The following is a 53,422-nucleotide window of genomic DNA, read 5'->3' on the forward strand; positions in this document are numbered from 1 at the left end:
CGTCTCCGCTTCCGGCCGTACGCCCTATCCGCTGGCCGCCGTCCGCGCCGCGCGGGCCACGGGGGCGCTGACCGTCGGACTGGCGTGCAACCGGGGTTCGGCGCTGGCGGCCACCGCCGAGCTGGGCATCGAGGTGGAGGTCGGCCCCGAGGTGCTGGCCGGATCGACCCGGCTCAAGGCCGGTACGGCGCAGAAACTGGTGCTCAACCTGCTGTCCACGGCCGTGATGGTCCGGCTCGGCCGCACGTACGGGAATCTGATGGTCGACCTCCGCGCCACCAACGACAAGCTGCGCCACCGCGCCCGACGGATCGTCGCCGAGGCGACCGGCGCCGATCCGGCAGCGGTCGACCGCGCCCTGACCGCGACCGAAGGCCGGGCCAAGGACGCGATCCTGGCCCTGCTCGCGGACGTGGACGCGCCCACCGCCGCCCGCCTGCTCACGAGCTCCGACGGACGGCTCCGCGAGGCCCTCCGACTCGCCGGCGCGTAGCGGCCCGCCGAGGCCTCACGCCGGCCCGGCCACCACCAGGCCCCGTATCCCGCACCCCGCGCCGCTCAACCCCCCGCCGCCTCCCGCGCGATCTCGCCCCGGAACCCCTCGATCAGCACCCGCAGCCCGTACTCGAAGTCGGTGTCGTGGTCGGTCATCCGCAGCACGTCGACCGCCTCACGCAACAGCGGCAGTTCACTCAACGCCTCGTCCGGGAACGGCGGCTGGTCCCGGTCCGCGGCGTCCTGCCGCCAGGCCTGCTCCTCGGTGACCCAGCCCATGATGTACCGGTCGACGGTCAGCAGCAGCCGCAGCGCCGTACGGGGGCGCAGCCCGGCCCGACAGAGTGCGCTCAACTGGGCCTCGACCGCGGGGAGTTCGTCCTCGGTGGGCAGGGTGCCCGCGTGCACCCTGGCGCCGTCGCGGTAGGCGAGCAGGGCGTTCCGCTTGGCGCGGGCGTCGGCGGCGATCCACTCGGGCCAGCGCTCCGGGTCCGGCTCGCGGTCGGGCGGGAGTGCCTCGGCGAGCATCGCCTCGGCCATCAGGTCGAGCAGTTCCCGCTTGTTCCTGAAGTGCCAGTACAACGCCGGTGACTGCACGCCGAGTTCGCGGGCGAGCCGGCGGGTGGTGACCCCGTCGATGCCCTCCTCGTCGAGCAGGCGCAGTGCCGTGCGCACCACCTCGTCGCGTGTCAGCGCCATCCGGTCGGCCTCCTGAGATATCCGCTTGCCAGATCCACCTTATCGCCGATAAGTTCCCGAGCCGTAACTTATCGGCGATAAGGAGAGCCGTCGCGACCCCGCAGACGGCAGCGAAGGGACCTCACCCCTCATGACCACCGGGTCGAACCCGACCTCCGAACCGAATCGGACCTCTCAACCGAACCCGACCTCCGAACCGGCCGCGACGCCCGGAACGGGCACAACCGCGGGAACGGGCACGACCTCAGGACGCCTCCTGACCCGACTGCTGCCGAACACCACACCCTGGCGCTCCTCCCGGGACTTCCGGCTGACCTGGACCTCCGGCACCGTCACCCTGCTCGGCTCGATCTTCACCATGACCGCGATCCCGCTCCAGATCGCCGGCCTCACCGGCTCACCGCTGGCCGTCGGCGCGGTCGGCGCCGTCGAACTGGTGCCCGCCATCCTGTTCGGCCTCTACGGCGGCGTCCTGGCCGACCGCGCCGACCGCCGCACCGTCGCCCTGGCGACCGAGGTCGCGCTGGCCGCGCTCAGCGCCCTGCTGCTGGTCAACGCGCTGCTCGGCACCCCCGCCGTGTGGCCGCTCTACGCCGCCGCCGGGGTGGCGGCGGCGATCCAGGGCATCCAGCAGCCCTCGGTCGAGGCGATGGTCCCCCGACTGGTGCCCCAGGACCAGCTGGTGGCCGCGGGCGCCCTGCTCTCGCTGCGCTGGAGCATCGGCGGCGTGGCCGCCCCGGCCGCGGCCGGACTGCTGATCGCCACCGCCGGCGTCCCGGCGGCCTATCTGGTCGACCTCGCCACCTTCCTGCTCTCGATCGCCCTGCTCGCCCGGGTCCGGCCGGTCCCCTCGGAGCGGGACGCCGAGGCGCCGCGACTCACCGAGTTCCTCGACGGCGCCCGGTACGCGGCCCGGCGACCCGACCTGATCGGCACCTACCTGGCCGATCTCGCGGCCACCGCCTTCGCCCTGCCCACCGCGCTGTTCCCGTTCCTGGCCGCGGACCTGGACGTCGGCTGGGCGCTCGGCCTGCTCTACTCCGCCAGCGCGGCCGGCAGCCTGATCGCCGCCGCGACGGGCGGGTGGACGGACCGGGTGCACCGGCACGGCCGGCTGGTCCTGCTCTCCGCGGCCCTGGTCGGCGCGGCGACGGCGGCGGCCGCGTTCGCCCCCGGAGTGTGGGCTGTCCTGCTCTGCCTGACCGTCGCGGGCGGCGCCCACTGGATCGGCGACACCTTCCGCAGCGCCATCTGGAACCAGTCGATCCCGGACGAACTCCGGGGCCGCGCAGCCGGGTTGGAGATGCTGATCGGATCCGCCGGGCCGGCTCTGGGCGACCTGCGGGCCGGTGGCCTGGCCGCCCGCCAGGGCATCAGGACCGCACTGCGCACCGGCGGCCTGCTCTGCCTCGGCAGCTCGGCCGCGCTGTCCGCCGCGGTTCCCGCGCTCTGGCGCTACGACCAGCGGGCCTACCGGTCCGAACGCGCCGCCCCCGAGGACACCACCACGACCAGCGCCGCCACCACCACCGAGCCCAGCGGACCCACCACGGAACCCACCCTGTGACCCACCAACCGGACCGCCGCTCAGTCCAGGACGACCGCCGTCGCATGCCGGCCGATCAGCTCCCCCAGCCGCCGGACGTCCTCGGCCCCACGCTTGGGCGGCATGGTCAGCACCCGCGTCTCCTCGTTCCCGCCCAACAGCGGGAACAGCCGCCTTGCACCCACGCTCACGCCTTCGCCCGCGCCCGCGCCTTCGCCTTCCGACCCTCGTACGCACATCTCCCGACCCCCACGTCGGCGGATCGCAGCAAAGGCCGTACGTACCCGACCCGATCGCGTCCACGGCCCCCCGACCCGAATGCGCCGCTCCCGGCGCGCAACCGTTGACCGACCGCCCCGCCCGACGGTTGGCTCGCCCCGAGCCTGCCGCCGGGGAGTTCGGCGTCCACCGCCGACGCGGCACGGCCGATCCCAGGGGAGGAACCAATGACCCGAATCCGCCGACCGCTGCGCGCGGCCTGCACCCTCGCGGCCGCCGCACTGGCCGTCGCCGTCGCCGCCCCCGCCCAAGCGGCCCCGACCGACGCGGCCCCGACCGCCTGGCCGGGCGCCCGCGTCGAACGCGTCTCCGTCGGCCCCGGGCAGGCGCAGGCCACCGGCGAATCACGCAGCGGCGGCCTGAGCTTCGACGGCCGCTTCGCCGTCTTCACCTCCGAGGCCGCCGACCTGGTGCCCGGCGACACCAACGGCAAGTCCGACGCCTTCGTCCGCGACCTGTGGACCGGCCGCACCGAACGGGTCGACACCGGCCCCGGCGGAGTCCAGGCCGACGGTGACGCCTACGAGGCGAGCATCAGCGGCAACGGCCGCTACGTGACGTTCAGTTCCGTCGCCACCAACCTCGCGCCCGGTGCGAACATCGGCTCCGAGGACGTCTACGTCCACGACCGCTGGACCGGCGACACCCGCCTGGTCAGCGTCGGCAGGACGGGGGTGCCGCAGACGGGCAAGCTGGCCGGCGTCCCCTCCATCAGCTGGGACGGCCGCTACGTCGCCTACCAGTCCAACCGCACCGACCTCGCCCCCGACACGGTCACCTGGTTCGGCGGCAACATCTACGTCACCGACCGCTGGACCGGCGACACCCGCCTGGTCAGCATCGGCGCGGGCGGCAAGGAGGCGAACGGCTCCTCCTCCGCTCCGGAGATCAGCGCCGACGGCAGCACGGTCGTCTTCATCTCCAAGGCGACCAACATGCTCGACCCGGGTCAGCCGGGCGCTCTCTCCGCGAAGGCGCTCGCCGAGCTGTCCGTCGAATCCGACCAGGAGTTCGTCGCCGACTCCTTCCGGCCCGCGGCCCGCGCGGAGATCCTCAAGCCGCACACCTACCCGCTGTACGTCCGGGACCTGCGCACCGAGCGGACGAGCCTGGCCAGCCCGGACGGCGAGGACGGCTACCGGGGCGTGGTCACCCCCTCGATCAGCCCGGACGGCCGCTACGCGGTCTTCTCGTCCTGGGTGATGCACGGCGACAGCCAGTGGGACCGCCACTTCGAGCTCTACGTCCGTGACCTGAAGCAGGGCACCGAGACGCTGGTCAGCGCCGGCCTGCCCGGGACGAAGACCACCCTCGGCTCGACCGGCGGCCGGATCACGGCGGACAACCGCTGGGTCTTCTTCCAGTCCTCGGCGGCGAACCTCGTCCCCGGCGACACCAACGAGACCGAGGACGTCTTCCGGCACGACCTGTGGACCGGCAGCACCGAACGGGTCAGCGTGGCGGGCGACGGTTCGCAGACCGCCGGCTCCTCGTACTTCCCGTTCGCCGACGCCCTCGGCACCACGGTGGTGTTCACCTCGTACGACGGCACCCTCGTCCCCGGGGACACCAACCACGTCGACGACGTGTTCGCCCGCCGTCTGCCGCTGTTCTGACCCCGGGCCCGACAGACCCGACAGACCCGACGAGCCTGTCCCGGCCCACCGCCCCGCCGGACCACAGCCCACCGACCCACCGCGACCCACCCCGGCCCGGCCCGGCGCGGGCAGCTCCCGGACTCACACCGTGAGCGCCCGCGCCGAGGCCGGGATCGGCGCCGGCAGCTCCGTCCACCCCCGCAGGTACCGGTCCACCGCCGCCGCCACCGCCCGGCCCTCCGCGATCGCCCAGACGATCAGCGACTGCCCGCGCCCGGCGTCCCCCGCGACGAACACGCCCTCCGCCGCCGTGGCGAACCCGTCGTCCCTCGCCAGGGTGCCCTCCGGCCCGATGGCCAGGCCGAGTTGGCCGAACAGCCGCCGGTCCGGCTCCGGCCCGGTGAACCCCAGCGCGAGCAGCGCCAGTTGCGCCGGCAGGCTCCGCGCGGTGCCCGCCCGGGGGCGGCGGTCGCCGGGTTCGGCCTCGGCGAAGCGGACGGCGGCCAGCCGGCCGTCCGGGCCCGGCTCGAAGCCCACGGTGGCCGCGGCGAACAGCCTGGGCCCGGCCTCCGCGGCCCCGGACTCCTCGTGCGAGGTGGTCTCCCGGTACACCTTGGGGTGGACCGGCCAGGGCTGCCCTGGCGGCCGGTCCTCCGCCGGGCGGGGGTTGATGTCCAGCTGGGTGACCGAGGCGGCGTGCTGGCGCAGCGCCGTGCCCAGGCAGTCCGCCGCCGTGTCCCCACCGCCGACGATCACCACGTGCCGCCCCTCTGCGGACACCGGCGAGGCCGGGCGGTCGCCCTCGTCCACCCGGTTCGCCCAGGTCAGGTACTCCATCGCCTGGTGCACGCCGGGCAGTTCACGCCCCGGCACCGGCAGCTCCCGGCCCGCGGTCGCGCCGACCGCGACCACCACCGCGTCGTACCCGGCCCGCAGTTCCTCGCCCGGGACGTCCCGGCCGACCCACACCCCGGTGCGGAAGGCGGTGCCCTCGGCCCGCAGCTGGTCCAGCCGGCGCTCCAGCCGGTGCTTCTCCAGCCGGAACGGCGGGATGCCGTACCGCAGCAGGCCGCCCGCGCGGTCGGCCCGCTCGTACACCGTGGTGGCGTGCCCGGCCCTGGTGAGCTGCTGGGCGGCGGCCAGCCCGGCCGGGCCCGAGCCGATCACCGCGACCCTTCGCCCACCGGCCCGCTCGGGCCGCTCGGGTGGCCGCGGCCCGTCCCAGCCCTCCGCCCAGGCCCGGTCGGCGATCGCCAGCTCCACGTTCTTGATCGTCACCGGCGCGCCGTCGATCGCCAGCACGCAGGCGCTCTCGCAGGGCGCCGGGCAGAGCCGCCCGGTGAATTCGGGGAAGTTGTTGGTCGCCAGCAGCCGCGCCGCGGCCGCCCGCCAATCCGCCCCCGTCTCCGCGTCCGGTCCCCTGCCCGGTCCCGCCCCCGCGCCCGACGGCTCGCCCGTCCCCGACTCGGCCACCAGCTGGTTCCACTCCGGCACCAGATTCCCCAGCGGACAGGCGCTGTGGCAGAAGGGCAGTCCGCAGTCCATGCACCGACCCGCCTGCCGGCCCACCATCGGCAGCAGCGAACCCGGCCGGTACACCTCGCGCCAGTCCCCGAGCCGCTCCCGCGCATCCCGCCGCGCCCGCTCCGCGCGCGGGGTGGTGAAGAAGGCCATCCGGTCTGCCACAACGGCCTCCGGCAGGGCGTGCCGACACTGACCAGGCGGCCCACCCGGCGGCGTGCCACCGTGTGGCCACCGTACGCCCGCGAAGCACCGCGCGAAAGCGGTGGCCGTCGCCGGCCCACGGATCGAACCGTCGGCCCGGCGGGCCCGGCCCCGGCCCGGCGCCACCGGTCCGCACCGCCCGAGGCGCCGACCACACGCCGCGCGAACCGTGACCGGCCCCGCACGGCACAGCCCCGACACGGCACGGCACGGCACGGCACAGCCGACGAAGCCGTCAGACGTCCCGCGTCACCCCCACCACTGCTCCGGCACCGGCTCCGGCTCGGGCGCGTCGGGAACCGTCACCGGTTCGGCGGAGCGCACCAGCAGATCGCCCTCCTCGGTCCCCGAGACCAGGTACCCACGCTCGCGCAGCACGACCGCGGCCGCGCCGCTCAGCGCCGCGAGCGCCTCCCGGGAGGGCGGCCCCCCGGGCTCCGCGCCCGGCGTCCAGCCGACCACCACGCCCTCGGGGTGGCGGTCGATCCACAGTGGTGAGGAGCCTGGACCGGTGTCGAACCCGGCGCGGGCGAGGGCCTCGGTGACGTCCTCGAAGAGTTCACGGTGATCCACCATTGGCGCAGCGTAGGCCCCGGACCGTACGACCCCCGGACGCGGCGCGCGCCGAAACGGTTCAGCGGCACTCGACCGCAGCATCGGCGCCCGTTGGGCCGACCGGCGGCCAGCCGATCGGGCGTCAGGGCCCTCGTCCGGCCCGACACGAGCGGCCTGACGGGCCGATGGACGTGCACAGTCGGCCCCCTGCCGACAGCATGACAGAGTAAGCGATCCATCACCCTGAGCAACGGGTCCAGCGGAACACCCGGTCCGCGCGCCGGTCCGGCCGGCGGCCCCGTATCGAGAGGTCCCATGATCACAACACTTCGCCGGCCCGCGTTCCCGCCGGCGGGCCTCCAGCACGGCATGCCGAGGACGCCGGGGAGCCCGTCGTGAGAACCGACCAGCAGTCGCAGCCGGGACCGGAGACCAGCACGCGCGCCGAGCCCGCCAACAAGGCCGAGGCCCTGGCCGACTGGACGGACGGCCGGCTCGGCATCTACTCCCTGGCCAAGGCCAATCTGCGCAAGATCTTTCCCGACCACTGGTCCTTCATGCTGGGCGAGATCGCGCTCTACACCTTCGTCATCATCATCCTGACCGGCGTCTGGCTCACCCTGTTCTTCGTGCCGAGCATGGGCGAGGTCGTCTACGACGGGTCGTACGTCCCGCTCAAGGGCATCCCGATGTCCGAGGCCTTCTCCTCGACGGTGAAGATCAGCTTCGATGTGCGCGGCGGCCTGCTGATGCGCCAGATCCACCACTGGGCCGCGATCGTCTTCGTCGCCTCGATGCTGACCCACATGATGCGGGTCTTCTTCACCGGCGCGTTCCGCAAGCCGCGCGAGATCAACTGGGTCTTCGGGGCGCTGCTGCTGATCCTCGGCATGTTCGACGGCTTCATGGGCTACTCGCTGCCGGACGACCTGCTCTCCGGCACCGGCATCCGCTTCATGGAGGGCGCCGTCCTCGCCGTCCCGATCGTCGGGACGTACCTGCAGTTCTTCCTCTACGGCGGCGAGTTCCCCGGCACCGACATCATCCCCCGGCTGTTCACCGTCCACGTCCTGCTGATCCCCGGGATCATGGTGGGCCTGCTCGCGGCGCACCTGATCCTGGTCTTCTACCACAAGCACACCCAGTTCGCCGGGCCCGGGCGGACCAACAGGAACGTGGTCGGCATGCCCCTGCTGCCGGTCTACACGGCCAAGGCGGGCGGCTTCTTCTTCCTGGTCTTCGGCGTGGTCGCGGTGATGGCCGCGATCGCCACGGTCAACCCGATCTGGATGTACGGCCCGTACCGTCCGGACCAGGTGACCACCAACGCCCAGCCGGACTGGTACATGGGCTTCTCCGAGGGCCTGATCCGCGTGATGCCCGGCTGGGAGATCAGCGTCTGGGGCGGGCACACCCTCAACCTCGGGGTGTTCGTCCCGCTGATGGTCTTCCCGACCGTGCTGCTGGCCATCTGGTGCTACCCGTTCCTGGAGGCCTGGATCACCGGGGACCGCGGCGAGCACCACATCGCCGACCGGCCGCGCAACGCCCCGGTCCGCACCGCCTTCGGCGCGGCCTGGATCAGCCTCTACCTGCTCCTGCTGGCCGGTGGCGGCAACGACCTGCTGGCCACCCACTTCCACCTCTCGATCAACGCGATCACCTACGCGGTCCGGGCCGGCTTCTTCACCGTGCCGGTGGTCGTCTTCGTGATCGCCAAGCGGTGGTGCCTCGGCCTCCAGCGGCGGGACAAGGAGAAGGTCCTGCACGGCCGGGAGACCGGCGTCATCAACCGGCTCCAGCACGGCGAGTTCGTCGAGGTGCACGCCCCGCTGCCGCAGGGCCGCCTCTACACCCTCACCTCGCACGACCAGCCGCAGCCCTCGGAACTGCCGCCCGAGGTCGACGAGAACGGGGTGGCCCGCAAGGCCGGGCTGTGGACCCGCGCGCGGGTGAAGCTCTCCCGCGGCTTCTACGGCGAGTACAGCCAGATCTCCAAGCCCACCGCCGAGGAGCACGAGGAGATCAGCAGCGGCCACGGCCACCACTGACCAACCGCTCCGGCACCGAAGGGGCCCGCTGCGCCGGAACCGGCACAGCGGGCCCTCGTCGTGCGGGGCGGCGCTCAGCCGCCCAGGACGGCCGGGACGACGGCGAACAGCGCCGCGACCAGGGCGACGGAGAGGCAGAGCGCCGCCCAGCGGGCGCAGATCCGGCGGCACTCGACGCGGTACCTGGCGGCCAGCCGCCGGCAGCGCTCGACCGCCCGGTCCACGACCTCCTCGGCGTAGCGCAACCGGTCGGCGGCGTAGGCCTGTTCGAGGATCTCCCGCTCCGCCGCGGGCAGCCAAGGGAACTGCGCGGCGAACGCGCGGGCATCCCGCTCGGCCGCCGCGACCTCCGCCTCCCAGGCCAGGAACCCCTCGATGCGGGCGAACGCCGCGCGGGAGTTCACCCGGGCACCGCCGGCGGCGGGCCTGCCCTGGCGAGGGGCCCGCGCTCTCGGCGGACGCTGTCTGCCACCCATGACCGCTCCTCAAGTCCTGTCGAGTCGTCCTGCCGGGAAGCCTGCGGGGACGGGCTCCCGGCGGGGATCGCTCCGCGACCAGGCAACTACTATCAGCGACGAACCGCAGGTGACGGGCGGCTCGCCACAGCCCGTCGCGCCGGGAAAAACTTGCGTGCCGCGCACTATTGCGTGGCACGCACCTTTTCCGGGACAGTGGAGCCCATGACGAAGGGTCAGCCCGGGCTGCGGGAACGGAAGAAGGCCGCGACGCGGGAGGCACTCAGCTGGGCGGCACTGCGCCTGGCGGCGGAGCGGGGGCTGGAGAACGTGCGGGTGGAGGACATCGCGGCCGCCGCCGGAGTCTCCCCCCGCACGTACAACAACTACTTCTCCAGCAAGGCCGAGGCGATCGTCCACCGGCAGCGCGACCGCATCCATCAGTCGGCCGAGGCACTGCGGGACCGGCCCGCCGGGGAACCGCTCTGGGAGGCGCTCACCCTGGCCCTGCTCGCCCCGTTCGGCGACCTGACCGGACAGCCGGACCGGCAGTGGACCGCCGCCGTACGGTTGCTGCTGCGCGAGCCGGCGCTCCAGGCCGAGCTGACACGCGGCGGGGCGGGCGCCGAGGCCGAACTCGCGGCCGCGGTGGCCGCCCGGACCGGCACCGACCCGGCCCTGCACCTCTACCCGAAGCTGGTCGCCGCGGCCTCGCTGGCCGCGGTCAGGGCCGCCAACGACCAGTACCTCACCGCCGACCCGCCGGCGCCCTATCAGTCGCTGCTCGCGGAGGCGCTGCGCCAGCTGGCAGCCGGGCTACCGGACCCTTCGTCGCACTGAACCCATGGTCCCAGCGGGGGAGTTCGAGATGATCCACGACGTCGTCATCGCCGGCGCGGGCCCGAACGGGCTGCTGCTGGCCTGCGAACTGGCGCTCGCCGGAATCCGGCCGGTGGTGCTGGAGCGGCTGCCCGGACGCCTACCGGTCCAGAAGGCCAACGGGCTGGTCGGCCAGGTGAACCGGCTGCTCGACCACCGCGGCCTGTACGAGCCGCTCCGCGGCGCCCCGGGCGCACCCCGGCCCACGCCCCGCTTCGTGTTCGGTGCCTTCCCGCTGGACCTGCGCCTGCTCGACGAGAACCCGCTGCACACCCTGCCCGTGCGGCAGCACCGGATCGAGGAGGTGCTGGAGGAACGCGCCCGCGACCTCGGCGTCACCGTACGCCACGGCCACGAGGTCACCGGCTTCACCCAGGACGAGGCCGGCGTGACGATCGGGCTCCGGGGCCCGACGGGCGCCGGGCAGCTGCGCACCCGCTACCTGGTCGGCGCGGACGGCGGCCGCAGCACCGTCCGCAAGCTCGCCGGGATCGGCTTCCCCGGGGTGACCTCGACCGATCCGGTCTCGCGGATCGCCCACGTGCTGCTCCCCGAGGACGTGCGCAGGACCGCCGACGGCGACTTCCTGCTGCCCGGCTGCCCGGTCCCGTTCCGCCCGTTCACCCACACTCGGACCGAGCACGGCGTCATCGCCCTCGCCCCCTTCAGCCCGGACGCCACCATGGTCGCCACACTGGAGTGGGGCGGAGCGCCGGTGGACGAGACCGTGCCGCTGACCCTGGCCGAGCTGCGCGCCAGCATCCACCGGGTGACCGGCGCCGACCTGGCGCTCACCCAGGCCCGCACGCCGGGACCGTTCACCCCGCGCCGCCAGGTCGGCCACAACACCCGGCTCGCCGACAGCTACCGGCGGGGCCGCGTGCTGCTGGTCGGCGACGCCGCCCACGTCCACGCCGCGACCGGCGGCCCCGGCCTCAACCTCGGCCTCCAGGACGCCGCCAACCTCGGCTGGAAGCTCGCCGCCGAACTCCACGGCTGGGCCCCGCCCGGCCTGCTGGACAGCTACCACCGCGAACGCCACCCGGTCGGCGAGCGGGTGTTCACGCACTCCCAGGCCCAGATGGCCCTGATGGCCCCCGGCCCCGACACCACCGCGGTGCGCGCCCTGTTCGGCGAGCTGCTGGCGCACCCGGACAACCTCGCCCGGATCGCCGCGCTGATGGCGGGCAGCGACGTGCGCTACGACGTCGGCTGCCCCCACCCGCTCGCCGGGCGCTTCGTGCCCGAGCTCACGGCCACCACCCCGGACGGGCCGGTCCGGATCGCCGAACTCGCCCGCACCGCACGCCCGTTGCTCATCGACCTCAGCGGCGGGCGCCTCCCGCTCGCGGACCTGGCGGCCGGCTGGAAGGACCGGGTGGACCTGGTGCCGGCCGACTGCCCGCAGCCTCCGGCCGGCGCGCTCCTGCTCCGCCCGGACGGCTACGTCGCCTGGGCCGTCGAGCCCGGCCGGACGGATCCGGACGGGCTGCGGCGAGCCCTGGGCACCTGGTTCGGCGACGCTCGTTCCTGAGCCCGGACCACGGCGGGGCACCCGGTCCGGCCGGACGTCCGGAGCCGGTCCCGCCGCCCCAGCGCCGGCCGGGCCGAGGGCCGCGCGACGGGTGGGGGACAATGGACGGCATGTCCCCACGTCGTCCCGCCCCCCGCGCCGCCGCGCCCCGGCTGCTGCCCTCCTCCCCCTGCCCGTGCGGCCTGCCCGCCGCCTACGGCGACTGCTGCGGCCGGCTGCACCGGGGCCAGACGGCGGCCACCACCGCCGAGTCCCTGATGCGCTCCCGGTTCAGCGCCTTCGCCGCGCAGGACGAGGCGTACCTGCTGCGCACCTGGCACCCGGACACCCGGCCCGCCGAGGTCGACTTCGACCCGGCCCTGCGCTGGACCGGACTGGAGGTGGGTGTCACCACCGAGGGCGGCGCGTTCCACGCCCAGGGCACGGTCGCCTTCCGGGCGCACTGGACCGAGGGCGGCGAGGCCGGCGTCCTCACCGAGAACAGCCGCTTCGTGCGGCACGAGGGCGCCTGGGTGTACCTCGACGCCCTCTCGCTCGGCTGAGCCCCCCGGCGGTCGCCGCGGGGCGCGCTACAGGTAGTCGTCCAGCCGGGCCAGGGCGAAGCCCTGTTCGGTGACGTCGTTGACGACCTTGCGCAGCAGGTCCGGCATGGAGGCCTTCCAGATGTCGGTGCCCCGGAAGTGGGTCAGGATGATGTCGCCCGGGTGCAGCTTCCGGTCGTCGTAGCGCCACTCCATGTGGTCGGGGAAGGCCTCCTCGTTCCACAGCGGCACCGCCTCCACCCCGCAGGAGGCCGCCGCGCGCAGCGTGTCGTCGTTGTACTCGCCGTACGGCGGCCGGAACAGCCGGGGGCGGACGCCGATCTGCTGCTCCAGCTGGTCCTGCTGGGTGCAGATCTCCCGGCGCTGGGTCTCGTAGTCCAGGACCTTCAGGTTGCGGTGGTTGATCGTGTGGTTGTTGATCTCCACGCCCTGGGCGTGCAGGTCGCGGAAGTAGTCGTAGTTCTCACGGGCGAGGTAGTCGGAGACGTAGGTGCTGAGCGGGATTCCCAGCTCCTCGGCCATCCGGGAGAACGCGGGGTCCTTCTCGGCGCCGTCGTCGACGGTCAGGAAGACCACCTTGTCGTCGGTCGGTACCCGGTAGACGACCGGCGGGCGGCCGTCGGCGAGCTTGACGCCCTGGACCGGGGTGAGCGCGGCCCTGGCCGCCGGGCGCGGCGGGGCCTTCAGCGGGGGCCGTTCCAGGCCCCAGCGCTGGGCGGTCTCCAGCGCCGCGCGGACGGCCGCCTCCTGACGGACCATGGCCTCGCTGCTGTTCTCCTCCTCCTTGCGGGCCACGCCGGGCAGCGGCGGAGCGGCGGGCAGGGCGCCGGCGTGGTCGCCGGCCTCGACCGCCGCCCCGGGGGCCACGGCGGCCTCGACGGCGGGCGCCGCGTTCGCGTCGGCGGCGGGGGCCGCCTTCTGCGTCACGGGAACGGCCGGACCGGCGCAGCCGGCGAGGACGGCGGAGAGGCAGACGGCGGCCAGCAGGCCTGCCCGCCGGCCGCTCGAACGTCGCTGACTCCCCCTCAGACCCCCACCAATACGACAACCTGATGGTCTGTTCATAAGTGCACTGCTCCCCCGCCGTGCACCACCACCAATCCCCACGTCACCCGCGCGGGGCAGTGACACACCGGGGCCTTGCCGATCCTTTGCCTGGGCCCGCGAGCGGCCGGGCCTCCCCGTCACCGCCTTCGGGCGACAGCCCCTGCGGGCGCTTCCGCCTCTTCGGGCAGCCCGGCCGTACGGTCAGGCGCCCGTCCGGGGGTCCCGGCGCATGCACCAGGTGCGGGGGCCGCCGCCGGGGAGCGGGACCTCGACGGTGACCTCGAAGCCGAGACGCCGGTAGAACGCGACGTTCCGTTCCGTGGAGGTCTCCAGGAAAGCCGGGTACCCGGCGAGTGCGGCCGCCTCGATCCCGGGGGCCAGCACCGCACGGCCGAGGCCCCGCCCCTGGACTTCGGGGTCGACGGCGACCGTGTCGAGGAACCAGGCCGGCTCCTGCGGCCGGTACGGCTCGACGGCCCGCTCCGCGACCTCGTAGGCCTCGGCCCGGTCCCCGGCGAGGTCGCCGAGCAGCGGGCCGATCTCGGCGAAGGCGGGCGAGGGGTCCAGGTCGGGGGTGCTCCAGGCGGCGACCGCACGGCCCCCGTCGGCGACCCACACCCGCCCGTACACCATCCCGACGCGGGTCAGGCAGAGCTCCTGGAATCGCCGGATCCGCTCCTGGTGGCCGTCGGCGGCGATCACATGGCGGATGTAGGGGTCGCCGGTGAAGGCCCGGGCGAGGGTGTCGACCGCGACGGGGACGTCGGCGTCGGCGATGGGGCGGACGGCGGGGGAACTCTGGCGCTGCGGCATGGGTCTTCCTCGGTCGGGTCGTCGGTGGATTCCGGCATCGCCGCGGCACCCGCGCGGCCGTGGCCGGAGCGGGTCGGCCGGGCGCCGCCGTGGAGGCGGGGGCGGGTCAGCTGCCTGACGGGGTGTCCGGCCCGGTGCCGGACAGCGCGTCGGCGTAGATGCCCGTCATCGCCGTCACGGCCCGCCGGCGGTCCAGGTCCGGATCCAGACGGTGCTGGATGTTGATGCCCAGGGTGCCGCCGAGCAGCGCCGCCGCGACGGCCTCCGGGTCGGCGACGCGCGTAGCGCTCGCGCGCAGGTGGTCGGCGTACAGGCCGCGGATCTTGGCGTACTCCTCGGCGTACGTCGCGCGCAGGGCCGACTCGCGGCTCACCGCCTCGATCAGGAGCGTCGAGAAGATGTGCGCCTCGGGCCGGGACATCAGCGCGAAGTTCGCCTCGATCAGCGCCTCGATCCCGGCGTCCGGCCCGGCCGCGGCGAGGCGTTCGCGCATGAAGTCCGCGCCCCACCGGAACGCCTCCTCGACCACCGCCTTCAGCAGCCCGTCCTTCGAACCGAAGTGCCAGGCCACGGAGCCCCGGCTGATGCCGGAACGCTCCGCCACGGCCTGGACGGAGGCCGCGGCGGCCCCGCCCTCGGCGGCGAGTTCCCACGCGGCTGCCACCAGCCGGCGCTGGGTCTCGGCGGAGATCTCCTGCTTTCGGGTCCCACCCACGCGGTGTCCTTCGCAATGTCGCGGCTGCCTGACGCGGCCGATCCTGTCACGCCGACCGGTCGGCGCCGGGCGGCGGATCCCTTGCCCATGCTAGCAGTCCAGTTCTATGCTGAGCGTCCAATAACCAAGGAGGATCCTCATGGAACTGATCGACCTGACCAGGACGCTGGACCCCGCCGACCGCGAGCTGCTCCCCGAACAGCTGCGCCCGCTCGCCCCGGTGATCGCGCCCTCCGTCGCCTACGCCCACCCGGCCGGCGAGGGCCGGGAGCAGTTCGCCGCCGCCATGCACTGCGGCATGGAGGACCTGCCGGACGGCGAGGGCTGGGGTGCGGAACTGCTCACCGACTTCAACTCCCACCTCGGCACCCACGTCGACGCCCCGCTGCACTACGGCTCGACCTGCGAAGGCAGGCCGGCCCGCACCATCACCGACATCGCCCTGGACGAGCTGTGGTGCGAGGCCCTGGTGCTGGACCTGCGCGAGTGGTGCGAGCCCGACACCCCGATCACCGTCGAGGCCCTGGAGTCCGCCCTCGCCGCCAACGGCGCCCCGGTCCCGGCCGGCGGCGCGGTCCTCCTGCGCACCGGCCAGGAGCGGTACGGGCTGTCCGACCCGGAGTTCTTCCGCTACCCGGGGATGAGCCGGGAGTCGACGCTCCACCTGGCCGGCCTCGGGGCCAAGGTCCTCGGCACCGACGCCGCCGGCTGGGACCTGAGCTTCCCCGTGATGGCCCGCAAGTTCCGCGACGGCGGAGACAACGCCGTGCTGTGGGACGGCCACCGGGCCGGCCGCGAGCGGGAGGTCTTCATCGTCCAGCAGCTGACGAACCTCGCCGCACTGCCCCCGTCGGGATTCCGGGTGGCGTTCTTCCCGATCAAGCTCGCCCGCGCGAGCGCCGCCCCGGCCCGCGTCGTGGCCTTCGTCTGACCCGCCCCGCCGACCGCCCCCTCCCGAGAAGAGGAACCGACCGTGAAACTCGCGACCGTGGAACACGAAGGAACCGAGCAGACCGCACTCGTCCTCGACCAGGGCGAGCGTCTCCTGCTGCTCGACCGCGCCCACCGCCTGGCGACCGGCGGGCACTCCCCCGCGCTGGCCACCATGCAGGCCGTCATCGACGGCGGCGAACCCGTGCGGCGGACCCTGGAGCGGCTCGCCGCGCAGGCACCGTCCGAGGCCGTCGTCGCCGCGTCCGAGGTGCGCTGGCTTTCCCCGCTGCCCAGGCCCGTACAGATCCGGGACTTCGGCGCCTTCCCGGACCACTTCCGCAACGCCCGCGCCCGGATCCACCGCATCCCGGCCGACCGGGTCGAGCTGCCCGCCGTCATGCTCGAACGGCCGCTGTACTACCTGGCCAACCGGCTCTCCGTGACCGGCCACGACAGCGACATCCACTGGCCCGCGTACTCCTCGGTACGGGACTACGAGCTGGAGTTCGCCTGCGTGCTCGGCCGCGGCGGCACGGACATCCCCGTGGCCGACGCCCCGTCCCACGTCTTCGGCTACACGGTCTTCAACGACTTCAGCGCCCGCGACACCCAGCTGGAGGAGATCGCCACCGGGCTGGGCCTGAGCAAGAGCAAGGACTTCACCGGCTCGAACGTCCTCGGCCCGTGGATCGTCACCGCCGACGAGGTCGGCGACCCGTACCGGCTCACCATGACCGCCCGCATCAACGGCGAGGAGGTCAGCCGCGGCACCTCCGCCGACATGCACCACAGCTTCGCCGACATGATCGCCTTCGCCTCCCGGTCGACCCGGCTGCACGCGGGCGAGGTCCTGGGCTCCGGCACCGTGGCGACCGGCTGCGGACTGGAGCACGGCCGCTTCCTGGAACCCGGCGACACCGTCGAACTCGAGGTCTCCGGGCTGGGCGTGCTGCGCAACCGGGTGGTGTCATGAACCGCGAAGCACTCGTCCTCGGCGTCGGCAGCACCCGCTTCGGCCGCCTCGACCACAGTGCCGGCGACCTCGCCGGCCTCGCCGCCCACGAGGCGCTGCACGACGCCGGCCCACCCCGGCCGACGTCGGCGCCGTCTTCCACGCCGCGGTCAGCCAGAAGGCGATCGACGGCCAGCACATGATCCCCGGCCAGGTCGCCCTGCGCCCGCACGGCTTCGCCGGCGTGCCCGTGGTGAACGTGGAGAACGCCTGCGCGGGCGGTGCGACCGCCCTGTGGCTGGCGATCGCCCACGTCCGGTCGGGGCTGTCGGACGTCGCCCGCAGGGACGACGACGGCCTGATCACGATCATCGACCGGATCAAGGACACCATCGTCACCGGCGGGTTCGACGTCTACCCGCGCGAGGTCGAGGACGCCCTCGCCACCCACCCGGCCGTCGCCGCCTGCGCCGTCTACGGCACACCCGACCCACGCTGGGGCGAGGCCGTCACCGCCACCGTGGTGCTGCGCCCAGGACAGCACGCCACCCCCGCCGAGCTGATGGACCACGTCCGCGCTCGCAAGGGCACCCTCTGGGTGCCGAAGCGGCTCCACCTCGCCGACGCGCTGCCGCTCACCGCCCTGGGCGAGATCGACAGGAGACGGCTCAGCAACCGGCCCTGACCGGAAGGGAGTTCAGGCCCGTGCCCCGGAGGAGGAGCAGCCGGCTCAGGACTCCCGTCCGTCCGCTTCCGCCAGGGCGGCCGCGAGTTCGGCCGCCGAGGGCGGGTTGGCGCCCGGGCGGGCGACGGTCAGGGCGGCCGCCGTGACGGCACGGGTGAGGCAGGCGGACAGGTCGGCGCCGCCCGCGCGGGCGTGCAGGAAGGCGGCCATGAAGGAGTCGCCGGCGCCGACGGTGTCCGCGACCCGCACCGGGACGGCCGGGACCACGACGCGTCCGCCCTCGGCGGTACGGGCGAACGCGCCCTCGGCACCGAGGGTGACCGCGACCACCGAGGGGCCGAGGGCCAGCCAGCGCTCGGCGACCGCCTCGGGCCGTTCACCGGGGTAGAGCCAGGCCAGGTCCTCGTCACTGGCCTTGACCAGGTCGCTCAGCGCCACGCAGCGCTCGACCCGGCGGACGGCCCCGGCCCGGTCCCCCATCAGCGCGGGGCGCACGTTCGGGTCGTAGCTGATCGGCGTCCGGCCGTGCAGGTGCTCCACCAGGGCCAGGACCGAGGCCGCGCCGGGATCGGTGACCGCGGCGATCGAGCCGAGGTGGACCGCCGCGGGCGGCTCGGTGAGCTCGGCCGGCGGGAGCGTCCAGCGGATGTCGAAGGTGTACCGGGCCCGCCCCTGCCCGTCCAGCTCCACCACCGCCGAGGGCGTCCGCGCGACCTCGGCGGCCCGGACCAGCACCCCCGCCGACTCCAGGTGCTTCCGGATCAGCCGGCCGTTGGCGTCCGGCCCGAGCTCGGTGAGCAGCGTGACCGGGCGGCCCAGCCGGGCCAGACCGTACGCGACGTTCGCGGGGCTGCCGCCGGGGTGCACCCGGTCCGGGCCCTCACCCGATCGGACGATGTCGGCGACGCATTCGCCGATCACCAGAACGGGTGAAGCTGGGCGGGTCACGGCGGCTCCTGGCATCCGGTACGCGGGCGGCTCGGCCGCCAGCCTACGGGGTGCGTCCGCCGTGCGGCGCCGGGGCAGCGAAGTACGGCCGCCGGACCTGGCCAGGTTCTCCGACGGCCGTGGCTCCGTCCGTCAGGGGGCGAAGCAATCCCGACGCTAGACGGCCCGTGCGCGCACCGCCATCACCGTGGGCCGTCCGGGGGACCACGGCGTGTCGTCGGATCGCGTGGATCACGCGGATCGCGCCCGCGCGGTTCCGGCCGTCCACTAGGGTCTGTCTTCCCGCTCCGGACGGCTCCCGCGTCCGCTCCCGCTCGTGAAGTGCGGTGATCCCCCTTGTTCAAGCCCCGTGCCGGTCTCGTCCCGTCGCTCGCGCTCAGCGCGGTGCTGCTGTCGGCGAGCGTGCCGACGGCCGGTGCCGCCGACGGGCTGGGCGATCCGGTCTTCCCCTCGCTCGGGAACACCGGGTACCGGGCGCTGCGGTACGACCTGGCCTTCGACTACCGGGCCGACAGCCGGACGGTGGACGGCACGGCGGTGATCACCGTACGGCCCGACCGCCCGCTGGCCCGGCTGGAGTTGGACGCGCTCGGCCTGACCGTGCGCGCCGTACGGGTCGACAACCGGCCGGCCGGCTTCACGACCCACGACGAGAAGCTGACGGTCACCCCGGCCGGGGCGTTCCACCCCGGCGTCGTCACCCGGCTGACCGTCGAGTACTCGGCCGACCCGCGCGCCCGGCTGCCGCACACCGGCTGGGTCCCGACCCCGGACGGCTTCGCGGTGGCCGGGCAGCCGAACAGCGCGCACACCGTGTTCCCGTGCAACGACCACCCGAGCGACAAGGCCGGGTTCACCATCGCGGTGACCGCGCCGGACGCCCTCCTGGGCGTCGCCAACGGGGAGTTGGCGGCCACCGAGCACCCCGGCGACGGCCGCACCACCCGCCGGTACGTCTCCCGCGAGCCGATGGCCACCGAGCTGGTGCAGGTCTCGGTCGGCGACTACACCGTGCGCGAGCGCACCGGACCGCACGGCCTGCCGCTGCGCGACGTCGTACCCGTCGCCCGCGCCGCCGAACTGGAGCCCGCGCTCGCCCTCACCCCCGGCCAACTCGCCTGGGCCGAGGCGCACCTGGGGCCGTTCCCGTTCGAGACCTACGGCCTCCTGCCCGCCAACAGCGACGATCCTGACGCGTTCGCCTTCACCGGTCTGGAGACCCAGACCCTCACCCTCTACAAGCCCGGCTTCCTGCGCCGGCCCGAGTCCGCGATCGGCTCGCACATGATGCACGAGCTGGTCCACTCCTGGTTCGGCGACAGCGTCACCCCGGCCCGGTGGTCCGACCTCTGGCTCAACGAGGGCCACGCCGACTTCTACGGCCTGGCGTACCGCTACGAGCGCGGCTGGCCGGACGCCTGGGGCTACACCACGCTGGCCGACCGGATGCGCTACCTCTACGGGCTGGGCGACCAGTGGCGGCACGACTCGGGGCCGGTCGCCTCCCCCACCGCCGCCGACCTCTTCGACAGCCAGCGGTACACGGGCGGCGCGCTGGTGCTGTTCGCCCTGCGGGAGAAGGTCGGGGCGGCCGCCTTCGACCGGATCGAGCGCGTCTTCCTGGACCGGCACCGGCACGGGAACGCGGACACCGACGACTACGTGCGGACGGCCTCCGAGGTGTCCGGGCAGGACCTGCGGGGCTTCCTGGAGGACTGGCTGTACGGGATGCGGACGCCGCCGATGCCGGGCCATCCGGACTGGGTGGTGAACCCGGTGGGCATGGCGGGGGCCGCTCCGGGGGCGCCGGTCCCGGAGGGCGGGGCCGCGGTGGCGGGCGGGCCGACGGTGGCGCACGGCTCCGGGACGCTCTGACGGCGCGACTGGGACTGCTGGTGCACGCCCGGCGCGTCGCCGTGCGTCCGGCCGCCCCCCGCACGCCCCTGACCGACAGGGGCGGGTGGGGCCATGGTGGATACCACGGCCCGCCCGCCGCCCGGCCGAGTCCCGGTCGGCTCGCGGGCCGTCCAACGTCTCCGCGCGTGCCGTCCCGGCCCCGGGAACGCCTGACGGCGGCCCCACCGCGGCACGAGCACGGTGCGGCCGCCGTCAGGGCGGCCGAGGCCTCGGTCAGCCCGCTGCCGGATCCACGGTGAAGCGGACGGAGGCCTCCAGGCTGCGCACCAGCGCCTGGGCCTCCTCCGGAGTGTCCGCGCCGACCGCGATCAGGCCGATCCGGTTGCTGACCGAACGGTGCGGGTTGATGATGTCGCCCGGGCCGACGGTGAGTTCCGCGCGGAGCACACTCGGGTGGGCCAGCACCTCCTCCCAGCCCTCGACCGCCACCAGGCGGCCGGGCCGAGGGGTGAGGAAGCGGATCGCCGCGCCTCGGGTCGGGCGGAGGGCCGCCTTGTCGATCGGGTTGCCCAGCGCGTCGTCGTAGACCAGGCCGAACCACTCCAGGTCCGGGATGGCGTGGGCCAGCAGGCGGTGGATCCAGCCGCCGCCGTTGCGCACGTGGGCCTCGCCCAGGACGACGCCGCGTTCGGTCAGCCACAGTTCGACGTGGAACTGCCCGTGGGTCAGCCCCAGCGCGGTGAGGCCGGCGACGACCTCCCGTTCGATCTCCTTCGCGGAGTGCTCCGGGAGGATCGCGGGGATGACGTACTCGATCTCGAAGAAGTTCGGCGGCGGGAGCAGTTCCTTGGAGGTCAGGGCGAGGAGGTGCGGTACGCCGTCGAGGAAGACGCCCTCCGCGCTGAACTCGGGACCCTCCACGAACTCCTCGACGATGAAGGTGCCGCCGCACCAGTCCGGCAGGAAGTCCAGGGCCTCGGTCAGCTCCTCCGGGCTCTCGATCCGGGTCACGCCCTCGCTGCCCCACATGTCGCGCGGCTTGACCACCCAGGGTCCGGTGGACCGCGCGAGGAACTCGTGCGCCGCCCCGGCGTCCTCGCACACCCGGAACCTCGGCTGGAGGAAGCCCGCGGCGGCGAGAGCGGCCCGCGCCTCGTCCTTCGTGCGGATCCGCCGCACCGCCTCCGGCGGGTTCCCTGGCGCGCCCACCGCGGCCGCGGTCTCGGCGACCGTCTCCAGGGCCAGCTCCCGCAGACCGAACACCACGTCGAACCTGTTGCCCGCCGCGACCTGCTCGCGCGCCCAGGCCGCGGTCACGCCGCGCTCCTCGAAGTCCACGACCGACGTGGCGTCGACGAGTTCGGTGATGGTCGGTGTCGTGGCGAGGGTGGCCGCGTGGTTCGTCACGTGCACGGTCATGCCGCGCTTGCGGGCCTGCTGGACCGCCTGCTCGGCGACGTCGACGGTGAGCCCGAAGATCCCGGCTCCGCCGACGAAGAGGAGCTGCGGGGAAGAGTTGTCGGTCATCTGTGCTCCACGGGTGGTCGGGTGGTCGGGTGGTCGGGTGGTCGGGTGGTCGGGTGGTCGGGTGGTCGGGTGGTCGGGTGGTCGGGTGGTCGGGTGGTCGGGGGCGAGGCACGGGGCGCCTCCGGGTCGCGGCGCCGCTCGCCGGTCGGATACCTAGACCTTCTCGCCGTGCGGCTGCTGGTCGGGCAGCTCGCGAAGAGTCCGGACGGGTGAGAGGAGGACGGGCAGGAAGGACGTCGACACGAGGGCGCCGCCCACCCAGAGAGCGGTCTGCACACCGGCCAGTTCACCCAGCAGGCCCGAGAGCCCGGCACCGACCGCGAGCGCTCCGGTCAGCAGGAACCTGAACGTGGCGATCATCCGGCCGAGCAGTGCGTCGGGGGTCATCCGCTGGCGCAGGGTGACGCCGAGAACGTTGTCCATGCCCATCTTGAAGATGTACGTGAACCAGCCCGCTCCGGCCAGGAGCAGCCACGGACCCCGGTCGATCAGTGGCACCAGCAGCCCGGCGGGTGCCAGGTACAGGCCGCCGACGGCGAGGGTGCGCCCGTAGCCGAAACGACCGGCGAGGGGCCGGGCGGAGCGGGCACCACAGAGGACGGCCACCCCGCCGACCGCCCCGAAGAGGCCGAACGCCGCCGACGACAGGCCGAGTTCACGCACGAACACGATGGGGAGCATGGCGGTGACCATGGCGGAACCCAGGTTCACCAGGGTCGCCGAGAGCGCGAGTGCCCGGAGGTGCCCGCTGCCGAAGACGTGACGCACCCCCTCGCCGATCTGTGCCCGCAACGGGACGGCCCCGGTGCGGCCGGGGGGCGTCGCCCTCGCCGTGCGGCGGATGCCGGTCAGCCGCAACCCCGAGGCCAGGTACGCTCCTGCGGTGACCACGAGGGTGACGGGAGCGGTGAGCAGCGCGACGAGTGCGCCACCCGCGCTCCGGCCGGCCATGTTGCCCAGCGCGAGCAGCGTGTTGATGTCGGTGTTCGCCCGGATCAGGCCGTCCCGGCCGACGATCGAGGGCAGCACGCTCTGCGACCCCACGTCGAAGAAGACGGTGGCGCAGCCGTTCAGCAGGACGATCGCGTAGAGGTGGCCGAGGGTGAGCACGTCCAGCCACCAGGCCAGCGGCAGGGTGGCGAACAGCAGGGCCCGGCACAGGTCCGCCGCGATCAGTATCCGCCGGTGGTCGAGCCGGTCCACCCACGCGCCGGCCGGGAGGCCGATGAGCAGGAAGGCGACGCTGCTCAGGCTCGCGAGCGCACCGACCTGGCCGGGGCCGGCGCCGAGGGCCTCGACGGCCGCCAGCGGCACGGCGACGTAGCTGATGTTGGTGGCGAGCTGGCTGAGTGCGAACGAGGTGAGCAGCGCGCGGAAGTCGGGTGTCCGCCGGGGGGAGTCGGATCGCATGACGCGATCACCCTGCGGTTGGTCCGGGGCCGAGGTGCTGACGGTGTCCTCCCGTGGTCCTGCGTTCCGGGTGCCGCTGCGGGCCCGGTTCAGAGTTCGTACTCGAAGACGACGCCCGCCTCGGCGCGGTCCAGCACGGCCTGGCACTCCTGCGGGCTGTCGGCCCGGGCGATGAGGAATCCGTAGCGGGCGAAGTACCCGTCGGGCGGCATCAGCATCCGGGTGCCGGGGCCGGCCAGGGCCACCGACTCGTACAGCCCGGCTTCGGGGTCGGCGCCGGGCATCTCCAGCCTGGTCACCGTGCAGTTCGAGGGCGGGCACAGGAAGCGGATCGCGGCCGCCGAGTTCCGGCTCCGGGTGAGGTCCGGGCGGCTGCCGAACGACACGTCCGCCTGGACCAGGCCGGAGTCGACGCCGGTCGCGATCCGCCCGAGGTAGGGGATGAGGTCGCCGCCGAGGCGTCCGTTGACCTCGACGACCACGTACCCGTCCGGAGTGAGCTTGACCTCGGTGTGGGTCATGCCGTGGGTCCAGCCGAGGGCCCGGTGGGTCTCGGCGAGCATCTTCCACAGCTCCTCGTCCGCGAAGAGCGGGTCGTCGGCGTGGACGGTGTGGCCGACCTCCTCGAAGTACGGTTCGCTGCCCAGCTGCTTGCGGGCGATCAGGTACGGCAGGTACTCGCCCTCGAACACCGCCGCGTCGACGCTGATCTCCGGCCCGGTGAGGAACTCCTCGACGAGCACCTCGGCGTGGTTGACCATCCCGGCCTGCCCGGCCGACCGGGTGATCTCCAGGGCCGGGGCGATGTCCTCCCTGGCCGAGACCTTCACGACGCCCTGGCTCGCGCCCATGCTGCGCGGTTTGAGCACCAGCGGGTAGCCGACCCGGCGGGCGACGTCCTCGATCTCCTCCGGAGAGGTCACCAGGGCCACCACGGGCTGGCGGATGCCGGCCTGGGTGAGCAGCTCCCTGGTCACGCTCTTGTCCCGCACCGCGGCCACGGCCCGCGGCGTGGGGCCGGGCACCCCGAGCTCGGCGGCGGCGCGGGCGGCGGCGAGGATGCTGGCCTCGTGGTAGCAGTACACGCCGCGCACGGGGCGGCGGGCGGCCAGTTCACGTGCGGCGCGGGCGACCGTCTCCGGGTCGAAGATGTCCAGGACGGTGGATCCGGCGAGGTGGGGGGTCTGCCAGGTCGGCTCCTCGGAGTCGAACAGCCAGATCTCGCTGCGCTGGGAGGCCGAGGCGATCAGGTACTCGCGGAACTGCTGGTAGCCGCTTCCCAGGACGAGGAGCACACCCTGCGGATCAGTCATCTCTTCTCCCCAACGCATAACGGATTGGCCGGATTCGGGCTGTGAGGAGTTCCTTGCCGTTCGGGAGCGCCCACGTACGCCTGGCGCGTCCGGCGCGCCGGCCCGGTGACCGGAACGACCGGTCTGCCGCGTCGAAAGGCACGGTATGACCACGCCGACTTCACCTGCGTCCACGGGAAGTTCATTCCTCGTAAGCGTCACGCTGACATCGCCCCGCCGGGACTAAGCGATCCGCTTACTTCTGCGCGCCCGCGGCTTCTGCCAGTGTTGATGTTGGTCCGGATGTCCTGGACAGGATCCGGCCGGTCTCGCACGCCCTCCCCACCGGGAGTGGACGGCTGGAACCCGACCGGCTCGGCACGGGGGTATCTCGCGTTCTTCCACCATCGGCGGTCCGGTCAATGCCGCCGAAGTCTGATAACGGAGTGCTCACAGTGAAATCCGTGCTCGTCTTCTCCAAGTGGCCGAGTGTCAGGAACGTCGGTCTCGTCGCCGACCGGCTCCGGGCCCGCGGGCTGCGGTCGGTGCTGGTGTCCTGCCTTCCCGACGACCGCAATCGCGACAGGTGCGACGACCACCTGGTCTTCGACTGGGACAGTGAGGACGTGGCGGCGCTCGTCGCCCGGCTCGACCGGCGCGGCATCGAACCCGTCGCCGTCGTCAACATGGTCGAGCCGTTGATCCCCTGGCAGACCGCGGTGGTCACGCACTACGGCCTGCCGGGCCCCCGCGCCGGCCTCGACGTGCTGGCCAGCAAGTACCTGGTCAGGGAGCGCATGCGGACGCTCGGGCTGTCCGCCGTCCGCTTCTCCGACGACCTGGCGGCGGTGGACTTCTTCCCGGCCATCGTCAAGCCCTCGCGGGAGTCCGCGGCCTCCTGGCTGGTCTACCGGGTGAACGACCCCGAAGCCCTCCTCGCCCATCGGCGCCTGCTGGCCGAACTCGGCGAGACCGGCACCGAGATGATCGCCGAGGAGTACCTGCCCGGCATCGAGTTCTCCGTGGACGGCCTGGTCGTCGGCGGCCGCTTCCACCCGGTCCTGGCCGTCGAGAAACCCGAACACGACGAGATCAGACACCACGACGCGGGGCTCCGGATCCATCCGCCCCAGCAGGACCACGTGCGCGAGGGTGTGCGCGTCCTGAGTGCGACGATCGGCGCCCTCTGTGCCGACCTCGGCCTCGACCAGCTCTGGCTGCACGTCGAGGGCCGTGCCACCCCGGACGGCCGGACGGAGCTGGTGGAGATCAATCCGCGCCCCGGGGGCGGGATGTATCCCACGGTGATCCGCGAGAGCAGCGGAATCGACCCGTTCGAGACGGTCGTCTCCATGTCCCTGGGCGACTTCACCGTCCCGGCGGAGCGACCTGACCCGCTCCGCGCCCTGCCGATCATCGGCTGGGTCGATCTGGAAGCCGAGGAACTCGGTACCGTCGACGTCAGGACCACGGAGGACGATCTGCGCGCGCTGGCCGGTGTCATCGACGCCGAGGTCGTCGACGGCTACCGGGTGACGAGCCTGGAGAAGGAGAACTACTTCCTCCGCTTCGTGATCACCGCCGACTCGGAGGCGCAGTTGCGGGCCCGGACGGCGAGCGTCCTGAGCACGCTCGACTTCCGCATCGCACCACGCCGGCCCGAGGCGTGACGGCGCTGCCGGAGGAGGCGGCAGCCGTAACCCTTCCGGCGCAGCGTCGTTGGACCGGCCATGAAGAAGCGCAGCATGCTCGCCGTCGCCTCGCTCGCCGTCGGTGTCGTGGCCTCCCTCACCGCGCCGAGTGCGCACGCCAGTGCCGTGGGCGGGCAGGAGGGGCTGCCCGGGCCGCTGAGCAGCTCTCCGGACCTGCCGGGGCAGGTCGGTGACGCGGGTGGCGTCTTCGGGCAGGCCACGGGCTTCGTGACCGGGTCGGCGGACGGCCTGGTCGGGGTCACTCCGGCGTAGTCCCGCGGGCCCGTTCGGCGCTGCTCCGTCCTGTTCCCGTCCTGTCCTTTTCCGTCTCGCGCTGTCCGGTGCTGTCCTGTCCGGTGCTGCCTGTTCCGGTGCTCAGGACATCGGGGCTCCGAGGTCCTGGGTCCAGTACGGGGTGCCGGCCGGGCTGGTGGCGAAGCCGACGCCGATGTCCTTGAAGCCGCAGTCGAGCATGTTGGACTGGTGGATTCCGCCGTCCATCCAGCGGGCGAAGACCGCGGCCGGGGTGGCCGGGCCCCGGTCGAGGTTCTCGCCCCACTGGGACCAGCGGTAGCCGGCACCGGTGATCCGGGCCTCGGCGCGGATGCCGTCCGGGTTGACGTGGTCGAAGAAGCCCCGGGTGGCCATGTCGTCGGCGTGCTTCTGGGCGGAGCTGTGCAGCCGCGGGTCGATCCGCAGTGGCGCACAACCCGCCTTGCCGCGCTCGGCGTTGACCAGGTCCACCAGTTGGCGTTCCGGGTTGGGCTGCGGGGAGACGGTGCGGGTCGCGGTCGGCGAGGGTGTCGGCGTCGGTGTCGGGCTCGTCGCGGCGGTCGGAGTCGGCACCGGTGTGGGGGCGACCCCGACGGGCGCGACGGCGGCCGTCGGGGTGTCCTGGGCCGCGGTCGGCTGGGTGTCCTGGGCGGCGGCCGGGGCGGTCGGCTCCGGTGCCGTCTTCCGCGGCGGCTCGCCTCCCTGCGGCCAGACCAGGGCCAGGGTGGTCACCGCCACCGCGGCGGCCGCGCCGCTCGCCAGGACGGCCTTGCGGGCCGCGGTGCCGGCCCAGCCTCCGGGACCGCCCGCTCCGGCGTGGGCGCCGGTGCTGCCGTGGGCTCCGGCCCCCGCGCCTTGGCCCGCTCCGGCGGCCGCCGTCGAGGAGGCCGCCGTGGCCGCGGTGTGTTGGAAGTGCAGCAGCACGGGCGAGTCGAGCGGGACCGGCACCAGGGCGAGGCCGGCCAGCAGGCCTTCAGCCGGGAAGAGGTCACGGCCGAGGCGGCCGCAGTCGGCGCAGTCGCGGATGTGACGGGCGATGCGCTTGCGCCAGACCGAGTTCGGGGCGCCGTCGAACCCCGCCGTGAGCTCGGCCAGTCCGGAACAGCGGGGGTAGGCGCCGAGCGCGCGGACCACGACCCGTCCCGCTTCGAGCTGCTTCTTCATCCGCTGCACGCGCACGGCGGTGTGCTGCGGGCTCAGGTCGAGGGCCTCGGCGAGTTCGGCGCGGGTGAGTTCGCCGACCGCCTCCAGCCACCAGAGGGCGAGCAGTTCGCGGTCGTCCGGGTCGAGCCAGCGGGTGGCCTCGGCCACCTCCCGGCGCTGGCCGGACAGACCGAGGCGCAGGATGGTGAGGTCGGTGAAGTCGGCCCTGGGGTCGGCGACCTCCCAGGTCTCGTCCAGCCCGCCGACGGTCGGCTGCTGCCGGCCGTCGGCATGACGGCGACGCACCTGGTTCATGGTGATGGCGACCAGCCAGGACCGGAAGGACCCGGGGTCGCGGAGCCCGTCCAGGCCGTCCAGCGCCCTGATCATGGTCTCCTGCGCCACGTCGTCCACGTCGGCGTGGCCGCCGAGGGCGCGGCCGGCCACGTTGTAGACGAGCGGCAGCCAGGCGGCGACCAGCGCCTCCCTGGCCTGCCGGTCACCTGCCTGCGCCGCGAGTACCAGGGTGCTCCCGGTCCTGTTCTGCACATCAGCGTTCATGGTCCGCACTCCGTCTTGCCGTGTTTCCGTCCGCCGCTGCCTCCTCGGAGACCTGTGGGGAGTGATCAGATAACAACAATGTGCGCGGAATCGGAAAATCGGCCCGGATCGACCGGCTCGGATCAGCCGACTCGATCCGGGCTGCCCGGTCCTGGAGTGGACCGGGCCTGGGCCGGTCATGCCGGGGCGGCGAACACCTGCGTCCACCAGGGACCGTTGGCGCCGGTCCGCACGCCCACGCCGAGCTGCTTGAACGAGCAGTTCAGGATGTTGGCCCGGTGACCGGGGCTGTTCATCCAGGACTCCATCACGGCGGCCGGGTCCTTCTGGCCACGGGCGATGTTCTCGCCCCAGGTGCTCCAGTTGTAGCCGGCGGCCTCGATCCGGTGGTCGGCGTGCTCGCCCTCGGGGCTGGCGTGGTCGAAGTAGTTGCGGTTGGCCATGTCGTCGCTGTGCGACTGGGCCGCACTCGCCAGCCGGGGTTCGGCACTGACCGGGCCGCAGCCGGCCTTGGCCCGCTCGGCGTTGACCAGGTTGACGACCTCCTGCGCGTCCGACGGCGAAGCGCCCCCACCCGCCGGCGGGCCTGCGGGGGCCCGCTTGGCGGCGGTCTGGGCAGCGGTCTGAGCCGTGGTCTGAGCGGCCGCGGCGGTGCGGGTGGCGCTCGGGCTCGCCTTGGCCGCGGAGGCCGTGGCGGTGGGGGTCGGGGTGCCGGACGGAGTGGCGGCAGCCGACGCCGTCGGGGAGGCCCCGGTGCCGGCGGTCGGGGTGGCCGGGGCGCTCGGAGTCGCCGCCGGGTCGGTGGCGGTGGCGGTTCCCGACGGCGGAAGGTCGGGGTTCGTCCCGCCGGCGCCGGGGACCTGGATGCCCTCGCGCGTGCCCAGCTCGGCCGAGATCAGCGCGTCGGCGGCCAGCGACTGGCCGGCCATGTCGCGGTCGGTCTGCTTGCCGCCGTACGCCGCGTAGCCGGCACCGGCCAGCGCGGCGAACAGTCCGGTGCCGGCCACGACGGCGACGACCGCGGCGACCGGGACGATCCCGCCGCGCCGCCGGCCCCGCCGGCCCCGGCCGGTGTGCCGCTCGGCAGCACGCCGGGCCGCCCGGCCGCCGGCGGGGCCTCGGGCTCCGCTCCCGCTGTCGCCGCCTCCGCTCGCCGGGAGGATGGTCGTCCTGTCGTCGCTGTTCACGTGGCCACGCTTTCTGTTCCGGGTCGACTGGTCGGGTGCCGACACTTGGGAGACCTCCCGGCGGGGCGTCGATAACAGAAATTCCGAACGGATGTCCGGCGGTCGGGCCACGGCCTCAGCTGTCCTGGGTGTCCGGAGCCATGTCGTAGGTGAGGAACCCGGTCCGGGTGGCGACCTGGTCGTACTTGCCACGGGCCCGGTAATTGTCCTCGGAGGTGATCCAGCGGACGGTGTTCCACCCGCGTTCGGCCGCGATTTCCCGCAGCCGGCCCAACAGCTCGTCCACCGCCCCGCCGCCGCGGACCTCCGGCGCGACGAACAGGTCGTCCAGGAAGCAGCCGACGGCCCCGTGCAGGGGCCGCGAGAACGGACGGTAGTGGGCGAGCCCGACCGGCCGGCCCTCCTCGTTCCTGACCAGCAGCCCCGCCAGCTCGTGCGCGGGGTCGGTGAGCCAGGACCACACCAGCTCGGCCTTCTCCTCCGAAGCCGGCACCCGGTAGAACTCGCAGTAGCCCCGGAACAGTTCACGCCAGGCCGGGTAGTCGCCGGCCTCGGGCGCGCCGACGCTCCACGGGGTCGAGGGGGTGTCGCTCATCTCGCTCTCCAGTCACTCGGGGGCACTGTGAGCCCCCCAGCATGGCGCCCCGTCGGGCCACCACCGATCACCGCCCCGGCCAGGACCACCGCCCGTGCACGCCACTGCGTCGCCTTGCCGAAGCCGTACGGGTCGGCCCCGGCCCCGAAGCCGGGCGGGCGCCGCCGGGACGGAGCACCTCGGCGTGGCCCGTGACATCCCGGCCGCGCGGGCGACGTCCCGCATGGTCGCACCACGATCCGGTGGGCGGCGGCCCGACCGGCTCCCGGCGCTCCCCGGGATGCCGCCCGGGGCACGGACCACGCGCGCGGTGGTCGTGGTGCGGGGGTGGGGACCGGGGTCGAAGCTGGGGGGTGGAGGTGGTGGTGTGCCGGGGTTGTGGCGGTTGGCGTCGGTGTCGCGGGAGGTGGCGGCGGAGGCGGGGCGGCGGGCGAAGACCGGGTTGCTGGCGCAGTGCCTGCGGGAGCTGGGGCCGGTGGACGGGGCAGCGGCGGTGGCACTGCTGTCCGGGGAGTCGCAGCGGCTGCGGACGGGGGTCGGGCCGGCCGCGCTGCGGGGGTTGCCGGAGCCGGCGGTGGAGGCGTCGCTCGGGGTGCGGGAGACGGAGCGGGAGCTGGAGCGGATCGCCGGGGTGCGCGGCGCCGGGGCGCAGGCGGAGCGGCGGCGGCTGGTGCACGGGCTGTTCGCGCGGGCGACCGGGGTCGAGCAGGAGTTCCTGCGGGCGGTGCTGGTCGGGGACCTGCGGCAGGGGGCGCTGGACGCGGTGGTCGGGGACGCCGTGGCGCAGGCGGCCGGGGTGCCGGCCGCGGCGGTGCGGCGGGCGCTGATGTTCCGGGGATCGGCCCGCGCGGTGGCGGAGGCGGCGCTGACCGGCGGGGTGGCCGCGCTGGAAGCGTTCCGGCTGGAGGTGGGACGGGCGGTGCGGCCGATGCTGGCCGCCTCCGCGCCGGACGTGGCCACGGCGCTGGAGCGCACCGGTCCGGCCGCGCTGGAGTGGAAGCTGGACGGCATCCGGATGCAGGTGCACCGCGAGGGCGGACAGGTCGCGGTGTTCACCCGGAGCCTGGACGACGTCACCGCGCGCGTCCCCGAGGTGGTCGAGGCCGCGCTGGCGCTGCCGCTGCGCTCGGCGGTGCTGGACGGTGAGGCGATCGCGCTCGGCCCCGACGGGCGTCCGCGCCCGTTCCAGGAGACCGCCGCACGCGCCGCCTCCCGCCGGGACCCGGACCGGCTGCGCGCCGAAGTCCCGCTCGCCGCCTACTTCTTCGACCTGCTGCACCGGGACGGCGAGGACCTGGTGGACCGTCCGGGCCGGGAGCGCTGGGCGGCCCTGGCCGAGGCGGTGCCGGACGGCCTGCGGGTGGCCCGGGTCGAGACCGGCGACGCCGAGCGGGCGCTGGCCTTCTTCCGCGAGACGCTGGCGCTCGGCCACGAGGGCGTGCTGGTGAAGGACCCCGCGGTCGGCTACGCGGCCGGGCGGCGCGGCACGGGCTGGATCAAGGTGAAGCCCCGGCACACCCTGGACCTGGTGGTGCTGGCCGCGGAGTGGGGCAGCGGGCGGCGCCGCGGCTTCCTCAGCAACCTGCACCTGGGGGCCCGGGCGACGGACGAGGCCGGGACGGGCCCGTGGGTGATGCTCGGCAAGACCTTCAAGGGCCTGACCGACGAGACGCTCGCCTGGCAGACCGCCGAGCTGCTGGCCCGGGAGACCGGGCGGGACGCCCGGACGGTGCGGGTCCGGCCGGAACTGGTCGTCGAGATCGCGTTCGACGGGGTGCAGCGCAGCCCCCGCTACCCGGCCGGCCTCGCCCTGCGGTTCGCCCGAGTGGTGCGCTACCGGCCCGACAAGGCCGCCGCCGAGGCCGACACCGTCGAGGCGGTCCGGGCGATCGCCGCCGCCGAAGGGCTGTGAGCCGGGCGGTCGTCCGGACCCACCGCCCGCGGCCCGGACGCGAGCGCCGGACGCCGGGACACGGTGCTCCCGGCCCGCATCCGCCGACTGACGCTCATTCAAACCTCTTGCCCTGCACGGAAGATACGACGGGAACCGAATCGGCCATTCTCGGTGATCCCGCCCCGGCACCCTCCGTGAACGGAACAACGGCGGGTTAGGTTGGCAGGGACCATGAGAAGGCGGCCGCCGGGCAGCCGGCGGCGCACTGGCGAGAGGTGCCCCACCATGCGGGTGAGTGTCGACCGGGACCGCTGTTGCAGCTCCGGGATGTGCGTCCTGAACGTCCCCGAGGTCTTCGACCAGGACGACGAGGACAGTCTGGTGAAGCTCCGTCAGACCACCTTCCGTCCCGACCAGTTCGAGGAACTCAGGCTGGCCGCGCAGCTCTGCCCGGGTGGCGCGATCACCGTGGTCGAGGCGGAACCGTACGGCACCCCGACCGCCCCGGCCGAGGGCTGACCGGCCCGGTCACGGCCACCGCACCACGGCGCGCCCCCACCGGCGTCCGCGCCACCGCACCCCCATCGGAGAAGATCGCCACGCAAGGAGACCCCGCCTTGACGAGCACACCCACCCACCTCACCGCCCCGTTCCCGGCCCCGCACTCGGCCGGCTGTCCGTTCGGCCCGCCGCCCGCGTACACCGAGGCCGCCGCCACCTCCCGGCTGTCCCGCATCGACCTGCCCGGGGGCGAGCCCTGCTGGCTGGCGACCGGCTACGCCGAGGTCCGCACCGTGCTGTCCGACCGCCGGTTCAGCGCGGACGTACGCCACCCCTCCTTCCCGGTGCTGGTCCCCGGCGTCCGGGAGCGGATCGTCGAGAACCCGAGCTTCCTGCGGCTCGACGACCCCGAGCACGCCCGGCAGCGCCGGATGGTCACCGGGGACTTCCTGGTCAAGCGGGTCGAGGCGATGCGCCCGGACATCCAGCGGATCGTGGACGAGGCGCTGGACCGGATGACCGAGGGCCGCACCGAGGCCGACCTGGTCGCCGGCTTCGCCCTGCCCGTCCCCTCGCTGGTGATCTGCCTGCTGCTCGGTGTGCCGTACGAGGACCGCGAGTTCTTCCAGGGGGTCAGCCGGACGCTGCTCACCAACACCAGTACGGTCGAGCAGCTCCTCGCGGCCCAGGACGAGCTGCTGGACTACCTGGAGGCGCTGACCGCCAGGAAGCGGGCGCGGCCGGAGGACGACATCCTCAGCCGGCTCGCCGTCCGGGACGACCTGACCCCGCGCGAGGCCGCCGCCACCGGCATCCTGCTGCTGGTCGCCGGGCACGAGACCACCGCGAACATGATCGCGCTCTCCACCGCCCTGGTGCTGGACCGGCCCGAGCGGATCGCCAGGCTGACCGACCCGGCCACGGTGCCCGGCGCGGTGGAGGAGCTGCTGCGCCACCTCACCATCGTGCACACCGGGGTGCCCCGGGTGGCGCTGGAGGACGTCGAGCTGGGCGGCACGACGGTCAGGGCCGGGGAGGGCGTGATGGCGATGCTCTCCACCGCCAACCGGGACGAGGAGGTGTTCGGCGGCGCCGGCCGGCCGCCGACCGACGAGCTGGACCTGGACCGGGACGCCCGGCGGCACATGGCCTTCGGCTTCGGCGTCCACCAGTGCCTCGGCCAGCCGCTGGCCCGCGCCGAGCTCCAGATCGCGCTGGCCACGCTGTTCCGCCGGCTGCCCGGGCTGCGGCTGACCGTCCCGCGCGAGGAGCTGGCGTTCCGCACCGACTCGTTCATCTACGGGATGCGGTCACTGCCCGTGACCTGGTGACGACCTGGTGACACCCTCGTGGCGCCGCGTCGCGCCGCGCCCTGGCACCGGCGGGGCGCCGGGGATCACCCGGCTGGCCCCGGAGCCGGGGCGGAGGCAGGCTGTAAGGGCGAAGTGACACCACCGGCCCTGCCGCGCCTCCGGCCCGGCGCCCGGGACGGCCGAGGAGACGGAGCCCGCGATGACCGACATGAGCGACCGGTCCAAGGTGAGCACCGAGGAGGACGAGGACGTCCGCGCCGCGGACCCCGAGGAGGGCGTCCCCTCGATGCAGAACCTGCACGCCCAGGACACCTCCCAGGCGGAGGGCGCCCCGATGCCGGACGAGCCCGGCCTGTCCGGCTGACCCGTCCGCCGTACCGAACCGACCGCCCGGTGGGACCGGGCGGTCGCCGCTACCGCAGGTGTCGCTGCTCCGGCGGCGGGCCACCCGCAGGGGAGGATAGGCGCATGACCGAACACGACCAGAGCAACCGCCAGGCCCGGCCACCCGCGGACCCGCGCACGTCGTGGGCGACCTGGACCACCCAGTCGATCATCAGCGGCCCCGGCGGCGTGACCACCACGGAGATCGGCCCGATCTCCGGCGACCTCACCGTGCACACCACCTGGGTGGACGGCGAGGCACGGCTGACCGTCCAGTACACCGGCGCGCTGGACTGGTACACCGTCGTCGGCAGCCCGGTACGGGCGGCCGACGAGACCACCGCGCGGACGATCCACCAGGCGATGGTGCACGGCGTCAAGGCCGGCGGGGGCGCGACCGCCCCGGCACCGCCGGAAGCCTAGGAGCCCCGGGCCCGGGAACCCTGGGCCCCGCCGCGAGGAGCCGGTTCAGGGAGTCGGCTCGGCCTTCGGCGGCGGCGCGGCGGCGGTCCAGTACCCGGGGTCGGCGGGGCGGCGGGGGCGCAGGTCCTCGCGGACCTCGTCGGCCAGGCGCCGGGTGTCGCGGCGGTTCATGGTGGCGCCGATGCCGGCGCCCACCAGCAGCGGGGTCACCGACGGCAGGCGGCGCAGGGAGCTGCGGGTCAGCCGTCGGCGGACCTGCTGGCGGACCTCCGAGCCGAGCGCCAGCGCCGCGAAGCCGGCGGGGCGGACCAGGAAGGACGCGTCGATCCCGCGACGGTTGGCCCAGGCGCCGAGGTAGGCGCCCGCCCGCTGGGTGGCGGTGCCCTGCGCCGGGGTGCCGTAGACCTCGTGCAGCTCGGCGATCAGCTTGACCTCCACGGCCGCCACCGCGAGCGTCTCGGCCGCGATCTCCACCGGCATCGCGGGCGGCACCGGAAGCATCGCCGCCGCGCCGACCCCGGCGCCGAGCGCGCTGGAGGCCCGGACCGCGCCGGTGACCAGCAGGTCGGCCAGCTGCTCGGGGAAGGCCGCGGCCGGGTGCTGGGCCCGCAGGGTGGCGAGGTCGCGCACCGGGATCCGCGGCGCCGCCTGCACCAGCTGTTCGGTCATGGCCCTGCCGCCGTACGCGGCGCCCTTCGCCGCGCCCCTGGCGGCGGCCCGGCCGCCGCTGCCGAGCAGCCGGGCGGTGTGCAGCACCACGGCCCGGCCGCGGCCGCGCTGCTTCGCCGCGTACTCGGCGACCTGACCCCTGCCGAGCGGCTGCTCGGCCTCCTCGACCAGCTCGGCGAGCCGCTCGGTCAGGTCGGGTCCGGGGGCCGGCCGGGAGCGGCCCGGCCTGCGGAAGACTGCCATGGGAACCCCTTTCACTGCGGCACCGCCCGGCAGAGCCGGACTACTCGACGACCTCCACCCCGCGCCAGAACGCCACCCGGCCGCGCACCTGCTCGGCCTCGGGCGACGGGTCGGCGTAGAACCAGGCGGCGTCCGGGTTGGTCCGCCCGTCCACCTCCAGGGTGTAGTAGCCGGCGGTGCCCTTCCAGCCGCACACCGTGGTGGTCCCCGAGGGCCGCAGGTACTCGGCGCGGACCGCCTCGGACGGGAAGTAGTGGTTGCCCTCGACGACGACGGTGCGGTCGCTCTCGGCGATCACGATGCCCTGCCAACTCGCTGTGGTCATAGGGCGATTGTGCCCGAAGCAGGGCCCCCGGCGCCGGCGCCTCCGGGGAGCGGCCCGGCGGTCAGGACAGCGGGTGGGCATGGACCGGCAGGTGCGGGCTCTGGTGGCCGCCGCTGGCGAGCATCCTGACCTCGCCGGCGTCGCTGATCTCCGCCCGGACGATCCCGCTCTCGTCCTCGTACACCGGATGGCCGCCCGGGCCGGTCGCGTCGGTGCGGGTGACCACCACGACGTCCTGCGGGGCCTGGGTGCCGGGGGTTCCGGGGAAGGTGAGGGCGTAGCGCTCGGCGGCGTTCATCACGGCCCGCCTACCCGACGGCCCGGGCCGGCTCGACGGCCCCGACGTGCGAGCCGCGGACCTCCAGCTCGGCGAGCAGCCGGGCGGTGGCCTCCGCGACCGCGTCCACGGCCCGGTCGAAGGCCTCCCGGTTGTGCGCGGCGGGGGCGCGGAAGCCGGACACCTTGCGGACGTACTGGAGCGCGGCGGCGCGGAAGTCCTCCTCGTCGGCGTCGGGCGTGACGGGAGGTCGCAGCGTCTTGATGTTGCGGCACATGCTCCCAGTCTCGCGCGCGGGGGCCGCGTCGGCGACCCCCGTTCGTCACGCGCACCTCACGGAGCCGTCATCCGGCCGGATTAGGATGCCGGACGAACGAATTCGTCCCACCACCTCATCCCGCCACCCCGTCCCGCCTTCCCCTCGCCGCGCACTCCCCCGGTCCGTCGGCATCACTCCGGAGTCACCCCCTTGCCTCTCGCGCTGCTCGCGCTGGCCGTCACCGCGTTCGCCATCGGAACCACCGAATTCGCCGCCATGGGGCTGCTCCCCCAGGTCGCCGACAGCCTCCACGTCTCCATCCCGCAGGCGGGCTGGCTGATCTCGGCGTACGCGCTGGGGGTGGTGGTCGGCGCCCCGCTGCTCACCGCGCTGGCCGCCGGACGGCCGCGCAAGGCGGTGCTGGTGGCGCTGGCCGCGCTGTTCGCGACCGGCAACCTGCTGTGCGCGATGGCCCCCGACTTCTGGACGCTGGCCGCCGCCCGGCTGATCACCGGGCTGCCGCACGGCGCCTTCTTCGGGGCGGGCGCGGTGGCGGCGGCCGAGCTGGTCCGGCCGGACCGGCGGGCCCGGGCGGTGGCCGTGATGTTCTCCGGACTGACCGTCGCCAACATCGTCGGCGTCCCGGCCGCCACCCTGCTCGGCCAGCACCTCGGCTGGCGGGCGACCATGCTGGTGGTCGTGCTGATCGCCGTCGCCGGGACGCTCGCCATCGCCCGGCTGGTGCCCGCGCTCCCCTCCCCCGGCCAGTCCGGGCTCCGGCACGAGCTGCGGGCCTTCCGCAGCGGGCAGCTCTGGCTGGCGCTGGCCACCGTGGTGTTCGGCTGCGGCGGCTTCTTCGCCTGCTACAGCTACATCACGCCGCTGCTCACCGAGGTCTCCGGGTACGCCACCGGCTCGGTGACCCTGGTGCTGGCGCTGTTCGGGGTCGGCATGACGATCGGCAACGTGCTGGGCGGCTTCGCCGCCGACCGGGCGCTGCGCCCCACCGTCTGTGCGGCCTTCGTGCTGCTCTCCGCCACCCTGGCGCTGTTCGCGGTGAGCGCGCACACCCGCTGGTCGGCGGCCGTCACGGTGGTGCTGATCGGGCTGTTCGGCTTCGCGATCGTGCCCGCCGTGCAGACCCTGGTGCTCCAGAAGGCGCGCAGCGCACCGACCCTGGCCTCGGCGACGGTGCAGGGCGCCTTCAACCTGGCCAACGCCCAGGGTGCGTACTTCGGCGGGCTGGCGCTGGACGCCGGGTACGGCTGGACCGCGCCGACGCTGGTCGGCGCGGTCCTGGCGGCCGCGGGGACGCTGGTCGCGGTGCTCGCCTGGGTGGTCGACCGGCGCCGGCCCGCGCCCGTGGCGGTGGAACCGGCGGCGGCCGGTCCGCACGAGCACGCCGGTGCCCGTGCGGACGCCCGTGGGTCCTCGGTCAGCGCACGGTGACGGTGAACACGGGGGAGGCGGTGCTTCCGCTGATGATGCGCAGCTCGTTCAGGCCCTTGATGCCGAGCTTCGCGCCGAGCGAGTAGGAGCCGTCGGCGGTCGTGCGGACGGAGGCGGGCAGAGTCACCCAGGCGCCGTTCTGCTTCTGCTGGAGGGTCACCGTGCTTCCCGCCGGGAGGCCGGTGGTCGTGCCGGTGACCCGGAACAGCTGCCACGCCTGGACGGAGGAGACGGACGGCTGGGCGGTGATGCCGGCCTGCGCGGCGGCCGGCTGCACGGCGGCCACGGGCCGGGAGTCGGCCGCGGGGGCGGCGGCCACGGCGGTGCCCGCCAGGGTGAGGGAGAGCGCGCCGAGGGCGGCCACGGCGGCCAGGCGCAGGGAGTTCCGCTTGGAGACGATCACGGGTGGACCTCTTTCCAGGGAGGGTTCGACCCGAAGGCACAGGTGGTGCGGTTCGGGCTCCGTCATCTGTGGGGACGCCCCGCCCCCCTCCCCGGCTGTGGACGGACTGTCACCGCCCTGTAACAGTACGCGACTCCACTGGTGTCGGAGCTCGCCCCGCGGCTCCCGGAGGTTCACCGGTTCCCCGAGGCGGGCTCCGACCGGCCCGGCCGGACGGCGTTGCGGCTAGATCTCCCCGTGCGCCTCGGCGAGCAGCTGGTAGCCGGCGCCGTTGGCCTTGATGCCCGCCTTCTCGTCCTCGGTCAGCTCGCGGCGGACCTTGGCCGGGACGCCGGCGACCAGTGATCCCGGCGGGACGGCCATGCCCTGCGGCACCACCGCGCCGGCCGCGACCAGCGAACCGGCGCCGATCCGGGCGCCGTTGAGCACGGTGGCGTTCATGCCCACCAGCGCGTCGTCCTCGACCGTGCAGCCGTGCAGCACCGCGTTGTGGCCGACCGAGATCCGTTCGCCGACCACCAGCGGGAAGCCGGGGTCGGCGTGCAGGGTGCAGTTGTCCTGGATGTTGCTGCCCGCGCCGACGGTGATCGACTCGGCGTCCCCGCGCAGCACCGCGCCGTACCAGAGGCTCGCGCCCGCGGCGACGGTCACGTCCCCGACCACGACGGCGTTCGGCGCCACGAAGGCGCTCGGGTCGACGGCCGGCACCTTGCCCCCGACTGCGGCGATCAGCGGCTCTGCCATGTCTCGTCCTCCTGATGACGGTGGGCGGTTGTGTCGCCGGTCAGCGTAGGGGGTCGGTCACGGCGCCATGCGGGCGAGGTCGGTTCCGGCGGCCGCCGGCCGGACGCCGCACAGCGCGGTCGTGATCACCTTGTTCCAGGCGGCGTTGGCGGCGTCGTCCGGGGCGTCGTAGACGGTGGTGTTCCCGGCGAACTCGCGCCTGCCGTCCGCCGAGCCGAGCATCATCGTGCTGTAGCCGGGGATGCCGCCGGCGTGGCCCCAGAAGGAACCGCAGGGGGTGTCCAGGCGTTGCAGTCCGAGGCCGTAGGTCCGGCCCTCGCCGTGGTCGGTGGTCTGTTGCATGGCGGCGAGTTCGGCCGGGCGCAGCAGGCGGCCGCCGAGCAGGGCGTCCAGGAAGGTGGTCAGGTCGGCGGTGGTGGAGACGCCCGCGCCGGACGGGCCGGCCATCGAGGGGTTGAACAGGGTGACGTCGACCGGGCCGGTGTCGGCCTTGTAGTAGCCGCGGGCGTGCGGGCCGGGGAGGAAGGGCGAGTCGCCGGGCATCCGGGTGCCGGTGAGGCCGAGCGGGCGGATGATCCTGCTGGTCACCTCCTCGTTCCAGCCGCGGCCGGTGAGCTTCTCGATGACCATCCCGACCAGGATGTAGTTGGTGTTGGAGTACTGCCAGTCCTGGCCGGGCGGGAAGGCGGGCGGGTAGCGCTTGGCGATGTCCACCAGGTCCTGGAGACCGTAGTGCTTGAAGCGGCCGCCGGCGAGCCACTCCGGCCGCCGGAAGTCGAAGGCCTGGTCCTGGGTGTAGTCGGCGACGCCGCTGGTGTGGTTGAGCAGTTGCCGGACGGTGATGGCGCTGCTGTTCGGGACGATGCCCGGCAGCAGGCACTCCAGGCGGTCGTCGAGGTCCAGCCGGTGTTCGCCGACGAGCTGGAGCAGGGTGGTGGCGACGAAGGGCTTGGTGGCGCTGCCGATCCGGAAGGAGCCGCGCGGGTCGGCGGGCCGGCCGGTGGCGAGTTCGGCGACGCCGGTGGCGTTGCGCCAGACCAGCCGGCCGTCCTCGCGGACGGCGCCGAGGGCGGAGGTCGCGTAGCCGGGGTCGGTCATCCCGGCGAGGGCGGCGTCGGCGGCCGCCCAGTCGGCGTGGCGCTCGGGGGTGTCGCCGGCGCCGGCCCGGGTGGCGGCGCCGGCGTGCGGGGCGCCGCAGCCGGCGGCGGGACGGCCGGCGGGCTGGGCGGCGGCGGCCGGGGCCAGTGCGGCCAGCAGGCCGGCGCCGACGGCGGCCGCGATGGCGGTGCGCAGGGCCGGCCGGTGGCGCGCGGTGGCCGGAGCGGTCCGGGTGGCCGTCGGAACGGTCGGAAGGGTCGGGGCGGCGGTCATGCCGGCCTCCCTGGTCTGGGTGGTGGGAGTCGTCAACCGGAGCGTGGCCCCCGGCTGTTGACACCCTGTCAGAGCATCGGGTGGCGGTCGTCGACCGATGGGCGGTGGCCGACCCTGATCGCACCCGGAACGGACCCGGAGCCGTACCCCGAGACGGCTCGGGGTACGGCTCCGGGAGGAACGGCTCCGGGAACAGCCGTGGGAACGGCGGCGGGGCGTGCGTCAGGCGAGCGGCGCCTTGGTGCGCAGGACCTCGATGAAGGCCCGCAGCCACTCCGGGTGGTCGGGCCAGGCGCGGGCCGAGACGACCACGCCGTCCACCACCGCCTCGCCGTCCACGAACTCGGCGCCCGCCGCCCTGACGTCCGGGGCGAGCGCGGGGTAGGCGGAGGTGCGGCGGCCGTCCAGCACGCCGGCGGCGGCGGTGATCAGCGGGCCGTGGCAGATCTGGGCGACGGGCTTGTCACCGGCGAAGAAGTGCCGGGTGATCCGCTGCACGTCCGGGTCGTTGCGCAGGTACTCGGGGGCGCGTCCGCCGGGGATGACCAGGGCCACGTAGTCGGCCGGGTCGACGTCGGCGAAGGCCAGGTCGGCGGGCCAGGTGTAGCCGGGCTTCTCGGTGTAGGTGTCGAACCCCTCGACGAAGTCGTGCACCACGAACTGGAGCCGCTTCCTGCTGGGTGCCGCGATGTCGACCTGGTACCCCTCCTCGCGCAGCCGCTGGTACGGGTAGAACACCTCCAGTGACTCGGCGGCGTCTCCGGTGACGAGCAGGATCTTCGATGTCATCGCCGACATCCCTCCACGTGGTCGAGCCTCAGGTCGGGTGCGGGCCCCGGTCGGTGGCGGCCGGCCGGGGCCCGGTCCAACCTCCCGTACCGGCGACACGGTTGGCAACGGGGCGCACCGGGCGCACAACGGCGCATGCGGAGGTGTTCGCGCCGGTTGCACGGGGCGCGCGCCGGTTGCACGCCCGGCTGCGGGGGCGGTCGGACCGCGGCCTAGACTCCAGTGCTGCCCACGACCGTCCCCCTCCCGGAGGAGCCCATGCCGGACCGCACCACCTACCTCGTCCTCCCCGGCTACCGGAATTCCGGGCCCGGGCACTGGCAGACCCGTTGGGAGACGGCCGAGCCGGACTCGTTCCGCCGGGTCGTCCAGGCGGACTGGGAGCACCCGGAGCGGGCCGACTGGGTGGCCCGGGTGGACGCGGCGGTGGCCGAGGCCGCCGCCGAGGGCCCGGTGGTGCTGGTCGCCCACAGCCTGGGCTGCGTCGCGACGGCCCACTGGGTGGCCAGCGCGCCCGCCGAGCGGACCGCCGCCGTCCGGGGCGCGCTGCTGGTGGCCCCGGCGGACGTCGACACCGCCGAGGTCCCCGAGCTGCTGGGCTTCCGCCCGGTGGCGCTGGAGCGGTTCCCGTTCCCGGCCGTCGTGGTCTCCTCGACCGACGACCCCTGGGTGCGCGCCGAACGGGCCCGGGCGTTCGCCGCGGCCTGGGGAGCCCGGTACGTCGAGCCGGGAGCGTACGGGCACCTCAACTCCGACTCAGGGCTGGGCGACTGGCCGGAGGGCCGCAAGCTGCTCGCCGAGCTGTGACCGCGCCGACGGGGGAACCGGGCGCGGGGGAACCGGGCACGAGGGAAGCGGGGGCAGCGGGACGATGAACCGGGGGACGACGAACCGACGCACGTCCCGGGCCAGGCGCGTCCTGGTCCGGCTGCTGGCGGCCGGCGGGCTGGGCGCCGTGCTGCTGTACACCTGGGGGCAGTGGGAGAGCCGCTCGGGCGGGCTGATGCTGGTCGCCGACCTGCTCAACCGGCCGGAGGCACTGCTCGGCGGGGCGCTGGCCGCGCTGATCGCGGCCGCCTGGCTCGGCGACCTGCGCACCGCCGTACGGACGGCCACCCGGTCGGTCACGGTGACCGCCGGGGTGGTGTTCCTGCTCGGGGTGCTGGCCGTGCACAAGGTGTCGGCGGCCGAGACCCGCAGCCGGGAGGACGCCCCGGCCGGGGCCGAGCGCTCCCTGGTGGTGGTGCACCTCTCGTACGCCGCGGGGCCGGAGGCGGGCGAGCGCTGGCAGGTGCTGCTGGAGACCGGCGCGGGCTGGTCGGCCCGGCGCTGGTCGCTCGCCGACGTCGGCGGCGGCCCGGACGGGGCCAGGCTGGTGGGGGCGAGCTGGACCGGACGGTCGCAGGTCACCGTGGTGACCGACTCCTACCGGCGGGTGTTCAACCTCGACCAGGACAGCGGCGAGCCGGTCGAGGCGCGCTGACCCCGCTCAGCCCAGCCCCAGGGCGTGGGCGCCGAGCGCCAGCAGGGCCGCGTTGCCGGCCGCGCCCAGGGCGGTGGCGGCCAGGAAGCGGACCGCCGTGCCGTCCGGGAAGGGGCTCAGGGTCATCGCCGAGAGGAAGCCGGGCATCGTCCACACCACCGCCGCCCACTGCCGCACGGCGCTCGTGGCGCCCCCGTGACCCGCCGCGCCCGCGCCGGCGCGCAGTTCGTGGGCGGCGGCGAGCCCGATCACCAGGTAGCCGGCCAGGTAACCGGCCGAGGGGCAGAGGACGGCGGGGACGCCGAGGATGCTGTGCGGCATGCGGTCATCGTCCGCCGACGGGCCCCGGCCCCGCATGAGTACCCGTACTCATGCGGGGCCGGGCGGTTCACCGGTCCTCGGGGGACGGCGAGTCCGCGGTACCGGGCTGGGTGGTCGGCGGCGCGGAGCGGCCGGTCGGGCCGGTGCCGCGCGGCTTGCCGGTGTTCCCCTGGCCCCCGGTGGTGGGGACGCCGGTGCAGCCGGACGGAGCCGGCGAGCCGCTGGAGGTCGTGCAGTTGCCGTCGCGCCGGGGCGGGTCGGGGATGTAGACGGTGGTGAACTCCTTCTCCGGCATGCCCCGGACCGCGTCGCTCATCGCCTGCTGCCAGATCGGCCCGGGACCGGTGGCGCCGAAGACCTCGGCCTGGTACTTGCCGCCGATCCTGATGTTGCGCATCGGCACCTTGGTGCCCGGGCTGCCCAGCCAGACCGAGCCCGCCAGGTTGCCGGTGTAGCCGGTGAACCAGGCCGACTTCTTCTCGTCGGTGGTGCCGGTCTTGCCGGCGATCTGGCGGTTGTCGTCCAGGCCGAGGTCCCGCGCGGTGCCGCCCTTCTCGGTCACCCCGAGCAGCACGCTGTTGATCACGTCGGCGGTGCCCTCGGACATCGCCGGGGTGCACCGGGCCGGGGGCACCGGGACGTCGGCGCCGTCCACGGTGGTGATCCGGTTGATCGCCAGCGGCGCGCAGTAGGTGCCCCGGGCGGCGAAGGTCGCGTACACGTTGGCCATGGTCAGCGGGCTGACCTCCTGGGTGCCGAGACCGAGCGCGGGCAGTTCCTGGAGCGGGTCGCCGCTCGCCTTGCCCGTCACGCCCAGCTTGTTGGCCATCTGCTTGACCGCGCAGAGGCCGATCTCCTGCTCCATCTGCACGAAGTAGGTGTTCACGGACATCGCCATGGCCTGCTTCAGGTCGTACGGCCCGACCTCGGAGGTGCTCTCGTTGGGGATGGTCCCCTCCTTCTTGCCCTTGCTGAGGTTCTTCCAGGTGCCGTCGCAGGTCTTCATCGTCGGCCAGTCCATCCGGTTGGGCGAGTCGTACCGCTGGGTGGGCGGCAGACCGGCCTCCAGGGCGGCGGCGGCCACGATCGGCTTGAAGTTGGAGCCGGGCTGGAAGCCGATGCCGCCGCCCATCCCCGCGTCCACGTTGTAGTTGACGACGGTCTCGTTCTTCTCCTTGGCCAGGCCGTACGGGCGGGTCTGCGCCATCGCCAGGATCTTGCCGGAGCCGGGCTCGACCATCGTCATCGCGGCCGAGACCGGGTCGGTGACGTACACCTTGGTGGAGACGGAGTTCTGGGCGGCGGTCTGCTTGTCCGGGTCCAGGGTGGTGTAGATGTTCAGGCCGCCGGTGTCCCACAGCTTCTTGCGGTCGGCCGAGTTCTTGCCGAACTCCGGGTCCTGCTTGACCACGTGCCGCACGTAGTCGCAGAAGAAGCCCATGCCGGCCTTGGCGGTGATGCAGCCGTTGCGCGGGTCCTTGTAGTTGAGGCCGAGCGGGGCCGCCTTCGCCTCCCTGGCCTGGTCCGCGGTGATGTGCTTGTTCTCCACCATCTTGTCGATGACGGTGTCGCGGCGCTTCTGGGCGGCCACCGGGTGCAGCTTGGGGTCGTACTGGGAGGGGTTCTGCACCAGCCCGGCGAGCATCGCCGCCTCGGGGAGGCCGAGGTCCTTGGCGTCCTTGCTGAAGTAGCGCTGGGAGGCGGCCTGGATGCCGTACGCCTGGTGGCCGTAGAAGGTGATGTTGAGGTAGTTGGTGAGGATCTGCTCCTTGGTCAGGTCCTCCTCCAGCTTGATGGCGTACCGGAGTTCCTGGATCTTGCGGCCGAGCGTCTTGCGCTGGGCCTCGCGCACCGCGTCCGGATCGTCCCCGGCCTTCTCCACGTTGACGTTCTTCACGTACTGCTGGGTCAGGGTGGAGGCGCCCTGGACGGCGGCGCCGCTCTCCGCGTTCTTGGTGATGGCGCGCAGGACGCCCTTGAGGTCGACGGCGCCGTGCTCGTAGAAGCGGGCGTCCTCGATGTCGACCTGCGCGGTGCGGATCAGCGGGGACATCTGGTCGGCGGGTATGACGGTGCGGTCGCGCTCGTACACCTTGGCGATCAGGCCGCCCTTGGCGTCGAAGATCTGGGTCGCCTGGGTGAGCGGCGGCGTCTTGAAGTCGTCGGGGATGCTCTCGAAGCCCTCGGCGCCGTTCTTCGCCCCGAGCCCGACCGCCCCGGCCGCCGGGAGTACCACGCCCGCCAGCAGCACGCCGCCGAGCACGCTGGCGCCGAGGAAGGTGGCCGCGTGGCCCAGGAATCCGAGCGGGGTCGCGCGGCGCCTCGGGCGCTGGACCCAGGTGTCGCCCGGGTCCGAGGCGGCGGGTGTGCGGCGGCTCTTCGGTGACATAGATCGAACACTACGGCCGTGAACAGGCCGTGTGGAGCGGGTGTTGGCGAAGGATTGTCACAAAATCGCGACGGATTCGACTCATTGCCGAGGGCCGGACGCCGGTGCACACCGGGACAAGGACCGTTCGTCTACGGCCCGCTGCCCCGGCGCGCCGGCTCCCCGCAGCTCAGCCGGCCGGGCAGAAGACGTCCCCGGCCGGGCGCCGGCCGGTCACCAGGTAGTCCGTCACCACCTCGTCGCCGCAGGCGTTCCCGTTGGCCCGGTACACGTCATGACCGCCCGCGTCCACCGTCACCATCCTGGCCCGGTCCCCGAACGCCGCGCGCAGCTTGAGCGCGCCGGCGTACGGGGTGGCGGGGTCGCGCAGGTTCTGGGCCAGCAGGACGTTCGCCGGGCCCCGGTCGGTGACCCGCACCGGCGGCTCGACGGGCGCGAACGGCCAGAAGGCGCACGGCATCACGTTCACCGGCATGCCGGCCGTGAGCGGACGGGCGGCGCGCTCGGCGGCGACGTCCCTGGTGTACGCGGCCTGGTCGGCGGGCCAGCTCACGTCGTTGCAGAGGGTGGCGGCCGAGGCCGCGATGTGGTTCTGCATCACGTCGTCCGGCTGCGACCCCGACTGGGTCCCGGGCAGCGGGCGGCTGCCCAGGCCCGCCAGCATCAGCCGGGCGAGGACCGGGAAGCGACTGTCCGCGTAGAGGGCCTGCATCATGGTCTCGCGCAGCACGTCGCCGTTCAGCTCCGCCGGGTTGGCCCCCGGCCAGGGGATCGGCTCGCGGTCCAGGCGGGCGGCGAGGCCGAGGAAGAGCGGACGGACCTCCTCGGGGGTGTCCGCGAGCCGGTCCGGATTGTCCGGCGCCGCGGCCCACTTCGCGAAGTCGGGGAAGCGCTCCTCGGCGCCCCGGCCGAAGGCCGCGAGCCAGCCGCGCCCGACCCGGGTCGGGTCCGGGTCGTCGTTGCTGTCCAGCACGATCCGGTCGGTGCGCTCGGGGAACATGGTGGCGTAGACGGCGCCCGCGTAGGTGCCGTACGAGGTGCCCCAGGCGGACAGCCGGCGCTCGCCGAGGGCCCGGCGGATGCTGTCGATGTCGCGGGCCTCGTTCGCGGTGGAGACGCTGCGCAGCACCGGGCCGCCGTTGCGGGCGCAGGCCTCGGCGAACCGGTGTCCGGTGGCGACGTTCCCGTCGATCGAGCCGTCGGCGGCGGGCCAGGGGCGGAGCTTGACCCACGCCAGGTCCTCGTGTTCCAGGCCGCAGCTGATCGGGGTGGAGCGGCCGACCCCGCGCGGGTCGAAGCCGACCAGGTCGTAGCGGTCCCGGACGGACTCCGGGAGGCGACCGTACGCGTCGGACGGGCGGTCCAGGCCGTTGTCCCCGGGGCCGCCGGGGATGATCAGCAGGACACCGCGGCGCAGGCCCGGTTTCGCGGTGGCGATCCGGGAGACGGCGAGCGTGATCCGCGCGCCGTGCGGATCACGGTAGTCCAGCGGGACGGTGAGGTCGGCGCACTTCTGCGCCCGGTTCACCTCACCCTCGCAGGTGGTCCAGGCGAGGCGGTCGCTGCCGGGCTTCGGGCCGTCGGCCGCGCCGGCGGGCACGGCGCTCAGGGCGGTGACGGCGAGGGCGGCGGCCGCGGTGATCACGGCGGTGACGGTGCGAGCGGCAGTGATGGTGCGAGCGGACTTCGTCATGCCCAGGAGTCTGCTGGGGCACGGCAGTTGGGCCCATCCGGGCAGCAGGACGGTCGAGGGTGGGGAAATCCCCCGGACGCCTGGCGCGGGGTGGAGACCGCCACCGGTGGCGGTCTCCGGCCACGGCGGCGAGGGGTCGCGGGAGGGACCGGCGCCCCGGCCGGGTCAGAGGCCGAGCAGCCCCGGGTCGGCGGCGAGGGCGCGCAGCGGTTCGCGCGGGTCGGCGACCAGCCGGCGCTCCGCCAGGTCGAGGATGCCGCCGACGCCGGTGATCTCGGCGGCCAGCACACCGTCCTCGCGGACCAGCCGCTGCACCACCTGGAAGGTCTTGCCCTCCCGCCAGCTGAACGAGCAGCTGACCTCCACCGCGTCGCCCGCGCGCAGCTCCCGCAGGTACTTGACCGTGGTCTCCAGGACCACCGGGCCCACCCCCGCGGCGACCAGGTCCGCCTGGCGGATCCCGGCCGCCCGCAGGTACTCCCAGCGGGCGTGCTCGGCGTACTGGAGGTAGACCGCCTGGTTGAGGTGGCCCTGGGTGTCGGTCTCGTACCCGCGGACGGTGACGTGCGTGGTGAAGTCCTGATCGCTCATGCCCCGCACGGTACTCCCGGCCGCCGGGCGCCACCCCGTGTCCTGCCTCACCCCGGCCGGGCGGCCTCCCCGGTCACCCGGGCAGGACGGCGAGCAGCGCGGTCAGGGCGTCCGGGCGCAGGTCGACGGGCAGGTGGTCGACGGGGTGGAAGGCGCAGCCGAGCGCGGTCGCGCCGCCGTCGCAGGTGCGGTCGTCACCCACCATCAGCACGTCGGACGGGGCCAGGCCGAGGCGTTCGCAGGCGGTCTCGAAGATCACCGGGTCGGGCTTCTGGGCGCCGACCTCGCAGGACAGCACGTAGACGTCGACCAGTTCGTCCAGGCCGTGCGCGCGGAAGATCGGACGCAGGTCCCAGCCGACGTTGCTCACCACCGCGACCGGCAGGCCCCGGCGGCGCAGCTCGCGCAGCACGGGGAGCGCGTCCGGGTACGGGCGCCAGCTCCCGGGCGCGATGTGGGAGTCGTAGAGGGCGTCCACGTCGAGGCCCGCGGGCGGCTCGGCGGCACGGGTCAGCGCGGTGTACGCGGTGCGGTGCAGCTCGGGGGTCAGGTCCCTGGTGTCCCAGGCCTCCTGGACCTCCGGTGGGATGCGGCGCGGCACCACCCCGCCGGGCAGTGCGCCGAACTCCTCCAGCCTGGCCACCAGTTCGGCCTCCTCCCGGGCGGTCAGGCCGAGGCCGGTGGCGGCGGTGTGGGCCGCCAGCCACTCCGCGGTGGAGACCACCCTGAGCAGGGTGCCGGAGAAGTCGAACATCACAGCTTTGATCATGACGGCGAGCCTAGCGGCGCCCCGCCCGGCCGTCCGGCGTTCCGGGTCAGGGCAGGGTCGGGTCAGGGCAGGGTCGGGTCAGGGCAGGGTGAGGATGCGCGGCCCGTCCTCGGTGATGGCGACGGTGTGTTCCACGTGGGCGGCCCGGCTGCCGTCGGTGGTGCGCAGGGTCCAGCCGTCCGGGTCGGTGCGGTGGTCGTCGCGGCCGCCGGCCAGCAGCATCGGCTCGATCGCCAGCACCAGGCCGGGGCGCAGCGGGTAACCCCGTCCCGGGCGGCCCTCGTTGGCCACGTGCGGGTCCTCGTGCATCCGGCGGCCGATGCCGTGCCCGCCGTAGCCGTCCAGCAGGCCGTACCGGCCGGCCCGGGCGACGGTGCCGATGGCGTGGGCGATGTCCCCGGTCCGGTTGCCGGCCACGGCGGCGGCGATGCCCGCCTCCAGGGCGCGCCGGGCGGTCTCGATCAGGGCGGTGTCCTCGGGACGGGCGGTGCCGACGGTGAAGCTGACCGCCGAGTCCCCGGCCCAGCCGTCCAGGAGGGCGCCGCAGTCGATGCTCACCAGGTCGCCGTCGCGCAGCCGGTAGCCGTCCGGGATGCCGTGCACCACGGCGTCGTTCACCGAGGCGCAGATGACGGCCGGGAACGGGACGGGTGCGAAGGCCGGGCGGTAGCCGAGGAACGGCGAGGTCGCTCCGGCGGCCTTGAGGACGCCCCGGGCGACCTCGTCCAGCTCCAGCAGGCTGACGCCGGCCGCCGCCTGTTCCCGGACGGCCGCCAGTGCGTCCGCCACCACCCGTCCGGCCTCGCGCATCGCGGCCAACGCGGTGTCCGACTTGAGTTCGACCATGGTGCGCCTCTCCCCTGAATCCAATTCTTATACCGGTATTTGTATCACGCTCGCGGGGCGCGGACGGCCACTCCCGCGGCGCCCCCGGCGAGAGGCCCTAGACTCGTCGGCATGGTGAGGACTCCGCTGACCCCGTGGGAGCGCGAGCGCGGCGAGCACTTCGGGGCGCTGCTCCGCGAGGCGCGCGGCGGACGCAGCATGGTCGAGGTGGCGGCGGTGGCCGGCGTCTCGGCGGAGACGCTGCGGAAGATCGAGACCGGCCGGGCGCCGACGCCGTCCTTCTTCACCATCGCGGCACTGGCCTTCGCACTCGACCTGTCGCTGGACGAACTGGCCGCCGCGTGCGCGCCCCCGGCGGAGGGCGAGGCGCTCTCCGCGTAGCGCGCCGCTGGGCGCCCACCCCGTACGACGGCGGCCCGCCCCGCGCGTGGTGCGCCGGGCGGGCCGCCGTCGTGCCGCGGTCCGGACGGCTCAGCCGACCGAGCTGTTGTAGCTCTCGATCGCCGGCTGGAGCTCCTTCGCCGCGTCCGCCAGGGCCTGCTGGGCCGGCTTGGTGCCCGCGATGGTCTGCTCGATCGCGGTCTCCACGCCCTTGCGGGCCTGCGGCATCACGCCGAGCAGGCAGCCGGCCGTGGCCGGGGTCGGCTTGGTCGCCTTGAGCTGGTCGATCGCGGTCTGGAACTGCGGGTACTTGGCCACCCACTCCTTGTCCTTGGGGTCGTCCAGGGACTTCTTGTTGACCGGGAAGTAGCCGGTGCCGGTGTGCCAGACGGCCTGCTGCTCGGGGGCGGAGACGAACTTCTCGAACTCCCAGGCGGCGCGCTTCTCGGCGTCCGAGTGGCCGGGGCCGCTGATCCACAGCGAAGCGCCGCCGATCACCGGGCCGCCCTGGTCAGCGGCGTTCACCTTCGGGAAGGCCGCGGTGCCGACGCCGAACTTCGCGGCCTCGGTGTAGCCGCGCAGCACACCGGTGGACTCCAGGTGCATGGCGACCGTCCCGGCCTTGAAGGCGGCCTGGGCGTCGTCGGTGTTGCGGCCGGTGTTGGCCGCGTAGCCGCCCTTGACCAGGTCGGCCCACCACTGGACGATCTGGGCGCCCTGGGCGGAGTCGAAGACGACCTTGCCCGCCTTGTTGCTGCGGCCGTTGTCGTTGTCGCAGTACATGGCGCCGGACTCGGCCAGCAGCTGCTCGACGAACCAGCCGTAGATGGCCGCGCCGAAGCCGTACCTGACGGTCTTGTCGCCGTCCTTCCTGGTCAGCTTCCTGGCCAGCTCGCCCAGCTCGTTCAGGTCCTTGGGCGCCTGGGCCGGGTCGAGGCCGGCCTCCTTGAAGGCGTCCTCGTTCAGGTAGAGCAGCGGCATCGAGGAGTTGAACGGCATCGACTGGAGCTTGCCGCCGACCGAGTAGTAGTTGCGGATGTTGGCGTCCAGGTCGTCCAGCGCGTAGCCGTCCTTGTCGGCGAAGGCCTGCGCCGGGACGGTCTGCTTGGAGTCGATCATGAACCGGGTGCCGATGTCGTAGACCTGCGCCAGGGCGGGGGTGCCCTTCTGCTGCACCGCGGCCTTGTACTTGGTGACCAGCTCGTCGTACTTGCCCTGGAACTGCGCCTTGACCTCGATCTTGCCCGGGTGGGCGGCGTTGAACTGGCCGACCAGCCCGTTCAGCACCTCCGCGTTCTTTCCGGTCATCGAGTGCCAGAACTCCACGGTGGTGACACCGGAGGCCTGGTCGAGCGCCTGGGCGCCGGGCGCGCCGGCGTCGGAGGAGCCGCCCGAACCGGAGCCGGAGCCACCGGAGCTACAGGCGGTCAGGGACAGGCCGGCCACCAGCAGGGCCGCGAGCGCGCGCGCACTCTTCTTCACGAGGGTTCTCTCTCTTTCCGGGAGGACGGAGCGTCCAGGGGAGGGACGTGGACGGGACGGGGGTCAGCGGACCGCGCCCGCGGTGAGGCCGCGGACGATGAAGCGCTGGCCGAAGACCACCAGGGCGAGGGTGGGCAGCAGGGAGAGCACGACGCCGGCCAGGATCAGCCCGGGGTCGGCCATCTCGGCGTCGCGCAGCGAGGTCAGCCCGATCTGGAGGGTCTGCATGTCCGCCGTGCGGGTGATGATCAGCGGCCAGAAGTACTGGTTCCAGGCCGACAGGAAGACGTAGATCGACAGCGCGGCGATGGCCGGCTTGTTCAGCGGGACGACGATCCGCCACAGGAACCGCCAGTGGCCGGCCCCGTCGATCCTGGCGGCGTCGCGCAGTTCGCCGGGCAGCTGGCGGAAGGCCTGGCGGAGCATGAAGGTGCCGAAGCCGGAGGCCAGGAAGGGCAGCATCAGGCCGAAGTAGGTGTTGCCGAGCCCCCAGTCGGACAGCGTCAGGTAGTTGGGGATGATGATGGCCTCCCACGGGACCATCAGGGTGGCCAGGAACACCCCGAACACCGCGGCCCGCGCCTTCATCGGCAGGAAGACGAAGGCGTACGCGGCGAGCACCGAGGTGAACAGCTGGGCGAGGGTGATCCCGGTCGCCACGAGCGCCGAGTTGGCGTACTGGCGGGCCAGCGGGATGGCCTCCACGGCGCCGGAGAAGTTCCGCCCGGTGACCGAGTGCGGCACCAGCGCCGGCGGGTAGGACGAGAGTTCGGACGGGCCCATGAAGGCGCCGGCGATCGCGTAGTAGACCGGGAAGGCCACGGTGACCATGGCGACGGCGAGCAGCAGGTAGACGGCGGCGCGGCCGAGCAGGTCGCGCGGGGAGCGCCCGGCGAGGGCGCGGGGGCGCGGGCGGGGCGCCTCGGTCTCCGTCGTGGTGCCGGTGGTCAGTGTGGTCATGCGTAGTGCACCTTCCGCTCCAGGACGCCGAACTGGACGGCCGTGCAGGCGAGGACGACCACGAGCAGCACCACGGCCTGGGCGCTCGCGGTGCCGAAGTCGCTGGAGCCGTAGGCGAAGGCCTTCTCGTAGACGGAGTAGACGAGGGTCCGGGTGGAGCCGTCGGGCCCGCCCTTGGTGAGGATGTGGATCTGGCCGAAGCTCTGGAGCGCGTGGACGGTGGAGACCACGGTCAGGAAGAACAGGTTCGGACCGAGCATCGGGATAGTGATCGAGCGGGCCAGCCGCAGGCCGGAGGCGCCGTCGATGCGGGCCGCCTCCACGACCTCCCCCGGGATCGAGCCGATGCCCGCGGAGAGCACCAGCACGTTGTAACCGAGGTTCATCCAGACCGTGGTGACGGCCACCGAGACCAGCGCGTAGCGGGAGTCGGTCAGCCAGCCGACCGGGCCGAGGCCGACGCGCGAGAGCAGGCCGTTGAGCACCCCGCTGGCGGGGTTGAAGAACACCGCGAAGACCACCGAGGCGCTGGCCACCGAGAAGGCGAAGGGCAGCGCGAAGACCGAGCGGAGCAGCCGCACGCCGCGGATCCGGTTCTCCAGGAGCAGGACCAGCGCCAGGGCGCCGAGCACGCCGGGCACCACGGTGAACAGCGTGAACAGTGCCGTGGTCACCAGGGTGCGGCCGAAGTCGGCGGAGGCGAACAGGTCGGTGTAGTGCTTCGTCCCCACGTAGCGGGAGGGCGCGCCGAAGAGGTCGTTGGCGTGTCCGCTCAGGTAGACGGTCCGCCACAGCGGGTAGCCGATGAAGAGGACGAAGACCACCAGCGAGGGCAGCAGGAAGGCCCAGGCGAGCCCGTGCTCGCCCCAGCGGCCTCCCCGGTGCGCTCGTGGGCGGCGGCCCGGGAGGGGCTCGGTGTGCGGTGCGGTCGGCATCTGTCGCGCGTCCGCCTTTCGTGACGTCGGTTCCGGCCGAAACCGTGTCCTGCCCACACGACGCCGTGGGAACCCCGTGGTGATCAGCGGGTGTCGCCGGGATTACGCGTTCGCGTCAGGTCCGGCAGGTCGTGCCCGGACGGGCGGTCGGGCGGTTCGGCGGGTTGTCACCGGGGTGTCGTACGGTGCGCTGATGGACGAAACGGATTTCGATTTCCCTGCCGCAATGGCCGAAAGCGCGCGCTCCCGCGCGGGTGCCTGGGCGTTCGTCAGGGGCTTCGCCGCGTACTGGGGCGAACCGCTGGGGCCCGGCGACGGCTTCACGGAGGCGGAGCTGGACGCGGCCGAGCGGCGGCTGGGCCTGCGGCTGCCGCCGGCGCTGCGCGAGGCGTACCGGCTGTTCGGCCGCCGGGCCGACCTGACCAGCAGCCAGGACGTGCTGCTGACGCCGGACGAGCTGCGCGTGATGGACGGCGCGCTGGTGTACCGGGCGGAGAACCAGGGGTGCGCGCACTGGGGCGTGCTGCTGGACGACCTCGCG

Annotated in this window: 54 protein-coding genes and 1 pseudogene (2 of these 55 cut by a window edge); 23 read left to right on the forward strand and 32 right to left on the reverse strand. The window is 74.0% G+C overall.

Features of this window, described 5'->3' with window-relative positions:
- A protein-coding gene (gene murQ, locus ACZ7C5_RS19545) for an N-acetylmuramic acid 6-phosphate etherase (RefSeq protein ID WP_470323088.1) crosses the window boundary here: on the forward strand, positions 1–493 show its 3' portion. Its footprint begins 413 nt before the window's first position; the window shows 493 of its 906 coding nt (coding positions 414–906); its start codon lies beyond the left edge, outside the window; the stop codon is at positions 491–493.
- A 65-nt stretch (positions 494–558) separates the two neighbouring features.
- On the opposite strand, the gene ACZ7C5_RS19550 is transcribed toward murQ, so the two are convergent.
- Positions 559–1,194: a TetR/AcrR family transcriptional regulator C-terminal domain-containing protein gene (locus tag ACZ7C5_RS19550; protein ID WP_401086577.1), complete on the reverse strand. Its 636-nt coding sequence runs from the start codon at positions 1,192–1,194 to the stop codon at positions 559–561.
- A 130-nt stretch (positions 1,195–1,324) separates the two neighbouring features.
- Here ACZ7C5_RS19550 and ACZ7C5_RS19555 point away from each other — a divergent pair, with 130 nt between their 5' ends.
- Complete coding sequence (locus ACZ7C5_RS19555) at positions 1,325–2,761, forward strand: MFS transporter (protein WP_470323089.1); 1,437 nt, start codon at positions 1,325–1,327, stop codon at positions 2,759–2,761.
- Positions 2,762–2,781: 20 nt separating this feature from the next.
- Here the strand turns inward: ACZ7C5_RS19555 and ACZ7C5_RS19560 are convergent, their stop codons facing one another.
- The gene (locus ACZ7C5_RS19560; RefSeq protein ID WP_401086584.1) at positions 2,782–2,925 is read right to left on the reverse strand and encodes a hypothetical protein; all 144 of its coding nucleotides are present in this window, start codon (positions 2,923–2,925) and stop codon (positions 2,782–2,784) included.
- Positions 2,926–3,186: 261 nt separating this feature from the next.
- On the opposite strand from ACZ7C5_RS19560, the gene ACZ7C5_RS19565 reads away from it, so the two are divergent.
- Entirely contained in the window at positions 3,187–4,635 is a 1,449-nt protein-coding gene (locus ACZ7C5_RS19565) for a TolB family protein (RefSeq protein ID WP_401086587.1), read from the forward strand.
- Positions 4,636–4,758: 123 nt separating this feature from the next.
- Here the strand turns inward: ACZ7C5_RS19565 and ACZ7C5_RS19570 are convergent, their stop codons facing one another.
- The gene (locus ACZ7C5_RS19570) at positions 4,759–6,303 is read right to left on the reverse strand and encodes a glutamate synthase subunit beta (protein WP_470323090.1); all 1,545 of its coding nucleotides are present in this window, start codon (positions 6,301–6,303) and stop codon (positions 4,759–4,761) included.
- Between the two features lie 288 nt (positions 6,304–6,591).
- A complete protein-coding gene (locus ACZ7C5_RS19575; protein ID WP_188301040.1) occupies positions 6,592–6,918 on the reverse strand; it encodes a hypothetical protein in 327 nt (108 codons plus the stop codon).
- Positions 6,919–7,367: 449 nt separating this feature from the next.
- Here ACZ7C5_RS19575 and qcrB point away from each other — a divergent pair, with 449 nt between their 5' ends.
- Positions 7,368–8,948 (forward strand): cytochrome bc1 complex cytochrome b subunit, encoded by a 1,581-nt coding sequence (gene qcrB / locus ACZ7C5_RS19580; protein ID WP_401086779.1) that lies wholly within the window; start codon positions 7,368–7,370, stop codon positions 8,946–8,948.
- 74 nt (positions 8,949–9,022) lie between these two features.
- Here the strand turns inward: qcrB and ACZ7C5_RS19585 are convergent, their stop codons facing one another.
- Positions 9,023–9,424, reverse strand: a complete 402-nt coding sequence (locus ACZ7C5_RS19585; RefSeq protein ID WP_401086593.1) for a hypothetical protein — start codon at positions 9,422–9,424, stop codon at positions 9,023–9,025.
- A gap of 204 nt (positions 9,425–9,628) precedes the next feature.
- On the opposite strand from ACZ7C5_RS19585, the gene ACZ7C5_RS19590 reads away from it, so the two are divergent.
- The 3 genes from ACZ7C5_RS19590 (at position 9,629) to ACZ7C5_RS19600 (ending at position 12,358) form a co-directional block, all read left to right on the forward strand.
- Positions 9,629–10,243 (forward strand): TetR/AcrR family transcriptional regulator, encoded by a 615-nt coding sequence (locus ACZ7C5_RS19590; RefSeq protein ID WP_401086596.1) that lies wholly within the window; start codon positions 9,629–9,631, stop codon positions 10,241–10,243.
- Positions 10,244–10,271: 28 nt separating this feature from the next.
- Positions 10,272–11,816, forward strand: a complete 1,545-nt coding sequence (locus tag ACZ7C5_RS19595) for an FAD-dependent monooxygenase (RefSeq protein ID WP_401086599.1) — start codon at positions 10,272–10,274, stop codon at positions 11,814–11,816.
- A 110-nt stretch (positions 11,817–11,926) separates the two neighbouring features.
- Positions 11,927–12,358, forward strand: a complete 432-nt coding sequence (locus ACZ7C5_RS19600) for a YchJ family protein (RefSeq protein WP_401086602.1) — start codon at positions 11,927–11,929, stop codon at positions 12,356–12,358.
- A 27-nt stretch (positions 12,359–12,385) separates the two neighbouring features.
- Here the strand turns inward: ACZ7C5_RS19600 and ACZ7C5_RS19605 are convergent, their stop codons facing one another.
- The 3 genes from ACZ7C5_RS19605 to ACZ7C5_RS19615 form a co-directional block, all read right to left on the reverse strand.
- Entirely contained in the window at positions 12,386–13,285 is a 900-nt protein-coding gene (locus ACZ7C5_RS19605; RefSeq protein WP_470323091.1) for a polysaccharide deacetylase family protein, read from the reverse strand.
- A 321-nt stretch (positions 13,286–13,606) separates the two neighbouring features.
- Entirely contained in the window at positions 13,607–14,218 is a 612-nt protein-coding gene (locus tag ACZ7C5_RS19610) for a GNAT family N-acetyltransferase (RefSeq protein WP_470323092.1), read from the reverse strand.
- A 106-nt stretch (positions 14,219–14,324) separates the two neighbouring features.
- Positions 14,325–14,933: a TetR/AcrR family transcriptional regulator gene (locus ACZ7C5_RS19615; protein ID WP_470323093.1), complete on the reverse strand. Its 609-nt coding sequence runs from the start codon at positions 14,931–14,933 to the stop codon at positions 14,325–14,327.
- A 139-nt stretch (positions 14,934–15,072) separates the two neighbouring features.
- Here ACZ7C5_RS19615 and ACZ7C5_RS19620 point away from each other — a divergent pair, with 139 nt between their 5' ends.
- From ACZ7C5_RS19620 to ACZ7C5_RS19630, 3 genes and pseudogenes are all read left to right on the forward strand, one after another.
- Positions 15,073–15,864, forward strand: a complete 792-nt coding sequence (locus ACZ7C5_RS19620; protein ID WP_401086614.1) for a cyclase family protein — start codon at positions 15,073–15,075, stop codon at positions 15,862–15,864.
- Positions 15,865–15,921: 57 nt separating this feature from the next.
- Positions 15,922–16,839, forward strand: coding sequence for a fumarylacetoacetate hydrolase family protein (locus ACZ7C5_RS19625; RefSeq protein WP_470323094.1), 918 nt, complete (start codon positions 15,922–15,924; stop codon positions 16,837–16,839).
- Positions 16,840–17,017: 178 nt separating this feature from the next.
- Positions 17,018–17,485 (forward strand): annotated as a pseudogene (locus ACZ7C5_RS19630) (AMP-binding enzyme); the annotation flags it as partial.
- A gap of 63 nt (positions 17,486–17,548) precedes the next feature.
- Here ACZ7C5_RS19630 and ACZ7C5_RS19635 read toward each other — a convergent pair.
- The gene (locus ACZ7C5_RS19635; RefSeq protein ID WP_470323095.1) at positions 17,549–18,451 is read right to left on the reverse strand and encodes a carbohydrate kinase family protein; all 903 of its coding nucleotides are present in this window, start codon (positions 18,449–18,451) and stop codon (positions 17,549–17,551) included.
- A 336-nt stretch (positions 18,452–18,787) separates the two neighbouring features.
- On the opposite strand from ACZ7C5_RS19635, the gene ACZ7C5_RS19640 reads away from it, so the two are divergent.
- Positions 18,788–20,326: a M1 family metallopeptidase gene (locus ACZ7C5_RS19640; RefSeq protein WP_401086626.1), complete on the forward strand. Its 1,539-nt coding sequence runs from the start codon at positions 18,788–18,790 to the stop codon at positions 20,324–20,326.
- A 255-nt stretch (positions 20,327–20,581) separates the two neighbouring features.
- On the opposite strand, the gene ACZ7C5_RS19645 is transcribed toward ACZ7C5_RS19640, so the two are convergent.
- From ACZ7C5_RS19645 to ACZ7C5_RS19655, 3 genes are all read right to left on the reverse strand, one after another.
- Positions 20,582–21,835 carry an ATP-grasp domain-containing protein gene (locus tag ACZ7C5_RS19645; RefSeq protein ID WP_401086629.1) on the reverse strand — a complete coding sequence of 418 codons (1,254 nt, stop codon included), beginning with the start codon at positions 21,833–21,835 and terminating at the stop codon, positions 20,582–20,584.
- Positions 21,836–21,988: 153 nt separating this feature from the next.
- The gene (locus ACZ7C5_RS19650) at positions 21,989–23,245 is read right to left on the reverse strand and encodes an MFS transporter (RefSeq protein ID WP_470323096.1); all 1,257 of its coding nucleotides are present in this window, start codon (positions 23,243–23,245) and stop codon (positions 21,989–21,991) included.
- A gap of 89 nt (positions 23,246–23,334) precedes the next feature.
- Positions 23,335–24,558 (reverse strand): ATP-grasp domain-containing protein, encoded by a 1,224-nt coding sequence (locus tag ACZ7C5_RS19655; protein WP_470323097.1) that lies wholly within the window; start codon positions 24,556–24,558, stop codon positions 23,335–23,337.
- Between the two features lie 443 nt (positions 24,559–25,001).
- Between ACZ7C5_RS19655 and ACZ7C5_RS19660 the strand changes: the two genes are divergently transcribed.
- Together ACZ7C5_RS19660 and ACZ7C5_RS19665 are read left to right on the forward strand one after the other, a co-directional pair.
- The gene (locus ACZ7C5_RS19660; RefSeq protein WP_470323098.1) at positions 25,002–26,207 is read left to right on the forward strand and encodes an ATP-grasp domain-containing protein; all 1,206 of its coding nucleotides are present in this window, start codon (positions 25,002–25,004) and stop codon (positions 26,205–26,207) included.
- Positions 26,208–26,267: 60 nt separating this feature from the next.
- Positions 26,268–26,501 (forward strand): hypothetical protein, encoded by a 234-nt coding sequence (locus ACZ7C5_RS19665; RefSeq protein WP_188295027.1) that lies wholly within the window; start codon positions 26,268–26,270, stop codon positions 26,499–26,501.
- A gap of 102 nt (positions 26,502–26,603) precedes the next feature.
- On the opposite strand, the gene ACZ7C5_RS19670 is transcribed toward ACZ7C5_RS19665, so the two are convergent.
- From ACZ7C5_RS19670 to ACZ7C5_RS19680, 3 genes are all read right to left on the reverse strand, one after another.
- Positions 26,604–28,205: a sigma-70 family RNA polymerase sigma factor gene (locus tag ACZ7C5_RS19670; protein ID WP_401086642.1), complete on the reverse strand. Its 1,602-nt coding sequence runs from the start codon at positions 28,203–28,205 to the stop codon at positions 26,604–26,606.
- Between the two features lie 176 nt (positions 28,206–28,381).
- Complete coding sequence (locus ACZ7C5_RS19675) at positions 28,382–29,392, reverse strand: CAP domain-containing protein (RefSeq protein ID WP_470323099.1); 1,011 nt, start codon at positions 29,390–29,392, stop codon at positions 28,382–28,384.
- Between the two features lie 115 nt (positions 29,393–29,507).
- Positions 29,508–29,987, reverse strand: a complete 480-nt coding sequence (locus ACZ7C5_RS19680; protein WP_470323100.1) for a GNAT family N-acetyltransferase — start codon at positions 29,985–29,987, stop codon at positions 29,508–29,510.
- Between the two features lie 367 nt (positions 29,988–30,354).
- On the opposite strand from ACZ7C5_RS19680, the gene ACZ7C5_RS19685 reads away from it, so the two are divergent.
- The 5 genes from ACZ7C5_RS19685 to ACZ7C5_RS19705 all read left to right on the forward strand — a co-directional run bounded on the left by ACZ7C5_RS19685 (position 30,355) and on the right by ACZ7C5_RS19705 (position 34,502).
- On the forward strand, positions 30,355–31,899 hold the full coding sequence (locus ACZ7C5_RS19685) for an ATP-dependent DNA ligase (protein WP_470323101.1): 1,545 nt from the start codon (positions 30,355–30,357) through the stop codon (positions 31,897–31,899).
- Between the two features lie 267 nt (positions 31,900–32,166).
- Positions 32,167–32,400: a ferredoxin gene (locus ACZ7C5_RS19690; protein WP_401086654.1), complete on the forward strand. Its 234-nt coding sequence runs from the start codon at positions 32,167–32,169 to the stop codon at positions 32,398–32,400.
- 98 nt (positions 32,401–32,498) lie between these two features.
- Complete coding sequence (locus ACZ7C5_RS19695; protein WP_470323102.1) at positions 32,499–33,713, forward strand: cytochrome P450; 1,215 nt, start codon at positions 32,499–32,501, stop codon at positions 33,711–33,713.
- 181 nt (positions 33,714–33,894) lie between these two features.
- A complete protein-coding gene (locus ACZ7C5_RS19700; RefSeq protein WP_401086660.1) occupies positions 33,895–34,059 on the forward strand; it encodes a hypothetical protein in 165 nt (54 codons plus the stop codon).
- A gap of 104 nt (positions 34,060–34,163) precedes the next feature.
- Positions 34,164–34,502: a hypothetical protein gene (locus tag ACZ7C5_RS19705; protein WP_401086663.1), complete on the forward strand. Its 339-nt coding sequence runs from the start codon at positions 34,164–34,166 to the stop codon at positions 34,500–34,502.
- A gap of 45 nt (positions 34,503–34,547) precedes the next feature.
- Here ACZ7C5_RS19705 and ACZ7C5_RS19710 read toward each other — a convergent pair whose 3' ends face one another.
- From ACZ7C5_RS19710 to ACZ7C5_RS19725, 4 genes are all read right to left on the reverse strand, one after another.
- On the reverse strand, positions 34,548–35,414 hold the full coding sequence (locus tag ACZ7C5_RS19710; protein WP_401086666.1) for a hypothetical protein: 867 nt from the start codon (positions 35,412–35,414) through the stop codon (positions 34,548–34,550).
- A 40-nt stretch (positions 35,415–35,454) separates the two neighbouring features.
- A complete protein-coding gene (locus tag ACZ7C5_RS19715) occupies positions 35,455–35,739 on the reverse strand; it encodes a DUF427 domain-containing protein (RefSeq protein WP_470323103.1) in 285 nt (94 codons plus the stop codon).
- Between the two features lie 61 nt (positions 35,740–35,800).
- Positions 35,801–36,037 (reverse strand): DUF6296 family protein, encoded by a 237-nt coding sequence (locus ACZ7C5_RS19720; protein WP_401086673.1) that lies wholly within the window; start codon positions 36,035–36,037, stop codon positions 35,801–35,803.
- A gap of 10 nt (positions 36,038–36,047) precedes the next feature.
- On the reverse strand, positions 36,048–36,293 hold the full coding sequence (locus ACZ7C5_RS19725) for a DUF2277 domain-containing protein (protein ID WP_401086676.1): 246 nt from the start codon (positions 36,291–36,293) through the stop codon (positions 36,048–36,050).
- Positions 36,294–36,485: 192 nt separating this feature from the next.
- Between ACZ7C5_RS19725 and ACZ7C5_RS19730 the strand changes: the two genes are divergently transcribed.
- The gene (locus ACZ7C5_RS19730) at positions 36,486–37,724 is read left to right on the forward strand and encodes an MFS transporter (RefSeq protein WP_470323104.1); all 1,239 of its coding nucleotides are present in this window, start codon (positions 36,486–36,488) and stop codon (positions 37,722–37,724) included.
- On the opposite strand, the gene ACZ7C5_RS19735 is transcribed toward ACZ7C5_RS19730, so the two are convergent.
- The 4 genes from ACZ7C5_RS19735 to ACZ7C5_RS19750 all read right to left on the reverse strand — a co-directional run bounded on the left by ACZ7C5_RS19735 (position 37,711) and on the right by ACZ7C5_RS19750 (position 41,031).
- Entirely contained in the window at positions 37,711–38,124 is a 414-nt protein-coding gene (locus tag ACZ7C5_RS19735) for a hypothetical protein (protein WP_401086782.1), read from the reverse strand. The two genes, ACZ7C5_RS19730 and ACZ7C5_RS19735, sit on opposite strands and share 14 nt — an antisense overlap.
- Positions 38,125–38,352: 228 nt before the next feature.
- Positions 38,353–38,871: a gamma carbonic anhydrase family protein gene (locus ACZ7C5_RS19740; RefSeq protein WP_401086682.1), complete on the reverse strand. Its 519-nt coding sequence runs from the start codon at positions 38,869–38,871 to the stop codon at positions 38,353–38,355.
- Between the two features lie 57 nt (positions 38,872–38,928).
- Positions 38,929–40,242 carry a serine hydrolase domain-containing protein gene (locus tag ACZ7C5_RS19745; RefSeq protein ID WP_470323105.1) on the reverse strand — a complete coding sequence of 438 codons (1,314 nt, stop codon included), beginning with the start codon at positions 40,240–40,242 and terminating at the stop codon, positions 38,929–38,931.
- A gap of 222 nt (positions 40,243–40,464) precedes the next feature.
- Positions 40,465–41,031, reverse strand: coding sequence for a DJ-1/PfpI family protein (locus tag ACZ7C5_RS19750; protein ID WP_470323106.1), 567 nt, complete (start codon positions 41,029–41,031; stop codon positions 40,465–40,467).
- Between the two features lie 258 nt (positions 41,032–41,289).
- On the opposite strand from ACZ7C5_RS19750, the gene ACZ7C5_RS19755 reads away from it, so the two are divergent.
- The gene (locus ACZ7C5_RS19755) at positions 41,290–41,838 is read left to right on the forward strand and encodes an RBBP9/YdeN family alpha/beta hydrolase (RefSeq protein WP_470323107.1); all 549 of its coding nucleotides are present in this window, start codon (positions 41,290–41,292) and stop codon (positions 41,836–41,838) included.
- 64 nt (positions 41,839–41,902) lie between these two features.
- Entirely contained in the window at positions 41,903–42,514 is a 612-nt protein-coding gene (locus ACZ7C5_RS19760; protein WP_401086693.1) for a hypothetical protein, read from the forward strand.
- Positions 42,515–42,520: 6 nt separating this feature from the next.
- On the opposite strand, the gene ACZ7C5_RS19765 is transcribed toward ACZ7C5_RS19760, so the two are convergent.
- From ACZ7C5_RS19765 to map, 6 genes are all read right to left on the reverse strand, one after another.
- A complete protein-coding gene (locus ACZ7C5_RS19765) occupies positions 42,521–42,835 on the reverse strand; it encodes a hypothetical protein (protein ID WP_470323108.1) in 315 nt (104 codons plus the stop codon).
- 67 nt (positions 42,836–42,902) lie between these two features.
- Entirely contained in the window at positions 42,903–45,224 is a 2,322-nt protein-coding gene (locus ACZ7C5_RS19770) for a transglycosylase domain-containing protein (RefSeq protein ID WP_470323109.1), read from the reverse strand.
- Between the two features lie 169 nt (positions 45,225–45,393).
- Positions 45,394–46,917: an alpha/beta hydrolase gene (locus tag ACZ7C5_RS19775; protein WP_401086702.1), complete on the reverse strand. Its 1,524-nt coding sequence runs from the start codon at positions 46,915–46,917 to the stop codon at positions 45,394–45,396.
- Between the two features lie 165 nt (positions 46,918–47,082).
- The gene (locus ACZ7C5_RS19780; RefSeq protein WP_188299636.1) at positions 47,083–47,508 is read right to left on the reverse strand and encodes an acyl-CoA thioesterase; all 426 of its coding nucleotides are present in this window, start codon (positions 47,506–47,508) and stop codon (positions 47,083–47,085) included.
- A 73-nt stretch (positions 47,509–47,581) separates the two neighbouring features.
- Positions 47,582–48,277 (reverse strand): HAD family hydrolase, encoded by a 696-nt coding sequence (locus ACZ7C5_RS19785; protein WP_401086706.1) that lies wholly within the window; start codon positions 48,275–48,277, stop codon positions 47,582–47,584.
- 78 nt (positions 48,278–48,355) lie between these two features.
- Positions 48,356–49,123 (reverse strand): type I methionyl aminopeptidase, encoded by a 768-nt coding sequence (gene map, locus ACZ7C5_RS19790; protein WP_401086709.1) that lies wholly within the window; start codon positions 49,121–49,123, stop codon positions 48,356–48,358.
- A gap of 111 nt (positions 49,124–49,234) precedes the next feature.
- Between map and ACZ7C5_RS19795 the strand changes: the two genes are divergently transcribed.
- Positions 49,235–49,504 carry a helix-turn-helix domain-containing protein gene (locus ACZ7C5_RS19795; RefSeq protein WP_188299640.1) on the forward strand — a complete coding sequence of 90 codons (270 nt, stop codon included), beginning with the start codon at positions 49,235–49,237 and terminating at the stop codon, positions 49,502–49,504.
- Between the two features lie 90 nt (positions 49,505–49,594).
- Here the strand turns inward: ACZ7C5_RS19795 and ACZ7C5_RS19800 are convergent, their stop codons facing one another.
- The 3 genes from ACZ7C5_RS19800 to ACZ7C5_RS19810 all read right to left on the reverse strand — a co-directional run bounded on the left by ACZ7C5_RS19800 (position 49,595) and on the right by ACZ7C5_RS19810 (position 52,881).
- Positions 49,595–50,986 carry an ABC transporter substrate-binding protein gene (locus ACZ7C5_RS19800; protein WP_401086713.1) on the reverse strand — a complete coding sequence of 464 codons (1,392 nt, stop codon included), beginning with the start codon at positions 50,984–50,986 and terminating at the stop codon, positions 49,595–49,597.
- Positions 50,987–51,049: 63 nt separating this feature from the next.
- Positions 51,050–51,946: a carbohydrate ABC transporter permease gene (locus ACZ7C5_RS19805; RefSeq protein WP_188299642.1), complete on the reverse strand. Its 897-nt coding sequence runs from the start codon at positions 51,944–51,946 to the stop codon at positions 51,050–51,052.
- Positions 51,943–52,881, reverse strand: a complete 939-nt coding sequence (locus ACZ7C5_RS19810; RefSeq protein ID WP_470323110.1) for a carbohydrate ABC transporter permease — start codon at positions 52,879–52,881, stop codon at positions 51,943–51,945. The genes ACZ7C5_RS19805 and ACZ7C5_RS19810 overlap by 4 nt, the downstream gene beginning before the upstream one ends.
- Positions 52,882–53,107: 226 nt before the next feature.
- Between ACZ7C5_RS19810 and ACZ7C5_RS19815 the strand changes: the two genes are divergently transcribed.
- On the forward strand, positions 53,108–53,422 hold the 5' end (the start) of the coding sequence (locus ACZ7C5_RS19815) for an SMI1/KNR4 family protein (protein WP_470323111.1). 339 nt of this gene lie beyond the right edge of the window; only the first 315 of its 654 coding nucleotides appear in the window; its start codon is at positions 53,108–53,110; its stop codon lies off the right edge, out of view.

The sequence above is a fragment of the Kitasatospora sp. NPDC036993 genome, assembly GCF_055607525.1.

Coding starts and splice junctions, on each gene's coding strand:
- ACZ7C5_RS19550 (WP_401086577.1), bottom strand. CDS start 1,194: ATGGCGCTGACACGCGACGAGGTGGTGCGCACGGCACTGCGCCTGCTC.
- ACZ7C5_RS19555 (WP_470323089.1), top strand. CDS start 1,325: ATGACCACCGGGTCGAACCCGACCTCCGAACCGAATCGGACCTCTCAA.
- ACZ7C5_RS19565 (WP_401086587.1), top strand. CDS start 3,187: ATGACCCGAATCCGCCGACCGCTGCGCGCGGCCTGCACCCTCGCGGCC.
- ACZ7C5_RS19575 (WP_188301040.1), bottom strand. CDS start 6,918: ATGGTGGATCACCGTGAACTCTTCGAGGACGTCACCGAGGCCCTCGCC.
- ACZ7C5_RS19585 (WP_401086593.1), bottom strand. CDS start 9,424: ATGGGTGGCAGACAGCGTCCGCCGAGAGCGCGGGCCCCTCGCCAGGGC.
- ACZ7C5_RS19590 (WP_401086596.1), top strand. CDS start 9,629: ATGACGAAGGGTCAGCCCGGGCTGCGGGAACGGAAGAAGGCCGCGACG.
- ACZ7C5_RS19595 (WP_401086599.1), top strand. CDS start 10,272: ATGATCCACGACGTCGTCATCGCCGGCGCGGGCCCGAACGGGCTGCTG.
- ACZ7C5_RS19600 (WP_401086602.1), top strand. CDS start 11,927: ATGTCCCCACGTCGTCCCGCCCCCCGCGCCGCCGCGCCCCGGCTGCTG.
- ACZ7C5_RS19610 (WP_470323092.1), bottom strand. CDS start 14,218: ATGCCGCAGCGCCAGAGTTCCCCCGCCGTCCGCCCCATCGCCGACGCC.
- ACZ7C5_RS19620 (WP_401086614.1), top strand. CDS start 15,073: ATGGAACTGATCGACCTGACCAGGACGCTGGACCCCGCCGACCGCGAG.
- ACZ7C5_RS19645 (WP_401086629.1), bottom strand. CDS start 21,835: ATGACCGACAACTCTTCCCCGCAGCTCCTCTTCGTCGGCGGAGCCGGG.
- ACZ7C5_RS19650 (WP_470323096.1), bottom strand. CDS start 23,245: ATGCGATCCGACTCCCCCCGGCGGACACCCGACTTCCGCGCGCTGCTC.
- ACZ7C5_RS19655 (WP_470323097.1), bottom strand. CDS start 24,558: ATGACTGATCCGCAGGGTGTGCTCCTCGTCCTGGGAAGCGGCTACCAG.
- ACZ7C5_RS19665 (WP_188295027.1), top strand. CDS start 26,268: ATGAAGAAGCGCAGCATGCTCGCCGTCGCCTCGCTCGCCGTCGGTGTC.
- ACZ7C5_RS19670 (WP_401086642.1), bottom strand. CDS start 28,205: ATGAACGCTGATGTGCAGAACAGGACCGGGAGCACCCTGGTACTCGCG.
- ACZ7C5_RS19680 (WP_470323100.1), bottom strand. CDS start 29,987: ATGAGCGACACCCCCTCGACCCCGTGGAGCGTCGGCGCGCCCGAGGCC.
- ACZ7C5_RS19690 (WP_401086654.1), top strand. CDS start 32,167: ATGCGGGTGAGTGTCGACCGGGACCGCTGTTGCAGCTCCGGGATGTGC.
- ACZ7C5_RS19700 (WP_401086660.1), top strand. CDS start 33,895: ATGACCGACATGAGCGACCGGTCCAAGGTGAGCACCGAGGAGGACGAG.
- ACZ7C5_RS19705 (WP_401086663.1), top strand. CDS start 34,164: ATGACCGAACACGACCAGAGCAACCGCCAGGCCCGGCCACCCGCGGAC.
- ACZ7C5_RS19710 (WP_401086666.1), bottom strand. CDS start 35,414: ATGGCAGTCTTCCGCAGGCCGGGCCGCTCCCGGCCGGCCCCCGGACCC.
- ACZ7C5_RS19715 (WP_470323103.1), bottom strand. CDS start 35,739: ATGACCACAGCGAGTTGGCAGGGCATCGTGATCGCCGAGAGCGACCGC.
- ACZ7C5_RS19720 (WP_401086673.1), bottom strand. CDS start 36,037: ATGAACGCCGCCGAGCGCTACGCCCTCACCTTCCCCGGAACCCCCGGC.
- ACZ7C5_RS19725 (WP_401086676.1), bottom strand. CDS start 36,293: ATGTGCCGCAACATCAAGACGCTGCGACCTCCCGTCACGCCCGACGCC.
- ACZ7C5_RS19740 (WP_401086682.1), bottom strand. CDS start 38,871: ATGGCAGAGCCGCTGATCGCCGCAGTCGGGGGCAAGGTGCCGGCCGTC.
- ACZ7C5_RS19745 (WP_470323105.1), bottom strand. CDS start 40,242: ATGACCGCCGCCCCGACCCTTCCGACCGTTCCGACGGCCACCCGGACC.
- ACZ7C5_RS19750 (WP_470323106.1), bottom strand. CDS start 41,031: ATGACATCGAAGATCCTGCTCGTCACCGGAGACGCCGCCGAGTCACTG.
- ACZ7C5_RS19755 (WP_470323107.1), top strand. CDS start 41,290: ATGCCGGACCGCACCACCTACCTCGTCCTCCCCGGCTACCGGAATTCC.
- ACZ7C5_RS19760 (WP_401086693.1), top strand. CDS start 41,903: ATGAACCGGGGGACGACGAACCGACGCACGTCCCGGGCCAGGCGCGTC.
- ACZ7C5_RS19765 (WP_470323108.1), bottom strand. CDS start 42,835: ATGCCGCACAGCATCCTCGGCGTCCCCGCCGTCCTCTGCCCCTCGGCC.
- ACZ7C5_RS19770 (WP_470323109.1), bottom strand. CDS start 45,224: ATGTCACCGAAGAGCCGCCGCACACCCGCCGCCTCGGACCCGGGCGAC.
- ACZ7C5_RS19775 (WP_401086702.1), bottom strand. CDS start 46,917: ATGACGAAGTCCGCTCGCACCATCACTGCCGCTCGCACCGTCACCGCC.
- ACZ7C5_RS19780 (WP_188299636.1), bottom strand. CDS start 47,508: ATGAGCGATCAGGACTTCACCACGCACGTCACCGTCCGCGGGTACGAG.
- ACZ7C5_RS19785 (WP_401086706.1), bottom strand. CDS start 48,277: ATGATCAAAGCTGTGATGTTCGACTTCTCCGGCACCCTGCTCAGGGTG.
- map (WP_401086709.1), bottom strand. CDS start 49,123: ATGGTCGAACTCAAGTCGGACACCGCGTTGGCCGCGATGCGCGAGGCC.
- ACZ7C5_RS19795 (WP_188299640.1), top strand. CDS start 49,235: ATGGTGAGGACTCCGCTGACCCCGTGGGAGCGCGAGCGCGGCGAGCAC.
- ACZ7C5_RS19805 (WP_188299642.1), bottom strand. CDS start 51,946: ATGACCACACTGACCACCGGCACCACGACGGAGACCGAGGCGCCCCGC.
- ACZ7C5_RS19810 (WP_470323110.1), bottom strand. CDS start 52,881: ATGCCGACCGCACCGCACACCGAGCCCCTCCCGGGCCGCCGCCCACGA.